The following is a 57,671-nucleotide window of genomic DNA, read 5'->3' on the forward strand; positions in this document are numbered from 1 at the left end:
ACCTTGGCTGTGTTATCAGAGAGATAGGGCCATGAAAAAGCGGGGCATCAGCCCCGCCTGGATTCAGACTCACGACCCGGTCAGCTCTTGACCTGAGGCCTGGGTGTATCGGCTTGGGAGGGCGGCAGGATCGGCAGCACTATCCGGGGCTGCTCGCCGGTCAGGCTCTTGAGGTAGGCGGTCATGTCGTCGGCCTCCTGCTCGCTCAACGCCTGGCCCAGCTGGATGTCCGCCATTATCTGCACCGTCTCCTTCAGATCCCAGACTGAACCGTCGTGGAAGTAGGGGTAGGTCAGCTCGATATTGCGCAGGGTCGGCACCTTGAACCAGCCGATGAACTGCTTCTCGCCCGTCACGCCGCCACGGCCCTGGGCCGGGTTGTCGGTCTTGAACGGCTTGACCAGCCCCATCTTCTGATAGGAGTTGCCACCGATGGCCACCCCGTTGTGGCAGGCGGTGCAGCCCTTCTCCTTGAACAGCTGATAGCCCTTCAACTGCTGCGCCGTCAGCGCCTTGCCGTCTCCCTTCAACCAGCGATCGAACGGCGCGTTGGGGGTGACCAGGGTCTCTTCGAAGGCGGCGATGGCGTCTGTCACCTCATCGATGCCAAAGTCCGCCTTGCCGTAGACGGCGCTGAAACGGCTGCGATATTCGGGCAAGGTATGCAGGGTATCCACCGCCAGCTTGTGGGTGAAGGCCATCTCCAGCGGATTTTCGATGGGGCCTGCCGCCTGCGCCTTCAGATCCTTGGCGCGGCCATCCCAGAACTGCACGAAGTTGAGGCTGGAGTTGAGCACTGTGGGAGAGTTGATCGGTCCCTCCTTCCACTTGTGACCGAGGGAGCTGACCTGATTGTCCACCCCGCCGGTCGCCAGGTTATGGCAGGAGTTGCAGGAGATGGCGCCAGATTTGGAGAGCCTCGGCTCGAAGAACAACATCTTGCCCAGCTCGACTTTCTCTGGCGATCCCACCTTGACTGCCTCGACGGGTTGGATCGGTTCGGCTGCCCACCCCATCCCCGGCAGGCCCAACGCCAGCAACAAATAATATTTATTCATTTTTCTCTCTCCCTTGTGGCTGTGCATAACAGCAACCTCAGCCTGACCGGGAACGCTTGTGCGTTATTTGCTCAAGATCAAACGAGACCAACAAAAACCACAATAAAAACAATGAATTACTATATTTCAGACGGACTAGTGGCGGGGACTTGCGAGGCAAAAAAGAGCCGAATTTCGATGGGTTAATTATGAACAAATTCATCTTCAACAACAGCCGATTAATTAGATTGCTGTCATTGAATAAAGCGATTATTCAATATGCAGTGGCAGCCACCTGTTAATTAGATTCATTTTATATGCATCATAAATATGATCTGTCATATGGCTGTTAATAATAAAAATACTGTCTAACATTCTGTATCCCGTATTTTAGATAATGCCATCCACTGTTCCTTCACTTATTAAGGAAGCGGATGGCTGTGCTTTTCAATCAAGATAAGGATGTATGATGAGAAAGTCTCTGTTGGCCTGCTCTCTGTTGCTCTGCCCCGCCGTCTTCGCTGCCACCCCGCACTGGGAGTACAACGGTGAGGCAGGGCCGGCACAATGGGCCAAACTGACGCCGGAATTTGGCCAGTGTGCAGGCAGCAACCAGTCGCCGATAGACCTCGACGGTCTGGTAGACGCCAAGCTGGTTCCACTGCAGTTCCACTATCTGGCGGGCGGTAAAACCCTGGTCAACAATGGCCATACAGTACAAGTCGGCTATGCCCCGGGCAGTACCTTGATGCTCGATGGCATGCGCTTCGAGCTCAAGCAGTTCCACTTCCATGCTCCCAGTGAAAACCTCATCAAGGGCAAATCCTATCCGCTGGAAGGGCACCTGGTGCACACCAATGCCAAGGGCGAGATCGCCGTGCTGGCCGTGATGTTCGAAGCGGGCAAGGCCAATCCGGCGCTGACCCGGGCCTGGGATCAGTTGCCAGCGAAAACGGGCGAGATCCACGCCCTCAAGGCGCCGCTTTCGGCCGAGCAGTTGCTGCCAGCCAATCGCGACTACTACCGCTTCAGCGGTTCGCTGACCACACCGCCCTGCTCGGAAGGGGTGCGCTGGCTGGTAATGAAGCAGCCGGTGCAGGTGAGCCAGGCCCAGATCGATGCCTTCAAGGCGGTGATGCACCACCCCAACAACAGACCCGTGCAGCCGCTGCATGGTCGGCTGGTATTGCAATAACCCACCCGGGCGATCACAGCGCCGAAATAGAAAAGAGGGCCAAGGGGCCCTCTTTTGCATTCACCGCAAGTCGTTACAGGCTGGCGGCGATACGCGCCCCCAGGGCGGCGTTGTTCAGCACCAGCTGGATATTGGCCGCCAGCGAGTTGCCACCGGTCAGCTCACACACCCGCGCCAGCAGGAAGGGGGTGGATGCCTTGCCCTTGACTCCCTGCTCGTCCGCTTCCCGCAGCGCCTGCTTGATGGCCGCATCTATGTCGGCCTTGGGCATGGCGAACTGGGTCGGGATCGGGTTGGTGACCACGGCGCCACCGGCCAGCCCCAGCTCCCACTTCAGACGCAGCGCCTCGGCGATCGCCGCCGGAGTATCGAGGCGGTAATCCACCTTGAAGCCGCTTTCGCGGGTGTAGAAGGCGGGCAGCTCCTCGGTCTGATAACCGATGACCGGCACACCCTGAGTCTCCAGGTACTCCAGGGTCAGGCCGATATCGAGGATCGACTTGGCACCGGCACACACCACGGCCACCGGGGTCTGGGCAAACTCCTGCAGATCCGCCGAGATGTCAAAGGTCTCCTGGGCACCGCGATGCACGCCGCCGATACCGCCGGTGGCAAACACCCGGATACCGGCCATGGCGGCGATGATCATGGTAGAGGCGACCGTGGTCGCGCCCAGCCCCTTGTTCGCCAGCACGAAGGGGATATCCCGTCGGCTGCACTTGGTGGCGTCGTGACCGGCCCGGCCCAGCGCCTCCAGCGCCCCCGCATCCAGACCCACTTTGAGGCGGCCATCCAGAATGGCGATGGTGGCCGGCACGGCGCCGTTGTCGCGCACCACTTGCTCTACCTGGCGCGCCGTCTCCACGTTCTGCGGATAGGGCATGCCGTGGGAGATGATGGTGGACTCCAGGGCAACGACAGGCTTGCCGGCGGCCAGGGCAGCGGCGACTTCAGGTTGGATATCGAGGTAAGCGTTCAACATGGGTACTCCTCCAGCATGCGTTCAACGGCGGCCTTGGATAGGCCGGAAAAGACGGTATCGGAACAATTGACGGTGAGGGCGGCGCAGCCGAGGGCGAAGCGGGTGGTGTCGGTCATGTCGCTCTCCTGCAACCAGGCGTGGGCCAGCCCTGCCATGAAGGCATCGCCACCGCCGGTCACGTTGACGACAGGGCTGCCGAGCACGGGCAGATGGCCCTGGCACTCCCCGTCGCTATAGAAAATCCCCTGATCGCCGAGGCTCAGGAACAGCCGCTGCACCCCGGCGCGGTGGAACCAGGCTGCCGCCATGGGCCAGGTATCGGGCCCGGCTATGGTGAAGCCGCACAGCTGCTCGGCCTCGCTGCGGTTGGGCTTGAGGGTGTGGATCCGGTGCAGCCAGGGGCGGATCTTCTCCACCTTGGCCACTGAGACTGTGTCGACGAAGATGATGTGCTCCCCCTGGCGCTCGAACAGCCAGTCCAGGGTGTGGGTGGCAAGGTTGGTGTCGAGCACCCAGAGCCGAGCCGCGCCGAGGAAACCGGTGAGCGGGGTAAGCCGGGCCGGCGTAAGCTGGTCGATGATCGCCATGTCGTTGACGGCGCAGCTCATCTCGCCGCTGCCATCGTGCAGGCTTAGGTAACAGGAGGTGGCCTGCCCCTCCAGCACCAGCACCTGGCGCACGTCGACCCCGGCGCGCTGGCTCACTTCCAGCAGATGATGACCGTACTGGTCGTTGCCCACCGCAGTCAGCAGCCGGGTGTCGGTGCCAAGCCGCGCCAAGTTCTCGGCTATGTTGCGCCCTACCCCGCCGGCGGAGGTGCGCACCTTGCCGGGGTTGGAATCGCCGATGCGCAGGTTGTCATGACTGCAGCCGCAGATATCCATATTGGCACCGCCGATCACCACGGCGTAGGGGCCTTCCCGCAGCACATAGCCCCGCCCCTGCACATAGCCCTGCCGCATCAAGCTGGAGATATGGCTCGCCAGCGCCGAGCGGCTGATGCCGAGGCGATCCGCCAGCTCCTGCTGGGCAATCATGGGATCCTGGCGCAGCAGGGCGAGGATCTCTTGTTCACGCTCAGTCATAGACAAACATCCAGTTACAAACGTTTGTCTATTATTTATGAAAAACGTTTTCCTGCCATCTTCTCGTGCAAGAAATGTCGGGTCAGCCACAAAAAATCACCGGGCAAGCCCGGTGGTCCTCAATGGGATATGTGCAGCCCGCTCAGCCCAGTTGCACCCAGACCTCGCCGCCATCCAGCCGCACCGGCCAGCAGGCGACGCTCAGGGATGGATCATCCAGGCAGCTGCCATCCATCAGGGCATAGCGCTGCTTGTAGAGGGGCGAGGCGACCACTGGCTCGCCACCACAATCCCCCACCAAACCCCGACTCAGTACAGCCACACCGGCCAGGGGATCCAGATCATCCAGCGCATAGACCCGCTCGCCGAGCCGAAACAGCGCCAGGGAGCGACCGTCCAGCCAGGCGCTGCGCCCCGACTGCTCCGACAGGGCCGAGATCGCACATACCCGCCGCCACTCACCATGCTTGCTCTGCAATAGCGCATCCCTGACGCCCTGCATCTCTGCCCCTTGTTGCCGTTCACCCAGCGTCTCCTGCCCTGCATTCTCGTTGGCATCGCTCATATCACCTCCTTGATGCTGATGGCTGGTTTGCAACCCACTGGCCCCGTTCATATCACCTCCTTGATATTGATCGCCGGCACCCATTGGCCCCGCTCCTCCCGTCTGGGGGGCGTGCTCCCCTCCGGCTGGTTGACGAAGGCCTCGAACAGCTTCAGCTTGTCCGGATCCGCCAGTGTGCTCTTCCACTCGCATTGCCAGCTGCCGACTATGCCGTCCATCATGGCCTCCAGCTCGGCGCCGATGCCGAGCCTGTCCTCGATGATCACCGACTTGAGGTAGTCGAGCCCGCCCTCCATGCTCTCCATCCAGACCGAGGTGCGCTGCAGCCTGTCCCCGGTGCGCACGTAGAACATCAGCAGCCGGTCGATGTAGCGGATCAGGGTCTGCTCATCGAGGTCGGTGGCAAACAGGTCGGCGTGGCGCGGCCGCATACCGCCGTTGCCGCACACATAGAGGTTCCAGCCCCGCTCGGTGGCGATGACGCCTATGTCCTTGCTCTGGGCCTCGGCGCACTCCCGGGTGCAGCCGGAGACTGCGAACTTCAACTTGTGGGGCGCCCGCAGCCCCTTGTAGCGGTTTTCCAAGGTCTGAGTCAGGGTCATGGAGTCCTGTACCCCGTAGCGACACCAGGTGGAACCGACGCAAGACTTCACGGTGCGCACCGACTTGCCATAGGCCTGGCCTGTCTCGAAGCCCGCCGCCACCAGCTCGCCCCAGATGGCGGGCAGCTGATCGCGCCGGGCGCCGAACAAGTCGATGCGCTGGCCGCCGGTGATCTTGGTGTAGAGCCCGTACTTGCGTGCCACCTCCCCTATGGTAATGAGGCCATCCGGGGTGATCTCACCGCCGGGGATGCGCGGCACCACAGAGTAGGTACCGTCCTTTTGCAGGTTGGCGAGGAAGGCATCGTTGGTATCCTGCAGGCCACGGTGGGGCTTCTCCAGCACGTGCTCGTTCCAGAGCGACGCCAGTATGGAGGCGACCGTCGGCTTGCAGATGTCGCAGCCAAGGCCCTTGCCGTGCTTGTCTCGCAGCGCCTCAAAGCTCTTGATCTCGCCGACCCGGGCCAGGTGATAAAGTTCCTGGCGACTGTGGGCGAAGTGCTCGCACAGCCCCTTGTCCGCCTCGACCCCAATCTCCGCCAGCGTCTGATCCACTACCTGCTTGAGCAGGTTGCTGCAGCCGCCGCAACCGGTGCCCGCTTTGGTGCAGCTTTTCACAGACCCCAGCTCGTGGTTGCCCGCCTTGACGGCGGCCACCACGGCCCCCTTGCTGACGTTGTGGCAGGAGCAGAGGATGGCGCTGTCCGGCAACACCAGGGGCGCCGCCGCGCCGCCCGTCTCCCCCACCAGCAGGGAGAGGGGCGGCTGGGGCAGCGCCACCCCATTCTGGTAGTACTGCAACAGCCGATCAAAGTCGCCGCCGTCTCCCACCAGGATGGCGCCAAGCAGCCGGCTCCCCTCGCCGTCGGTCACCAGCTTCTTGTAGATGCCGTTGACCCTGTCCAGCAACAGCAGCTCCTGGGCGCCGGCCGTGCTGGCGTGGGCATCGCCGATGGAACCCACATCCACCCCCATCAGCTTGAGCTTGGTGGACATGTCGGCCCCGGCGAAGCGGCTCTCACCACCGCACAGGCTGGCCACGGCGGCCCGGGCCATCTGGTAGCCGGGGGCCACCAGCCCGAAGATGCGCCCCTGCCAGAGCGCGCATTCGCCGATGGCGAGGATGGCGGGATCCGAGCTGTGGCAACCCTCGTCGATGCAGATGCCGCCGCGCTCGCCGACGCTCAGCCCGGATTGACGGGCCAGGCTGTCGGCGGGTCGGATGCCGGCCGAGAACAGGATCACGTCGGTCTCAAGATGAGAGCCATCCTTGAACCTCAGCCGCTGACGGGCCTGCTCCCCATCCTCGATGCACTCTGTGGCCTTCTCCACCAGCACCTCGACCCCGAGCGCCCGGATCTTGTCCCGCAGCACGGCGCCGCCGTTGTCATCGAGCTGCACCGGCATCAGCCGCGGGGCAAACTCAACCACCTGAGTCTTGAGGCCGAGCAGGCGCAAGGCGTTGGCCGCCTCCAGTCCGAGCAGGCCGCCGCCGATCACCACGCCGCTGCGCGCCTGGGCACAGGCATCGCGGATGGCGGCGAGATCCCCCAGGGTACGGTAGACGAAGCAGCCCTCCCGCTGATGGCCGGGGATGGGCGGCACGAAGGGCACGGAGCCGGTCGCCAGCACCAGCCGGTCGTAACCGAACCGCTCGCCATCGGCCAGGGTCAGGGTGCGGGTATCTCTGTCCAGCACCTCCACCTCGGCCCCCAGCCGCAGCCTGATGCCCTGCGCCTCATACCAGGCGGGATCCGCCAGTTGCAGCGCCTCGGGCGCCTTGCCGCCGAATACCTCGGACAGATGCACCCTGTCGTAGGCGGAGTCCGGCTCGGCACCAAATACCGTCACCTCGAACCGGTTCAGGCCACCGGCCGCCACCAGCTGCTCGACAAAGTGATGACCCACCATGCCGTTGCCCACCACCAGCAGACGCGATTTCTCACCCCTCTTGGACGAGTCGGCGAAGTGATGGTCCATCTCACCATCCATGCCGTTGCCCACCACCAGCAACCTTTGTTTATTGTCCATGTTTCTCTTCCTTGAATTCTGGGGGCTCAGGCGCGCAGCTTGCTGCGCACCGACTCGGCCGCCTTGAGCGGGGTCACCTTGCGCTGCTTCTCGTAGAGGAAGCGCAGCACCTGCTGGCGCAGCTTGTGATAGTGACCATCGTCCGCCAGGGCGACCCTGTCCCTGGGCCTTGGCAAGTCCACGGTCAGGATCTCCCCGACCGTGGCGGCGGGGCCATTGGTCATCATGACGATGCGATCGGAGAGCAGCACAGCCTCGTCCACGTCGTGGGTGATCATGATGACGGTATTGCCAAGCTCGGCCTGAATGGCCATCAGCGCGTCCTGCAGGTGGGCCCGGGTCAGGGCATCCAGGGCGCCGAACGGCTCGTCCATCAGCAGCACCTTGGGGGAGAGCGACAGGGCCCGGGCAATGCCGACCCGCTGCTTCATCCCCCCCGACAGCTCGTGGGGCATCTTCTGGCTGGCGTGATCCATCTGCACCAGGGAGAGGTAATAGTCGACCCGCTCCGAAGCCGCCCGCCGGTTCGGCTCAACCTGCCCCACCGCCAGCGCCACGTTCTGCCGGACGCTGAGCCAGGGCAGCAGCGCATGGTTCTGGAACACCATGGCCCGCTCCGGGCCGGGCCCAGCCACCTCGCGCCCGTCCAGAATGATGCCCCCCGTGGTGGGCTCCAGCAGCCCGGCCACCAGGTTGAGCACAGTGCTCTTGCCGCAACCTGAGTGGCCTATGAGGGAGACGAACTCCCCCCGTTCGATGCGCAGGTTGACCCGACTGAGGGCCTCGAAGCGCCCCTGCTCCGTCTCGAACGAGATGCCGACATCGCTTATCTCCAGATAACTCTTCATTGGCTCTTCTCCTGCCTGAATATGTGTTTCGTCACTGAATCCGGTCCCTGGCGCAATACCTGGCGCTTGTCCTGAAGCAAAACCACTGTTGTAGGGCCTGGTTGCCTGCAGGAGTTCCTAGCGCAAGACCTGGCGCTTGTCCCAGGAGAGCCACTGCTGCAGGGCCAGCATGCCCCTGTCCAGGCCGCAGCCGATGAGGCCAATGGTGACCACGGCCACCATGATGCGGGCCAGGGAGGCCGAGCCGCCGCTCTGGAACTCGTCCCACACGAACTTGCCGAGCCCGGGGTTCTGGGCCAGCATCTCCGCCGCGATCAGCACCATCCAGGCCACCCCGAGCGACAACCGCAGCCCGGTGAAGATCATGGGCAGGGCGCCGGGCAGCACTATGCGGCGCACATGGGTCAGGAAAGAGAGCCGCAGCACCCGGCTGACGTTGTGCAGGTCGCTGTCCAGCCCCGCCACCCCGACCGCCGTGTTGATCAGGGTCGGCCAGAGGGAGCAGAGGGTCACCGTCAGCGCCGAGGTGACGAAAGACTTGGCGAGCCAGGGGGCAGAGCTGGTGTAGAGCGCGCTCACCACCAGCGTGATAAGCGGCAGCCAGGCCAGGGGCGACACCGGCTTGAGCAGCTGGATCACAGGGTTGGCGGCGCGGTAGAGCCCCTGATTCATGCCGAGCAGCACGCCGCACGGGATGGCGATCAGGCTGGCCAGAGCGAAGCCGCACAGCACAGTGAGCAGGCTGGTGGCGATCTGATCGAAGAAGGTGGGGCGCCCGGTATAGGGGCGCAGCCTCACCTCGGCCGCCGGATCTGCGGCCAGCCGCTCGGCATTGCGCACCTGCTGACGCTCGAGGAAGGCGCTCGCCTTCTCCCGCTCGGCCAGATGCTCCTGTCCCAGCGACCAGAGCTGGCTGGCGGTCGCCAGCGGCCCCGGCAAGGTGCCCAGGCTGGTCTGCACCTGACTCGCCCCCCACTGCCAGAGGCCGAGGAACAGCAGCACGCCGAGCAGGGGCTGCACCATGACTTTCCACTTCTGTCGTTTCATTGCGCTCTCCTCGCTCATTGCACCCGCTCATCGCCCTTGAGGCCGATGGCGAACTGTTGCAGATAGGCGTTGGGATGGCGGCCGTCGTAGATGAGGCCGTCGATGAAACCATCCTGCGGGCCGCGATAACCCTGCTCGCTGGCAAAATCGGGGAAGTCCTGCGCCTTGAACTTGCCCTCGGCGATCAGCGCCTCGGCCGCCTGGCGGTAGACCTCGGGTTGATAGACGGCCCTGGCGACCTGCTCGAACCAGGCGTCCGGTTTGGCCGTCGGGATCTGGCCCCAGCGCCGCATCTGGGTCAGATACCAGATGGCATCCGAGTAGTAGGGATAGGTGGCCTGATGGCGGAAGAAGACGTTGAAGTCCGGCAGGTTGCGCCTGTCCCCCTTGGCGTACTCGAAGGTGCCCACCATGGAGTTGGCGATCACCCCCTCGTCGGCCCCCACGTACTCCGGCCGCGCCAGCAGCTTGGCCGCCTCGCGCCGGTTGCCGTTCTGCTCGGCATCCAGCCACCAGGTCGCCCGCAGCAGCGCCTTCACCAGCCGGACGTGGGTATTGGGATGACGCTCGGCCCACTGGCGGGTGACGCCGAACACCTTCTCCGGGTTGTTGCGCCAGATCTCGTAATCGGTGATGACGGGCACCCCTATGCCCCTGGCGACCGCCTGCTGGTTCCAGGGTTCTCCCACGCTGTAGCCGGCTATGGTGCCCGCCTCCAGGGTGGCGGGCATCTGCGGCGGCGGCGTGACCGACAGCAGCACGTCCGCCTGGCGCTGACCCGAGCTGTCGCCGAGAGCGGGGGCATAGAAGCCGGGGTTCAGCCCGCCGGCCGCCAGCCAGTATCTGAGCTCGTAGTTGTGGGGGGAGACGGGGAACACCATCCCCATGTTGAACGGCTTGCCCGCCTGCCGGTATTGAGCCACCACGGGTTTGAGCGCGGCGGCGCTCACCGGGGCCGGCACCTGGCCCGCCACCACCTTGGGCAGATGGGGCTGCATGGCGGCCCATACAGGGTTGGCGACCGTGATGGCGTTGCCGTTGAGATCCATGGCGAATGCCGTCACCAGCTCGGCCTGGGTGCCTATGCCGACATGGGCAGCCAGTGGCTGACCCGCCAGCATCTGGGCACCGTCCAGCTCGCCGTCAATCACCCGATCCAGCAGTACCTTCCAGTTCGCCTGCGCCTCCAGGGTGACGTAGAGCCCCTCATCCTCGAAATAACCGCGCTCATAGGCCACCGCCAGCGGTGCCATGTCGGTCAGCTTGATGAAGCCCAGCTTGAGCTCCTCCTGCTCCGGGGCCCCCACAGCCGCCAGCGCCGGCAGTGACAGCAGCGCCAGCAGCAGACCCGCACATCCTTGTCTCTTGTTCATTCGCCTTCCTCGCTCACATCACAGTCATGGGCGGCCACTCCCCTGCGCCGTTGCAGGGTCGCGGCCAAAAAAAAACCTCACCGATCCGGGATCGGTGAGGCCTCTTTGCCCTGTTGCGAGTGACGGGCCCGTGGGCGCCATCACTCCTTGTCTTCTGGATAATCCACTTTCCGTGCCACATTGGCCAAGCCGCCGAAACTGGCCCTATTCCGCCTTTTTCCTCCCGCTTTGCCTTCTCGTTTGCCTCAATTAGGCGCAGTTGCACCAAAACGGTTTGCCAGCCCAGCTCTCACGCTGGCAGTGCCAGCAGCAGCTGCCGTGCCAGCTCCCCCAGGCTCAGGTGCCGACTCATGGCGGTGCTGCGCATCAGGCGGTAGGCCTGCTCCTCGTCCAGCCCCTGATGACGCATCAGCCGCCCCTTGGCCTGCTCGACCAGGCGTCGCTCCACCAGCTGCTGGCGCAGTTCACTCTCGGTCTGCGCCAGCGCCTGCACCATGGCCAGCTGGCTGCGGGCCAGCCGCAGCCACTGCTCGACCGGCTCCCGCTCGCCGCACGGATGCGGCACCAGCAGCACCCCCTGCTGCAACAGGGCGATCTGGGGCTCGGTGCCGATCCGCTCGCAAAACAGCAGGCGCGGCACCCCGGGCCAGAGAGAGAGGCCGAGCCGCACCTCGGCGCCGAACTGGCGACTGCTGATGAGCAGGGCATCCCCCTGTCCGTGCGGGGTCAGCAGTTGGCGACTGTCCAGGATCTGCGGCTGATGGCCGTAGTGGCTGACCAGCAGGGCCAGGCGGTTGGCCTGACCCGGCTCGTCGGCGTGGATCAGCAGGCGGGAAGGGGGGCCGGCACGGCCCCCGGGGGGAAGAGTGGTCATGGCGCTCCTTGCCAACGGCTAACGCAGCTTGTCTGTCGCTGCTTGTTCACCGCAGATGACGCAACATGAAGGCCAACTATTTGAATCTACCCCCTTTTTATCTATCTTGAGGTAGTGGAGGTAGAGGCTGTGGAGAGACTCAGGCCACCCGATCCAGCGCCTGGCTCAGCAGGGCGTTCAGCTCGCTGCGCAGACCCACCACCTCCCCCATGATCATCAGCACGGGACTCTGCCCGAGCAGGGCCACGGCGGCCTCTGCCAGCATGGCCAGCCGGGTCTCATGCACCTGCTGCTGGGGGCTGCAACCGGCCACCACCAGCGCCACCGGCAGATCCGGCGAGGCACCGGCCGCCAGCAGTCCCTGCCGGATCTGCGCCGCCCGCTCCAGTCCCATGTAGAACACCAGGGTGTGGCCGGCCCGGGCCAGCCCCTGCCAGCCCTGGTAGTCTCCCTCCTCCATCAGATGGCCCGTCACCAGGGTCAGGGAGCGGGCCAGCCCCCTGTAGGTCAGGGGGATCAGGCTGCTGGCGGCGCAGCCCAGCGCCGCCGTGATGCCAGGCACCAGCTCGGCGGCTATGCCGTGACGGGCCAGGTGCAGCGCCTCCTCCCCGCCACGGCCAAACACCAGGGGATCGCCCCCCTTGAGCCGTACCACCCGCTTGCCGGTGCGGGCCAGCGCCAGCAGCAGGGCGTTGATCTGATCCTGGCTCGGGCTCGGTTCGCCGCAGCGCTTGCCCACGTCGAAACGGGCAGCGCCATGGGGAATGCGGGCCTGGATCTCGCTTCCCACCAGGCGGTCATAGATCACCACCTCCGCCGCCTCCAGCCGTTGCAGGGCGCGCAGGGTCAACAATTCGAGCGGGCCGGGACCGGCCCCTACCAGACTGACATGGCTCATCTCACACTCCTTGTATTTCTGCCCCCTAGAACCTGTTCACGACCTGTCACGAGAGGCTGTCAGCAAGGTGAAGCGCAGCGCAGGAACCGGAGCGTATAGATATACGTGAGGATTCCGAGCAGCATATGAGCCTTGATCACGGCCTCACAGTAAGATCGTGTACAGGTTCTTAAGCTGAGGCGATAAAAACATGCTTAATCAACAGCTTGTCTATCTCTGGCAGGCAGGTTCCGCAGTTGCTGCCACAGCCGAGCAGGGCCTGCAGCCCCGCCAGCTCGCTCACCCCCTGCCGGGTGATGGCGTCGACGATGCGCAGCTCTGACACCCGCAGGCAGGAGCAGACCAGTCGGCTATCCCCGGCCAGGGCCGCGCTCAGGGTCTGGCTCAGGGCTCCCGCCTGCAAGGGCGTGCCGAGCAGGCTGGCCAGCAGGTCGACCTTGATGCCAGGCCATCGCTCCCCCACCAGCAGCAGGCCCTCGATGCGATCCTGCGCCAGCGCCACCGCGAGCCAGCCCTGCTTGAGCGGCAGCCGCAGCCAGCGGCCCGCCACCCCCAACCGCTGCCACAGCGCCTGTGGCCCCTCCGACCAAGAGGCCAGCAGGGTGCAGTTGCCTTCGGGCAGGGGGCGCCTGGCCCACCAGTCCACCGCCTCCCCCCAGGGTTGCTGACCGAGCCAGAGCCCCTGCCAGCAGGTTTGCTGCGGCTCGGCCATCACCCGCCCCTGCTTGAACATGGGCTGGCCCGAGAGGGGATCCACCACGGCGGCGATGAGGCGGTTGACCGCCCCCTGGCTGCACTGGCTGTCGGTCCAGTGCATGGGCAGGAAGGCCTCCCCCTCCCTCAGCCCCTCGTCAACCCCGATCAGCAGCCGTGCCTCACCGAGCCCGTTGCTCAACCGCACCAGATCCCCCTCGGCCATCCCGAGCGCCAGCAGGCTGGCAGCGCCCACCCGCAGCTTGGGCCAGGGTTCGGCCTCCTGCAGGCGGGGCACGTGGCCGGTGCGGGTCATGGTGTGCCACTGATCCCGCAGCCGGCCCGAATTGAGCAGCAAGGAGAGGCCCGCCGGCTGCAGCACAGCTTTTGGCTCGGCGACAGGTTCGGGGGGAAAGTGCTGGGCCAGCGGCAACAGCCGGGCCCGCCCATCCGGCGTGGAGAAAACCCCATCCTCGAACAATCGGGCGCGGCCGCTGGGCCAGGCGGTGTTGACCGGCCAGCTCAGGGGCGCCAGCGCCTCGAATTCGGCCCGACTGAGGCGGGCCAGCCCCGAGATGTCGAACTGGCGTTGCCCCTCGTTCTCGAATCCCGACAGGGCCGCGTGTTCGCTGAAGATGTCGTGCTCGTGCTCATAGGCAAAGCCCTCGCCGAAGCCGAGCTGGCGAGCCAGCTGGGTCAGCGCCCACCAGTCGGGTCTGGCCTCCCCCGGCAGGGGCAAAAAGGCACGCTGGCGGCTGATGGTGCGCTCCGAGTTGGTGACCGTGCCGCTCTTCTCGCCCCAGGCGGCGGCAGGCAGCAGCAGGTGGGCGAGGCGCGCCGTGTCCGTGTCCGCCGTCACCTCGGAGACCACCAACAGCTCGCAGCGGGCCAGCGCGTCGCGCACCCGGTTGCCGTCTGGCAGGGAGACGGCCGGGTTGGTGCCGAGCACCCAGAGCGCGCGTATCTCCCCGCGCGCCACTGCCTCGAACAGCGCCACCGCCTTGTGGCCCGGCCCGTGCACCATGGTCGGGCTCTGCCAGAAGCGCTGCACCCGGTCGCACTCGACCTCGCCAAAGCCCATGTGAGCCGCCAGCTGGGTCGCCAGCCCGCCCACCTCGCGCCCGCCCATGGCGTTCGGTTGCCCCGTCATGGAGAAGGGGGCCGCCCCCGGCTTGCCGATGCGCCCGCACAGCAGGTGGGCGTTGATGATTGCATTGGCCTTGTCCACCCCCTGATTGGACTGGTTGATCCCCTGGCAGAACAGGGTGACGGTTTTGGGGGTGCGGGCAAACAGCCGATAGAAGCCGAGCAGATCCCCTGGCGCCAGGTCGCAGCTCTGGGCCACCGCCTCCAGCTGCCAGGCCGGAGCGTCCAGCGCCGCCGCGAGCGCCTCGAAGCCGCTCACATGGCGCGCCACGTAATCCTTGTCCCAGCCATCGTGATCGAGCAGATAACGGCAGAGACCGTTCCACAGCGCCACGTCGCTGCCGGGCTTGAGGGCCAGGTGCAGATCCCCCTGCTCCGCCGTCATGGTACGACGGGGGTCCAGCACCACCAGCTTGAGCTCGGGGCGCCGTGCCCGCGCCTGTTGCAGGCGACGAAACAGCACGGGGTGGGTCCAGGCTGTGTTGGCCCCGGTGATCACCACCAGATCCGCGAGCTCCAGATCCTCGTAGCAGGCGGGCACCAGATCCTCGCCGAAGGCGCGCTGATGGGCCGCCACCGCCGACGACATGCAGAGCCGGGAATTGGTATCCACGTTGGCGCTGCCCAGATACCCCTTCATCAGCTTGTTGGCGACGTAGTAATCCTCGGTGGTGAGCTGCCCCGACAGGTAGATGCCGATGGCCGATGGCCCGGATTCGGCCAATATGGTGGCAAACCGGCTGGCCAGGGTATCGAGCGCCTGATCCCAGCCGATGCGCTGCCCCTGCCAGCGCGGATAGAGCAGACGGTCGGGAAAGTCCAGACTCTCCAGCAGGCTGGCCCCCTTGACGCAGAGGGCGCCCGCGTTGGCCGGATGCTGTTCATCCCCCTTCAGCTGCCAGCTTGCGCCCTCCCGGCTCAGCCGGATGCCACACCCTACTCCACAATAGGCACAGGTGGTGTTCATTCCCTCGCTCCTTGTCGTCCGGCGACCCGGTTACGGGTTGCCTGATTGCCACGGCCCATAAAAAAAGCGTCCGCCCCTGATGGGGACGGACGCCTTTGTCCAGATAAGCCGCATTCACTCTGTCCAGGGATGACTGCAAACCCTGCGCCAAGATGTCAGCCCCTGCGCCACCGCGACCAGGCAGGCAGAGTTGCGCCGGGACGGTGCAATTGCCCCCTTCCGGGGCCCCGCCGAGCAAAAAGAGGCCACCGCCGGGCCAAGAAGCGGCGGCCCCCCAGGCAAGCCTCGACATGCATGTCATGGGCAAAGCGCGAACCGGGAGTATAATGCGGCCGCCACAGAGGAGAACAAGATGAAAGAGTCAGGTTATGGCTGCCCAGAGCAGGCCGATCCACAGTCGCCAACGCAGGCAGCACCGGGCTATTGCTGCATCGGACTGGTCAATCCCAAGTCACCGGAGAACGTGGGGGCCGTGATGCGCGCCGCCGGTTGCTACGGGGCTGACGAGGTCTACTACACGGGCAACCGCTTCGAGCTGGCGCGCCGTTTTGCCACGGATACCAAGCAGATGGTGGACAAGATCCCCCTGCTCGGGGTCGATAACCTCATGGAGATAGTCCCGGCCGGGTGCGTCCCCGTGGTGGTGGATCTGATCGAGGGCGCCACATCGCTGCCGGATTATGTCCATCCGGAGCGGGCCTTCTATATCTTCGGCCCCGAGGATGGCACTCTGGATCCCGCCCGTTATGGCGCCGTGAAGGATGTGGTCTATGTACCGACGCAAGGCTGCATGAACCTGGCCGCCTCGGTCAACGTGATCCTGTATGACCGCTTGGCGAAACGCCTCCATGCCGGGCTAACAGAGTAAAGCTGTGGTCTATGTGGCCACACGGCAAGGCTGCATAAGCCTGGCCCCCTCGGTCAACGTGATCCTGTACGATCGCTTGGCCAAGCGCCTGCGGGCCGGCTTGTTATAACTGCGTCACTGCTCCCCTTACTTCTGCACCCTTTGTTCCAGCTCCTTGATAAAACCACGGTAGTAATCATGGAGTTGGTAACGCCGATAGATCTCGGCCAGGGTACCGCCCCGGATCAGCCGCACCATGCCCTGATCCCAGAGCTGCTGCAGACGCCCCCCTCGCTCGGTATCGGCAAAGATGGGGTAGGTCGGGATCCAGCGCAGGAAGGTGCGCTTCATGTTGGCGGGGATGGTGTCGGCCGAGTAGAGCACACCTGCGGTCAGGTAATAGCGGTAGCGCTCCTTGGCCAGCAGTTGCAGCGCCATGTCGTGGCTGTCGATCTCGTGCCAGCGCATGGTGACCGGGATGTACTTGTCGAAGGCCCAGCCCCGCAGCCACAGCACCCCCTGCCCTTTCAGACTGTTTTCACCCAGCCACTGGGGTTGCCACTTCTTGAGCATCAGCACCGTCAGATCGTCGGCAGAGGCGGGATAGTCCGGCTGGCGTACGCCGTTGACCTCGTCCCGATAGACCCCCATCGCCATGTCGCCCCCCTTCTGCGCCACCACCGCCAACGCCCGCTTGTAGGGCACTATGTGCGGGACGACCTCATAGCCATGGGGCTGATAGATGGCCCTGACGATATCCAGATAGATGCCCCGCCCATCGGGCTGACAGAAAGCGGGCCAGTCATCGCAATAGACATGCAAAGGGTCGGCCCTGCCAGGCAAGCAGAACAAGAGAAACAGCAACGAAAGCAGCAGACGAACCATGATTCACAATTTCCTCGGTGGCGATGCGCTCATCGGACGGATCAGCCTGCGCGATGAGTACACCAAAGCCATACCACATGATATGGGGATCTCGAACCGAATCACCTCTTTTTCCCTGTTTTGCGAGCGAGTCGAGGGTTATTGCCCTCTGAATGGGTATTATTGACAATAAGATTCATTAGTAACCCAACCATAGGGGAGCCTTCATATGTCATCCATCAAAACCCTGCTCTGCCCCGTCGATTTTTCCCAGATGTCCCAGTCAGTGCTCGACTATGCCGTGTTCATGGCCCAGAGCCATCAGGCAGAGCTCAAGCTGATCCATGTGGTGGATCAATTGCATGGTTTCGACAGCTACAAAATCCTGCACATGACCGCCATCGAGATCACCCACGAAATGGAACGCCAGGCCAAGACCCAGTTGAAAGAGCTGGTCGCCACCCTGCCCATTCCCGCCAGCTTCGAAGTACGCTTCGGCCGCGCCGCCGACGAAATCGTCATTCAGGCAAAAGAGGAGAAGGTTGATCTCGTGGTCATGGGCAGCCATGGCCGTTCCGGCCTCAGCCACCTGCTGGTGGGCAGTGTCGCCGAGTCAGTGGTGCGCCACGCACCCTGCCCTGTGCTGGTTGTCCGCTAACCCTGCCATCGCCAATCAAAGAGATAAGGCCAGCACTCTGCTGGCCTTATCTCTTTCAGAAACGCGCTCAACCGTGGGCGTAGATGACGCTGCCACCCTTGATGGTGTCTATGATGGCTCTGGACAGCTCCTTGGGCAGCGCAGGGCAGCCCCAACTGCGGCCTAGTTTGTCATATTTGCGCAGATGCTGCGGGCTGGCATAGCTGGCTCCGTGCACCACAATTGCACGCTTGCGGGCATTGCAGTTTTTGCCAGGGCTCAGGCCATCGAGACGCAGTGAATAGCCGTGCTTTCCCTGATAGGTCTCGGCGGTGCGATAGACACCGAGGGAACTCTGCCTGGAATTCAGCTGATTGGAAAACTGGCGAGCGGCCAGCTCACCTGAATTGCGACCATGGCTGACCCAGGTGTGGTAGAGCAACTTGTGGCGTTTCACGTCGATCACGAACAGTCGGCGCTGGGTCGAGGGCTTGGTGTAATCGATGATGGTGAGGATGGGTTTGCGCTTGTGGTGCACGCTCTGGTAACTGTCGATGGCCTTGCGAAACACCTGCTTGTCGAGCTTGCCTGCCAACCCAAGCTGACGATAGAGATCCTGATCCCAACTGGCGTGGCTGCTGGCACTGAAACAAATCGCTCCGAACAGGAGCGGCAAGCTCAACCAGAGCACACCAAATCGCTTTATCCAATCTGTTTGCTTCATCCTTGAATCTGCTCCCGTTTTTGTTGGTAGCGCAGTGTGCAAAATATCGCCACAGCCTGCTGGATAGTTATATGCAAGCCCCTGATAGGGCGCAAGAAAAAAGCACAAAAATGCCGACCATGGTCGGCATCATGCAGTGCGTTCTGGCTGTGCTATCAGGCGCGGATCAGATAGTCAGCCAATCCTACCCATTTGTAGCTGGTCAGCTCGGTCAACCCCATGGGGCCGCGGGCATGCAGCATCTGGGTCGACACCGCCACCTCGGCACCCAGGCCAAACTGGCCACCGTCGGTGAAACGGGTGGAGGCGTTGACGTAGACAGCAGCCGAACCGGCGCCGTTCACGAAACGCTCCGCATTGGCGAGATCATTGGTGAGGATGGCATCGGAGTGACCGGCATTGTGCTCGCGCATATGGGCCAGCGCTTCGTTCACGTTCGCCACCAGCTTGATCCCCAGGGTCAGCCCCAGCCACTCGGTATCGAAGTCTTCCGGGCCTGCTTCGCACAGGTTGTCGGCACCAGCCAGCAGTGACATGGCGTTGGGAGCAGCCACCAGGGTCACCTGGCGCTCGTTCATCAGGCGGACCAGCTGTGGCAAGAAGCTCACCGCAATTTTCTCATGCACCAGCAGGGTATCGAGGGCATTGCAGGCCGAGGGGCGCTGCACCTTGGCATTCTCGATGACTGCCAATGAGCGCACCGGATCGGCACTCTCATCCACGAAGACATGGCTGATGCCAAAACCACCGATGATGACGGGGATGGAGCTGTTCTCCTTGCACATCTTGTGCAACCCAGCGCCGCCACGGGGGATGATCATGTCCACATAGCGATCGAGACGCAGCAGCTCGCCCACCAGCGCCCGATCCGGATTGTCGATGTACTGTACCGCTTCGGCAGGCAAGCCGGACGCAGCCAGCGCGGCCTGGATCACCCGCACCAGTTCCAGATTGGAGTGGAAGGTCTCGCGACCGCCACGCAGTATGCTGGCATTGCCTGTCTTGAGGCAGAGACTGGCGATGTCGATGGTCACATTGGGGCGCGCCTCGTAGATGACGCCGATGACGCCGATGGGCACCCGACGGCGGGAGAGGCGCAGGCCGTTTTCCAGCACCCGGCAATCTATCTCGGCACCAACCGGATCATCCAGGATGATCACCTTGCGCACATCGGCCACTATCCCGGCAAGGCGTGCCGGGTTGAGCAGCAAGCGATCCAGCATGGCCTCGGAGAGGCCTGCCTCACGGCCTGCCGCAATATCCTTGTCGTTGGCAGCCAGGATCTGGCTGCTGCGTGCTTCCAGCTCGTCGGCAATGGCAGCCAGCGCCCGGTTTTTCTGCGCCGTACTGATGGTCGCCAGCTGATAAGCGGCTTCACGGGCCGCCTGCCCCATTTTTTCCAGACTCATAACCTAATCCCTTTGTCTCTCGACTCTGGGTACCACCCTGGAGCAGTACCATATCGTCTCTGCGAATGGACCATTTATCCCGTTCTATCGAACGGCCTTAGAGCAGTACCATATCATCTCTGTGAATGGCCACGGCCCCATAGCCGTAACCCAATACCTGCTCAATGCTGTCCGAATGCACGCCGCGCAGCTTGTTGAGCTCGACGTGATCATAGCGACAGATGCCCCGCGCCAGCTCGACGCCTTTGGGGTCGAGAATGCGCACCACGTCGCCCCGGACGAAGTCGCCCTTCACGGAGACGATCCCCTTGGGCAGCAGGCTGGAGCCTTTGTCCTGCATGGCGGCAACAGCGCCTTGATCGACCTGGACTTCACCGTGCGGGGGCGGGCCTGCCAAAATCCAGCTCTTGCGCCCTTCCAGCGGGGAAGCGAGCGCCGGGAACAGGGTACCGATACGCTCACCTCTGGCGAGACGACCGATCACCTCGGGCATCTGGCCGGTGGCGATCACCACCTTGACCCCGGCACGGCGCGCCACATCGGCCGCCTGCAGCTTGGTTGCCATGCCGCCAGTGCCTAGCCCGCCGACACTGCCACCCGCCAACTTGCGCAGCGTGTCGTCTATGGTCTGCACCTCTTCTATCAGCTGTGCATCAGGGTTGCTGCGCGGATCGGCAGTAAACAAGCCTGTCTGATCGGTCAGCAGGATCAGCAGATCGGCATCAGCCAGGATGGCGGCACGAGCCGAGAGGTTGTCGTTGTCCCCCACCTTGATCTCGGCGGTTGCCACGGCGTCGTTCTCGTTGATGACGGGAATGATGCGATGATCGAGCAGGGTTCGCAGTGTATCGCGAGCGTTGAGGTAACGCTCCCTGTCCTCCAGATCGGCGCGGGTCAGCAACATCTGACCGATATGCAGCCCATAGAGGTTGAACAAGTCCTGCCATACCCGGATGAGCTGGGTCTGGCCTACCGCCGCCAGCATCTGCTTGTTGGGCAGAGTCGGCGCCAGCGGAGGGTGGCCCAGATGTTCACGCCCGGCGGCAATGGCCCCCGAGGTGACCACCACGACTCTATGGCCGTGACGATGCAAGGCGGCACACTGTCTGACCAGCTCCACCATGTGGGCACGGTTAAGCTGGGAAGATCCCCCTGTGAGCACGCTGGTGCCCAGTTTGACGACTATGGTTCTGTTTTCCATGGGAGCAAGAAGGCTGAAAAATTAGGAATCCCTTTATACCCACGCCCCTGTTGCCCTGCAAGGCAATTAAGCCCGTGAGCTGTGCTCGGATAAAGGAAGGAGCCAGGCAGGCTTGCTTTGCAACGAAATAAGCCAAGACTCAGGAGAGAGTGTGAGTGGAGGAAAGCAGGGTGGAAAGATGGCCCTGCGAGTGAATGGACAACTCGCAGGGCACAAGATCATCAGGCGGCGGTGACCGCCAGCTCGTTGGTCACCTGCTCGGCAGGGGCCAGCTGGCACTCCAGCAAGGTGAGCTTGTCACTGATGAGCTTGTAGAAGCGGTTGAGGGTTCGCTCGACTTCTGCCTGGTGCTTCTTGGGCAGCGGCTTGTTGATCCACTCCCCTTCTGCATTGTAGAAACCGACCTGATAGTGGTAACTGAAGCTGCGATCCTGCTGTTCCAGCACCAGCCACCAGCCCCAGAACTCCCGCTTGTCCGGTGCCGGCTTGGCACTGACACAGACGGAAAGACAGTCGAAACGGTAACGGCCCTCTTCACACAAGTCCTCACGTAAATAGGGGCCGATCGCGGCAAACTGCCTCAGCAGTCGCTTGTAGGTCACTCTTTCTGACATGTTAACCTCCCTGTTGAACAAGCCACATCACCTGGGTGACGTTATGTTTTTAGCGCTAAATCATGTGCATAGGTGTTTTTTAAGCCAGTCGATCATCTCTTTCAACGCCTCGTCGTACACCTCCAGCAAGGGTTGTTTGTCGAACACCACTGCCTTGCCATTGTGGCTGGCAGCTGCCAACGCCCGTACATCTTGCTCGGGGCAAATAAAATCCTTCTTGTGTCCGATACTTAATATCGGCACGGAAGTGCGAGTCCCCAGTAATCCTTGCGTCTTGAGTGAAAATACCTGGCACTTGGTGCGCAGCAACTCCCACTGAGCCGCATCGGCCCCAAGGCGGTTCGCCAGTCCGTCGCGCATCATGCGCGGGCAGCGGGCAAACATCTCCTGATTGGTGAACACCTGATTGACGCCGGCACCGATGCAGACGACGGTTCTGAGTTTGAACGGTTCGATGAAGGCCAGCCGTGCCGCCACATTGCCCGCCAGACGAAAGCCCACCATGGCGATACGCTGATGATCGACCCAGGCAACCTCGGAAAGATGGTTCAGCACTGCCTGATGCAGGCGACTGGTGTCCTGCACCAGCGGCCAGTGTTCGGCATAGCCGATGCCCGGCATATCCAGCGACAACATGCCGATACCGTTGGGTTCCAGATATTTGAGGTAAAGGCTGAGGAAATCGACCTGCAAGGAGTCTATGCCACCGCTGACGATGACCAGAGGCACGGGTTTGTCGATGGTCGGCAGATGCAGATAGCCCTGAATGCTCTTGCCACGAAATGGCACCTGTATCTCTTTGAGGGGGACCTTGAACAGACGGCCCGCCTCGCGGTAAGCCATGTTGCAGAGCAGCTGAGCCTGATCGGCCAGCTCGTCATTCTTGAGATGGGGATAGCTGGCGATGGAGTAGTAACGTACCGCCTTGAGCAGGTCTTTGAGGGCTGCCGCCGAGTCACCTTGCTCCGCGAGTGCCCGCCCCTGCTTGAAGTAACTACCAGCCAGCAGACTCCACTCGTAGATCCAGTTTCCGGGCACATATCCCTTGATGGTATCCAGGTAACGCTCGTGGGTGCGCTCACCCTTTCCCATGGCGATGCAGGCCAGGGTCTGTTCCACTTCGACCGGATCCGCCCCCTGCCAGGCCCAGGTGGGTCGGCGCAGCAGACGATACCAGTGCGACGACATGGAGCCGTCGATAAAGGTTTCGTCCAGATTGGCATCTTGCTCTTCCACCGGGCTGCTGTTGGAGATTTCAGACGTCTCCAGCACCTTCTTTACCCAGGTGAAAAGCTTTTCGGTCAGGTTAAGGTCATCATTCAAGTCCAAAGCAATTACTCATACTGTCAGGCAGTGGTCCCATCTTAACCACTTTTCACGCCAGGCAGCCAGTTACACCACAAAAAAACAGGGCTCCGGATGGGAGCCCTGTGTGGTGATTACTCTTCGTCGCAGATTGGATGAGCGAATTCCAGCGCCATATCCCATGGCTGCTCAATCCAGGTGTCTTGCGGAATGGCGACCTCGAAATCATCCACCAGCGGCTCACCCATCGGCTTGGCGAAGATGGTGATGAACTTGGCTTTGGGATAGAGATCGCGGATTGCCTTGGCAGTGCCACCGGTATCCACCAGATCGTCCACCACCAGCCAGCCTTCACCATCACCTGCGGTGGTGGCAGCCTTCACCACCACCAGATCACGCTGGTTGTTGTGGTCATAGCTGGAGATGCACAGGGTTTCGACATTACGGATGCCAAGTTCGCGAGCCATCAGCGCGGCGGGCACCAGACCACCACGGCTAACCGCTATGATCCCTTTCCACTGGCTGACAGGCAGTTGACGACGGGCCAGACGGCGCGCTTCACGTTGCAGGTTATCCCATGAGACGTAGAATTTTTTCGGCATGTTATCGATCTCGAAGAGTTATATAAAACAATTACTTAAAAAATAATCGCCTCGCGTTCACGCGCGGCTGAGTCAATGCTGGCGCCTCTGTCTCCCGAATTCGGCTTGCACGTTGGCTGCCTCAGGGCTGGAACCTCGGCAGCAAAAACGGATTCAATGAAAGCGGGATGGGCATAGCTGGCGGCCATGTCGTTTGGAGGAAAGACCCCAGACAGGCTGTTGGGCCGGAATGATAGCACCGTTTGCGGATAAATTGACTGGCAAACGTATGCGAAATGCAGGAAAAAACTGCGTCATCCCACTCGCACCATCCGGCTTTGGCCTGCCACACGCGCGGCATAACCAGACGCTGGCGCCAATTGCAGATATAAAAATAGCAGGGGGAGGATAGATTCCTCGCTCACCTGCTGCTGCATCTTGCGTGTTGCCCCTGTGGGGCACCCCTGGCTTAGCGGTAAGCGAAGGGATTCGGGTAGCTATAGCCCTGGGTATAAAGTGATTGGGCAAACCAATAGGTTGAATTGCTGCCGGACATAGTAAAACTCCTGATTGCTTAACAAGTTACGTACCTTTAATGCGGGCTCAAATCCTTGAACAGATACTCGGTTCCATGGAGGCGCACTTGCTTTGCTTCGGTTCCCTGGAGGCACTCCTCGTCATCCTGACGGGTGGCGAACCACGGTCACTAATTTACCAGTCGGCGCCACAAACACAATGCTTTTGTGATGTGCGTCACATAATTTCTTTTGTGCTGGGTCTGGTCACTCACACATCGGCTGCACGCTGCGAAGCGCCAGATTGTCAGCACAAGTCGCCCGCAATTTGCGCTGTTCGCTCACATTTTTGTGTGATTGACTGTATTATCGTTATCCTCTTCCCCGGCCCGTTGATGGGGCCCAATCATTTTCCTTGCTGGTAAGGAGTCCCGACGTGGCACAGCTTAGTTCTCTCTCTCCCAAACTGATTTGGCATTTCTTCGAGCAGATCTGCTCCATTCCCCACCCTTCCAAGCACGAAGCCCGCTTAAGCGCCTGGATAATGCAGTGGGCCCAAGAGGAAGGTCTGGCGGTCAAGCAAGATGCTGTGGGCAACATCATCATCAAAAAGCCGGCCACCCCCGGGATGGAGAACCGCAAGGGTGTGGTGCTGCAAGCCCATATCGACATGGTGCCCCAGGCCAACGCCGACACCCGGCATGATTTCACCCAAGATCCCATCGATGCCTATATAGATGGTGACTGGGTGACGGCCCGCGGTACCACCCTCGGTGCCGACAACGGCATGGGCATGGCAGGCTGCCTGGCCGTGCTGGCCGACAAGAGCCTCAAGCATGGCCCGCTGGAAGTGCTGCTGACCACGGACGAAGAGACCGGCATGACGGGCGCATTCGGACTGGAAGCAGGCTGGCTGGAAGGCGAAATTCTGCTCAACACCGACTCGGAAGAGGATGGTGAGGTCTACATGGGTTGCGCCGGTGGCGTGGATGCCAATATTCGCTTCTCGCTGGAGCTGGTAGCCACTACCGAAGGTGAAGGGTTTGAATTGCAGGTGAAGGGGCTGCGTGGCGGTCATTCCGGCGTTGACATCCACCGCGGCCGAGGCAACGCCAACAAGCTGCTGGTACGCCTGCTCAAGGCTGCCGAGCCACTGGGTGTGCGTCTGGCCGAGATCCACGGCGGCACCCTGCGCAACGCCATCCCGCGTGAAGCCCGTGCCAAGCTGCTGGTGCCCACTGCTCACGTCAATGAATTCAAGGCCCTGGTCGATCGCTACGCCGGTATCTACCAGAGCGAACTGACCGCCACCGAAGCCAACCTGACAGTGCTGCTCACGGCTCAAGACAAACCGGCCAGACTGATGAGCGAGACCCTGCAGGCCCGTCTACTGGACGCCCTGATGGCCTGCCCGAACGGCGTTATCCGCATGAGCGATGCCATCCCGGGCGTTACCGAGACCTCCACCAACCTCGGCGTCATCAAGACGCTCGAAGGTGAGGTCTATGTGCAGTGCCTGATCCGCTCCCTCATCGACTCCGGTCGCGAGAGCGTCGAACAGATGACTCGCTCCCTGTTCAATTTGGCCGGTGCCAGCTGTGAATTTACCGGTGCTTATCCTGGCTGGGCGCCGGATGTGGACTCCCCCGTCATGGCACTGGTACGCAACAGCTACCAGACCCTGTTCGGCGAGATGCCCAACGTCATGGTGATCCACGCAGGCCTTGAGTGCGGCCTGTTCAAGAGCGCCTACCCGGACTGGGACATGGTCTCCTTCGGCCCGACCATTCGTGGCGCCCACTCACCGGACGAGAAGGTGCATATCCCGGCTGTCGAGCGCTTCTGGCAGCTGCTGGTCCATGTGCTGGAACAGATCCCGGCCAAGTAAACCTGCAAGCCCATCAGCGGGAGTCGGCCTCTGATCTTTCGCAGAATAGGCTAAGCCCGCTAGCACTATGATTTATGCCCCGCCCAGTGCGGGGTATTTTTTTGCAACCGTCACTTGCAGAGCCGTGCCAGCACACTCCCGAGGATCCGGATCGGAGCATCTACAGCCACCCCCCTTCTTTGATCCACTCACCCTTCATCTGTTTGGGCATCCCAATACCGCCATCCAGCGATGCATGTCTCTGAAACCGTCTCCATGAACAGAACTGGGTTTGAAAACCTTTTCCATGATTTATGTAACTTTACCACTCAAAAAGTTGATCCATATCACATAAGGCCATAGGATCAAATTGTGACTCAGGTCACAAACAACAATTAGATAACAGAGCGATGAGGTGAATATATGTTTGAGAACCTGGCAGTATTGTTCCACCTTAAGGGTGCAACCAGCAAAAAAGGCGCCGTAGAGAAAGACACCTACGCCCCGTCAACCCGTGAGTACTACTTCCGTTACGGTGCCTGATGCATCAGGGAAGTACATTAAAAGTAGTAAAATTACACACATTATAATCCGTACAACAGCCACCCCATGTCGGGGCCGCTGTCCTGCCCTGGCCAGATGTTCCACGGCCAAACCTGAACTCCAACCATGAAGATGGGGCCCACAGGCCCCATTTTTTTATTGCTTCTCTTCCCTGCCCTCTGGCTGTGACGCCGGCAGCGGCATCACACCGCCTTTCCCAACGGCACCGCCTCAGCCACCGGCAAGGGGGTGTGGCAAGCTACCTCATGGGCATCCCCATCACAAATCTGCAGGCTCGGTGCCGTATTGCGGCACAGATCCGTGGCATGGGGGCAGCGTTGATGAAAGTGGCAACCGCTGGGTGGCGATATGGGAGAAGGTACATCGCCGGTCAGCAGGATGCGCTGGTTGCGACGGCGCGGATCCGGTACCGGAATGGCCGAGATCAGCGCCTGGGTATAGGGATGGCGAGGGGACAGGTAGAGGGTTTGCGCATCCGCCAGCTCGACAATCCTTCCTAAATACATGACGGCAATGCGATCCGAGATGTGTTTCACCACCGACAGGTCGTGGGCGATGAAGATGATGGCGAGGTTCATCTCCCGCTGCAGGTTGAGCAGCAGATTGACGATTTGGGACTGCACCGATACATCGAGGGCCGATACGGCCTCGTCGCACACCAGCAGCTTGGGCTTGAGGGCGATGGCGCGGGCGATGCCGATGCGCTGACGCTGACCGCCGGAGAACTCGTGGGGGTAGCGATCCACCGCACTTTTCGGCAAACCGACCTTGTCCAGCAGCGCCAATACCCATTCTCGCCGCTGCTGACTGTCGCCCTTGCCATGAATGATGAAAGGCTCTTCCAGGATCTGGCCCACCGTATGGCGGCTATTGAGGGATTCTGCAGGATCCTGAAACACCATCTGCATCTCCTGGCGCAGGGAACGCATCTCTCTGGTCGAGAGCTTGGTGATATCCCGCCCCTCGAAACTGATGGTGCCGGCAGTCGGCTCGAACAACTTGAGCAGTGAACGCCCCAGGGTGGACTTGCCACAACCTGACTCCCCTACCAGCCCAAGCGTCTCCCCCTGTTTCAGATCGAAACTGATGCCATCCACCGCATAAACGGTGTAGTGCTTGCGCAAAAAGCCACCGCCCAGCCGAAAATGCTGTTTCAAATCCCGCACGGATAAAAGCGTGTTCATACGGCCAGCTCCTTCCAATGGTGACAGGCAACCCTGTGGTGGGGATTGAGCTGTTCAGTCGCCGGAATGGCGATCACACAGAGCTCGGTGGCGTGTGGACAGCGATTGGAAAAACGACACCCGGCCGGCATCTCGTGCAGGGCGGGCACCTGACCCTTGATGGTCTTTAGCAGGCTCTTGGGCACATCTTCCAGCCGAGGGATCGAGCTCATCAAACCATGAGTATAGGGATGGTGCGGACTGTCAAACAGCTCAAAGACATCGGCCTGCTCCACCGCCCGGCCGGCGTACATCACCACCACCTCGTCGCACAGCTCGGCCACCACACCAAGGTCGTGAGTGATGAAGATGATGGCCATGCCCGTCTGGGCCTGCAGCTCTTTCATCAGCTCCAGGATCTGGGCCTGGATGGTCACATCCAGCGCCGTGGTGGGCTCGTCACAGATGAGCAGGTCCGGCTCGCAAGAGAGCGCCATGGCAATCATTACCCGCTGGCGCATGCCACCCGACAGATTGTGAGGGTAGACGGCAAAGCGCTGGGTTGGCTCAGGTATGCCCACCTTCTGCAGCATGGCGATAGCCGCTTCCTTGCGCTGGACCTTGCTGTACTCTGGCCTGTGAAGGCGAAACACCTCCATCAGCTGATCACCGACCGTCTGCACCGGGTTGAGCGCCGTCATCGGCTCTTGGAAGATCATCGAAATACGGTTGCCGCGAACCTTGTACATCTGATCCGGCGCCAGGGTGAGCAACTCCTCTCCCTGAAAGCGGATGGAACCCGCCACCACCTGACCATGGGGCTTGGGCAAGAGCCCCATGATGGCGAGCGAGGTGACGCTCTTGCCGCAGCCGGACTCGCCGACTATCCCCAGAGTCTGGCCCGGGGCCACAGAGAAGCTGACCCCGTCGAGTACTTTTATCTTGCCGTCGTCGACGGCGAACTCCACCTCGAGATCACGTACCTCGAGAATAGAGGCGCTGCTCTGGCCGTTATCAACGGTGAACTTCACCCCATTATCTCGGACGTCGAGGATGGGAGCCTGTATGGTTGGCATAACAGCCGCTCCCTTCTCAATGGCATCAATGATGTGCATAGGTCTTGTCGAGCAGGTTGATGGGCGCCAGCGCCTCTCCTGCCTCCTTGGCTTTCAGGGTCTCTTCCTTCACCTTGGGATCGAGCCAGAGCAGACCGCCGCTGCTGTGGGGATAACCATCCATGGGCCAGTAGAGCTGATCCGGGGTATTTCTGGTGGCTGGCACCTCGGGCAGCATCACATGGCGCCAGCTGCTGGCCCGCACATAGTTGAGCTGCACCCCGGGCACGAAAATGGCGAGATCATAGATGCGCTGCTGGATCTGACGGGAAATCCCGGCCCGCTTGGCCATGTCGAACTCTATGTTGTAAGCGTCGATCAGAGTGTCGAGCTCCTTGTCAGCCACGTTGAACAAGTTGTTGGTCTGGGGCTTGTTGGCGTTGGCCGAATGGAAGGATTCCCAATACTGGGGATAGAGACCACCGCCACCCCAACCGAGCCAGGCTGCCTCGTGTTTCTTCTCCAGCATCACCTTGAAGCCGGTGGCGCCATCCACCAGGTTGAGCTCCAGATCCAGGCCCGCCTTCTTGGCTTCCTCTTTGAGCACAGTCAGTCGCTTGGAGTGCTCCTGGGTGGTGTAGGTGAGCGCCAGGGTCAGCCGCTCGCCCTTGTCATTTTGCAAGATGCCGTCCGGCCCCGGTTTGTTGTAGCCGCCCTTGGCGAAGTACTCCCGTGCCTTGGTGATGTCATAAGCCCGGCTTGGCAGTGACATGTCGGTAAAGTCACCGAAACCCGAGCCGAAAGTGGTCGCCCTGTCATAGTCACCACGCAGTACCGTCTCGATCATCTTGTCGAGGTTCATGGCATGCTGAATGCCAAGGCGCACGTTCACATCCGACAGTTTGGGGTTACTGACATTGAGGTGTACCCCCTGCCCCCCCTGCTTGGTGTCGGTCATGGCCATCACCTTCTGCACATACCCTTTCTTGTATTCCGGCGTGACCGCTTTTTCATGCCACCAGTTGGGCAGGATCATCTCGAAGGTATCGAGCTCCCCCTTCAGGAAGTGGCGAAACGCTATGTTGTGATCCCGGATCACCTGCACCTTGATGGTGTCGATATTGAATCTGTGCTGGTTGTAGCGATCGTCTTTGGCCCACCAGTCTTGCTGCTTGCTGAAGGTGATGGACTTGCCCTTCTTGACCTCGCTCATCACATAGGGACCCGTGGTCGGGACCACGGCCCAGTTGTACTGCTTCACCCAGTTGGGCGTGAGCTTGTAGTAATGCTTGGGCTGAGGCCACAGCTCAGTGGTGTTGAGCAGGTCCAGCTTGGCCTTGCGGCTGCCCGCCTTGACCAGAATGGTGTGGGCATCAATCTTGTCTACCGCCACCACTTCGGTGGTGTAGTAGTTGTTGAACCAGGGGGCCCGGATCTCCTTGGAGCGCATCATCTCGTAGCCGAAGGTGTAGTCATCGGCGGTAACCGGCTTGCCATCGGACCACTTGGCTCGCGGATCCAGCTTGAAATAGACGGTCTGGCTGTCTGGTGCTATGGCCCAATGAGTCGCCAGCGATGGTATGGGATTGCCGGTGTTGGGGTGAAAACTGATGAGTCGCAGCTGGTTATCCAGAATATAGGAGCGGAACGAACCATTGGAGTCCGGCCCCACGGTGCGAAACGTCAGGGGAAAGCTGTCGACAAACATATTGAGGCTGCCGCCCGGCAGCGCCTTGGCGGAGGCGAACACCGGATCCGTGTCGTTGGTCTCCCATTTGAGATCCGCGGGCAGGTTGGCGGCCCAGACCCAGGATCCGTTTACCAGTAGAAAAAGAGCACCTATCCATTTGATTTTATTGTTCATGTTTGACTTCCAAGTCTAGCCCCTGCACTGGGGGTCTTGATTGATAACGGGTTTATCCCTTGCTCCCGGGACCGCCTGTGGTGGCAGCCCGCCCTTCATTAATTACTGTTCGTAGCCAGCGTATACCAACGCGGTGTGGCGCCGCTTTCTCACTGATAACGGGTAAATTTGCGCGGGTCAAACGCCTCGCGGATCGCCTCGCCGATAAAGGAGACCATGATCAGCACCAGACTCACCGCCGCCACCACTGAGCTCACGATCCAGATGGCATCCAGATTGTTGATGCCCTGGGAGAGCAATTCACCCCAGCTTGGGGTCGGCGGCGCCAGGCCAAAGCCCAGATAATCCAGCGCCGTCAGGGTGGATATGTTGCCCACCACGGCAAACGGCGCCAGGGTGACGATCATCATCAGGGTATTGGGCAGTATGTGGTTGAAGATGATGCGTTTGGTGGTGGCCCCCTGGGCCCGCGCCGCCATTACATAGTCTCGCGCCCGCTCCTTGTAGGTGAGGGTACGCATGTACCAGGTGATCCCCATCCAGCCAAACAGCACGTTGATGCCGACAAAGAGACCGAAGTTGGGCTTGGCCAGCGACACCAGGATCATGATGACGTAGAGAAACGGTACCTGGGACCAGATCTCGATGAAGCGTTGCAGGACGAGATCAAAGCGCCCGCCGAGGAACCCCATCATGCAGCCTATGGTCACCCCTATGGCGTAGCTGGCCGCCAGAGCGATAAAGGCAAAGCCGATAGCGATGCGAAAACCGTACACCAGCCGCGCCAGCACATCGCGACCGCTGGTGTCGGTGCCAAGGAAGTGGCGCTCCGCCACACTGGGAGCGTAAGGGGGATAGGCATCCTCCTTGAAGTCCTGCTCATAGGGGTTCCAGGGCACCAGCGGCAGCAGTACCCAGTCACCTTTGCCTTGTGCTGCGAACTTGGCCTTGAGCTGGCGGTAATTGGTCTCGTACTCGTAATCGAGCCCGAAGTGCTGGCCCGGGATCACATCACCGTAAGTGGGAAAGTGGAGCTGTCCCTGATAGCTCACCATCAGTGCCCGGCTGTTGACCAGCAGCTCCGCCAGCAGGGAGAGCACCACCAGGGCAGTGAAGATGACAAACGAGTAGAAACCGCGCTTGATCGACTTGAAGCGCTTGAGTTTTTTCAGCGTAACCGGGTTGAGATTCATGGTTATTCTCCAAACCGCACGCGTGGGTCAACAAGGGCTACACAGATATCGGAAACGATATTGCCCACCAGCATCAACATGGAGGTGATGGCCAGAATGCCCATGACGGTGGGGTAATCCCGCTCGACGATCGCCTCGTAGCCAAGCAGACCTATGCCGTCGATGTTGAAAATGGTCTCGATGAGGAAGGAGCCGCCGAAGAAAACAGTCAGCACGCTGCCAAGATGACTGGCAATCGGGATCAGGCTGTTGCGCATGGCGTGGTCGGTAACCGCCTTGCGAAACGGCAACCCCTTGGCCACGGCGGTACGCACATAATCCGCCGACAGATTTTCCATCAGGCTGTTTTTCATGGTCATGGTGAGGATGGCGAAATCCCCGATGGCGTAGGCGATGAGCGGCAGCAGGGCATGGGCAAAGACGGTGCGGACCTGATCCCAGCTACTCTCCATGGATTCAAAGTCGTCCCCCGGAAAACCGCCCATGGGCAGCCACTCCAGATGGAAGGCGAACACTGTGATGAGGAAGATCCCCACCACATAGGCGGGCAGCGCATAGGCCATGTAGATGAGCATTGAGCTTAAAGAGTCAAAGCGGCTGTTATGCCTGAGGGCTTTGGCAACCCCGAGCGGTATTGATACCGCATAACTGAGCAGAAAGGTCGCCAACCCGAAAAAGGCCGTCACGGGAAGCTTGTCCTTTATCAGATCCCATACTGGCTCGTAGTAGCGGGTCGACTCCCCCAGATCCAGCACAGCCAGCTTCTGCAGCCACTCCCAGTAGGCGACCAGCATGGGCTTGTCCAGCCCGTAAAATGCCTTCAACTCCTCGATCTGTTCATCGGAGAGCGCCTGAGCCCCCTTGCTGCCACTGGATCGCCCGGTCTCATTCTGTGAGACCTGAGCCTGCAACAGCATGCGTTCGACCGGGCCGCCCGGCACGAAACGGGTGATGGAGAAGACGAGCAGGGTGATACCGAGAAACGTCGGGATGATCAAAAGCATCCGACGTAAGAAATACGACAGCATGGTGAAACCTCGTCCTTGTTGTTCTTGTGCGGCTAGTCAATTCCGATGACCTGCCTGTCCTTCCTGGCATTACTCACTGGATAGTCTGTTTATTGGCAGACAATCCGCTCGGTCACTGTAAAAGCTCTGCAACAAAAATCAAGTACAAGAAAGGGTAAAACCGATGGAAATGGCCACTTGGTGTAAAAGCCGCAAGAAAATGACGTTTTTTATTTAAAAAAGAAAAATCAAAACAAAACGCTGGCTATCAATTAAATTTTAAAAACAATAAACAGTTGTTTAACTGCTATTAAAGAAAAGCCAACCACATGAATTTAAATAGCTTTAGCTTCCAGCCTGCCGAACTGAAAACGATATCACCACAACACCTCTATATTGTTCTACAGATATCCACCAATGGCATCCATCGCCACTAAAACAGTGTTTCCTCCTTTTTTTTCTCATTTTCACAAAACAAGATACAAAGAGACATCAGCATTAATAATAAGTTCATCACTTTTTAGTTAGGCGACACAAAAGGCAATTAACAAAATTTTCACATTGCCTTGCATGTTATTCAGAGCATTATTCACTAAGAAGTAGCTACATAAATAACACACTCCTCTTATTACACTCGACTTGCGTTCGGCTCGCCGCTTTCCCCCTGTTCCATTGACGTCACCTGCCAAAGATTGATAAGCCTTACGCATCGCTCCAACGAGGGCGGTATGGAAGCAAACAAAAACAACCAGGAAGGATATAAGCGATGCTTAGGAAAAGCAGACTCTCTGCTGCCGTAGCGTTTGCCTTGGCGAGCGCGGCAGTTATGACCACCCCTGTCTTGGCCGAAGAAGGCCAGAACGTCGAAAAGCTGCAAAAAATCAAGGTGACCGGCTCACGTATCTCCCGCGTCGATGTGGAAGGTGCCACCCCGGTTGTCTCCGTCAGCAAGGCCCAGATTGAGCAATCAGGTCAGCAGACAGTGGCTGACTACCTGAAACAAGCCTCTTACAACTCCTTCGGTGGCGTATCCCCCTCCTCCGGCAGCTCTTTCCAATCCCAGGCTACTGTAGGCCTGCGCGGTCTTGGCTCGGAGCGCACCCTGATCCTGTTGAATGGCAAACGTGTCGCCGGCTCTCCCACCATGGGTGGTACCTCCATCAACTTGAACACCATTCCCATGGCGGCGGTTGAACGAGTGGAAGTGAACCTGGATGGTGGCTCGGCCATCTATGGCTCCGATGCCATCGGCGGTGTCATCAACGTGGTGCTCAAAGAGGGCTATGAGGGCTTGACCTTCCAGGGCCGCATCGGCAGCCCGACCGAAGAGGGGGGGGACGAGAAGAGTGGCTCCATCGTCGCCGGTGTCGCCAGCGAGAAAGGCTCCCTGATGGCGGTCTATGAGCACGACAAGAAAGACGTCGTTTACGCTCGCGATCGCGACTATCTCGCCAAGCAGGGCAACGACTCCCCCAGCGTCTATGGCCGCAACGTGGAAGGTATCACTGGCCTGGATGCCAATGGCGACCCAATCTGGAAATATGGCCCGCTGGCGGGTGCAACCAATGCAAACGGCACCTGCAAGGAGCCATTCACCAATTTCGAAGGCGGTTGTAACTTCAACTATGGTCAGGTTGCCGCCACTACCGCCTCCCGCAGTCGTGACACTCTCTATTTGAATGGTCGTTATCACATCAACGACAACGTCGACTTCGTACCCCAGATCATTGGCTCCCGGGTCGAGAGTTTTGGTCGCTTTGCACCCGCAGCAGGGGTGTTCACCATAGACCCTGCCAACCCGAAAAACGCCCAGTTCTTCACCGACAACGGTCTGGATGCAGCCGCCACCCAAGGGCTGGGTGAGGCTGCCTATGCCTACTACCGTTTCAGCAACGTCGGTACCCGTGACAACTTTGTCACTGACACCACAGGCAGCATGAACCTGGGTTTTGAAGGCACCCTAGCCACCGAAAGCGTCGGTGACATGCAGTGGAACGCCGGTTACATGTACTCCAAGACCGACAACAAGGAGAACGGTACCGGTTATGTGCTGAAGTCTGCCGCCCAGAAGGCGATCGAGGATGGCAAGTTCGTCGGTGGCGAGTTTGATGCCTCAACCACTGCCTCCATGGCCGCCGATACCAGCCGCCGCTCCACCATGGACTTCTACCAGTGGTATGCCGGTGTCCAGTGGGACATGGGCGAACTGCCGGCCGGACCGGTCAGCTGGTACGCAGGCGCCGAGTACAACGACTGGGTCTATGCCGACAAGTACGATGCCCAGTCAGAAGCTGGCAACATCATCGGCTCCGCCGGCAACTCGTCCGGTGGGGTGCGCGACGTCACTGCCGCTTATATCGAGTCACTGGTACCCATTACGGATGAAGTTGAGCTCAACGTAGCCGGTCGTTATGACAAATACAGTGACTTTGGCAGCGCCTTCTCACCCAAGGCCAGCCTGCGCTACCAGCCGCTGGACAACCTGATGCTGCGCACCTCCTGGTCACGTTCGTTCCGCGCTCCCAGCCTGAGCGATCTCTACTCTGCAGACTCCGAGTCTGCCGACTGGGCCAAGGATTATGTCTATTGCGCAGCGAACGGCATTTCGGCGGCAGCATGCCCGAACCAGCAATACACTACCATCCGTACTGCCAACGAGAATTTGAAGGAAGAGACGGCCGATACCTGGAACTTCGGTGCGGCCTACAGCCCGCTGGATGATCTGAATCTGTCGCTGGACTACTACACCATCAAGATCACTGATCTCATCCAGCTGAACTCCCTGCAGTCCATCATCTATGACGAGCTGAACAACGGCAGTTCCAGCAACATAGTGCGTAACAGTCAGGGCAAGATCAAACAGGGCACCGCTCCCATGGTCAACCTGGGCGAGCTGAACACCAGCGGCCTGGACTTCAAGGCGGACTACAAGTACGACCTGAACATGGCGACGGTGCGCTATGACTTCGGTGGTACCTATATCCTTGAGTACAAGGAAGGTCTGTATGCCGGTGGCCCCGTCATCGACAAGATCGGTCAAAACGGCATGCCACAACTGCGCTTCAACACTGGGGTCGGTGTCAATGTGCCCCAGTGGTGGAACATGGATACCTACCTGAGCGCCAGCTACATCGACTCCCAGAGCCAGGACTACATCGCCGATACCGGTGCTGAAGTGGGTCACATTGCGTCCCAGACTACCTGGAACCTGAACGTCGGTGTGGAAGCGCCCTGGGATGGCAAGATCCAGGTTGGTGTGAAGAACATGTTCAACACGGCCCCGTCACTGGAAAGCGATGGCTTCACCTATGACGATGAAGTGTACGGTATCGACGGTCGCATCTATTACCTCGACTACACCCAGAAGTTCTAATCAACCCCGTTGATATATGACCCAAGCCGGCCCGGTCGGGCCGGCTTTGCCCAACGTCCAAGGAAGTTACGGAGATAGGGTAATCCTATGAAGACAAGGACTATTAAAATGAAGAAAGCGCTCCTCGGCAGCCTGGTATCCGCTGCCTTGCTGACCAGCTTCAATCTGAGTGCCGCCTCTGCCGGTCAGGCAGTGGACGCTCAAGCCGCCACCGACAATGCATCCAAAGTCTCCCAGCAGAAGATCGACAACTACGCCGAGTCTGCCGAGTCTGCCCTGGCACAGTACAAGGCCGCCCTGCGCCAGGTCGACAGCCTGCGCGCTTACAACGAGCAAGTGGGCAAGATGGTCGACTCCCAGAGCAGCGAGCTGGCCTCGATGCAGCGCCAGATTGCCCAGATCGATCAGACCAGCACCGAAGTGGTGCCCTTGATGCTCAAGATGATCGACTCCCTCGAGCAGTTTGTATCGCTGGATCTGCCGTTCCAGAAGGTAGAACGGGAGGACCGCGTGGCGGCCCTGACCGACCTGATGAACCGGGCCGATGTCACCATTTCCGAGAAGTACCGCAAGATCCTGGAGGCCTACCAGATCGAGGAGGGCTTCAGTCGCACCATAGAGGCCTACAAGGCCAGTCTGGACAAGGATGGCAGCGAGAAAACCTACGAGTTCCTGCGTGTCGGCCGCATCGCCCTGCTCTACCAGTCCCCGGATGGTAACGAGACAGGCATGTGGAACAAGAAGACTCGTCAGTGGGAAGCCTTGCCCCAGGAGTATCGCAGTGCAGTCGAACAGGGCTTGCGTATCGCCAAGAAGCAGGCACCGCCCGCGCTCATCAAGCTGCCGGTTCAAACTGCGGAGAAAGCATCATGAAAGGAATCAAACTCGCCATTGCCTCCCTGATCGCGGGAGCCACCCTGATCACCCTGCCGGTGACCGCAGCCGAAAAACCGGTGGACTTGAACGCTCTGCTGAGTCAGGTCAAGGCATCCAGCCTGAGTGAATCCCAGCTCAACAAGGAGCGGGAAGCCCGCTTCCTGGCAGACAAGAACGAGCAAGGGGCCCTGCTGGCCAAGGCCAAGGCCGAGCTCGCCGCCGAAACCGCCAAGGGCGAGCAGCTCAAGGCCACCTTCGATGCCAATGACAAGCAACTGACCGAACTGACCGAGACCCTGCGCCAGCGTTCCGGCAACATGGGCGAGATGTTTGGCGTGCTCCGTCAGTTTGCAGGTGAGTTCAAGGGGATCTTCAACGCCTCCGCCCGCCGGGTCGAGCACCCTGAGCAGGCCGCGTTGCTGACCCGTCTGGCCGAGAGCAAGGAGCTCCCCTCCAGCGACGACCTGACCGCCTTCTGGACCACTACTCTGGGCCGCATGGTCGACGGTGGCAAGGTGAGTCAGATACCGGCGACCGTGGTGTACGGCGAGGGCAACCAGGCCGACAAAACCGTTACCCAGATTGGTGAGTTCAATACCGTCTCCGAAGGCAAGTACCTTACTTTCGTGCCGGAAACCGGCAAGTTCGAACAGCTGCCCCGTCAACCCGACAAAGGCGTATTGGAACCGATTGCCGAGTTTGAGCAGGGTGACGGTGGCGTCAAGCCCATCTTCGTCGACCCGTCTCGCGGCGTGATCCTCTCTCTGCTGGTGCAGTCTCCGACCTTGAAAGAGCGGATCGATCAGGGGGGCGAGGTAGGTTACGTCATCATGGTTCTCGGCGTGCTCGGTACCCTGCTGGCCCTGTTCTGTGGTGCTCGCCTGTCCCTCATCGGCGGATCCATGCGCAAGCAGCTGAAATCCGACCAGATCATCAAGGGCAACCCCATCGGCGAGATGCTGGGGGCTTACCAGAGCCATCGTGGTGACAACATAGAGGATCTGGAATCCAAGCTGGACGAGATCATACTGCGCAACGTGCCCAAGTTCGAAAAGGGCATCAGCATCATCAAGCTGATCGCCTCGGTTGCCCCCCTGCTGGGTCTGCTGGGGACAGTGGTCGGCATGATTGCCACCTTCCAGGCCATTACCCTGTTCGGTACCGGCGATCCCAAGCTGATGGCTGGCGGTATCTCCGAGGCCCTGGTCACCACAATGCAGGGTCTGGTGGTCGCGGTCCCCATGCTGTTCCTCTACACCATAGTGCAGACCCAGAGCCGTCGTCTGATCCAGGTGCTGGAAGAGCAGAGCGCTGGTTTCGTCGCCCGTTATCAGGAAAGCCTGCACGCCACCAAAGCAGCAGCGTAAGGAGTCTTCCATGTGGTTCTGGTTGATTGAAGAAGTCGAGTCGGTCCGCCGGTTTCTGGGATTGGGGGGCGACGTACTGGTCGCCCTGTTCTTCCTCACCCTGATGATGTGGGCCCTGCTGCTGGAACGCTGGTTCTACTTCATGGCGGTCTACCCCAAGCAGGTGAAGCAGACCAAGACGGCCTGGCTGGCACGCAGCGATCATCTCTCCTGGTCTGCCAAACAGATCCGGCGTGAACTGGTGTCGCGAGTCTCCATGGCGGTGGACAAGGGGATGCCGGTCATCAAGGTGCTGATCGCCCTCTGTCCACTGATGGGGCTGCTGGGAACCGTGGTCGGCATGGTGCAGGTGTTTGACACCCTCGCCATCACAGGCACGGGTTCCCCACGCGCCATGGCATCAGGGATCTCCAAGGCGACGGTACCGACCATGGCGGGCATGATTGCCGCCCTTTCCGGCCTGTTTTTTGTCAACCAGCTCGATCACAAAGCCAAACTGGCGGTGCAAAAGCTGGAAGACAACCTGAAACACGGTTGATGCAGGATGCATACCCCCGGCGAGGCATGGCCTGCTGGGGGCACAGAACAAGCAAGGAGTTTCTGCTATGAGAAAACGTTACAGCGACAGCGGTGCTGACGAGGCGGCTATCGATTTGACCCCCATGCTGGACATAGTGTTCATCATGCTGATCTTCTTCATCGTCACCACCTCGTTCGTCAAGGAGTCCGGCGTGGAGATCAACCGCCCGAGCGCAAGCACGGCCGAGACGGTGAAGAAGGGGAACATCATGGTCGCGGTTCGCGAAAATGGTCAGGTCTGGGTCGACAAGCGCATCGTCGAAGTGGGTGCCGTGCGCGCCAACATCGAACGGCTGCGGGCCGAGAACCCGGAGAGCGCCGTGGTGATCCAGGCCGACACCGAATCCCGTTCAGGTCTGGTGGTCCAGGTCATGGATCAGATCCGCATGGCCGGTGTCCAAAGCATCTCCATCGCGGCAGACAAGAGCAGCTGATGCCGGAGCGAGCGCCATGAGATACCTGATATCGTTAGCTGTCTCCTGTGTGGTGGTGTTCTTCCTGTTTCTGGGAATGAACAAGCTGATCACACCGGATCACCGGGAGTTGGTGGAATCCGAAGACGTCAGCATGACCGACTTCATCCGCCTCAAGCCCCAGGAGACGCTGCAAGAGAAACAACGGGAGCTGCCCAAGCCGCCGCCGCCGAACCGCCCGCCTCCCCCTCCCGAGATGGAAGTGGCCAGTACGGACAGGCCGCAGATGGAAAGCTCGCCCATGGACATGCCCAAACTCGACATCCCGGTCAACATAGGGGGCGGCAATGCCCTCGGTGCCTACAGCACGGGCGGCGGTGGTGGCGGCATGGGTGGCAACAACGGTGCCATTCCGCTGGCGACCTTCGAACCCATGATGCCCCGCAAGGCGGCGCTGGCTGGGCTCGCTTCCGGCAAGGTACTGGTGGAGTTCACCGTGACCGAACGCGGCACCGTCAGCAATATCCGCATCGTGAAGGAAGAGCCGCGCAGCTATGACCTCGGCAAGGAAGCGCGCAAGACCATCACCAAGTGGACGTTCAAGCCGGCCATGGTCGATGGCAAGCCGCAAGCCAGTCGCATGCAGCAAGAAATCGAGTTTGCGACCAACTAAGGAAGGTGGCGATGAAAAAGTTACACACCCTGATCCTCGCCCCGGTTGCCATGGCGGTGCTGCTCAGCACCGCCAGCTGGGCCGCCGAGCAGCCAGCCCTGTCTGACCGTGCCTACCGCGCGGTCAACAAGGCGCAGGCGTTGATCACAGAGAAGAAATACGGCGAGGCCAATGCCAAGCTGCAGGAGGCGCTGTCCGGTGCCGGCGAGCGGGTCTACGACAAGGGGGTGATACTGCAGACCCTCGGCTTCGTGGCCGCCCAGCAGGAGAAATACGGTCAGGCGACCAAGTATTTCGCCGAGGCCATCGCCACCGGCGGCCTGCCACAACCCGTGGCACAACAGGTGCGCTACAACCTGGCCCAGCTCTACATGGCGGAGGGAAACTTCAAGGGTTCCATCAGCACCATGAACCAGTGGTTTGCGAGTCTCGGCAAGGATGAGAAACCGACCCCGCACGCCTACATCACCCTGGCCAACGCCCATGTGCAGCTCAAGCAGTATCGAGAGGCCATCCCTGCGGTGGATCAGGCCATCAAGCTGTCAGCGGGCAAGGCACCGGAGTCCTGGTATCTGCTCAAGATGGCGGCGCACTACGAACTGAAACAGTACAAGCCGGCCACAGAGGTGCTGACCGCTCTGGTGGACAAGTTCCCGGAGAAGAAGAAGTACTGGACCCAGCTCTCCGCCATGCACATGCAGGCGGGCAACGATGCCAAGGCGCTGGCGGCGCTCGAATCGGCCTACAACCTCGGCATGCTGACCGAGTCGGCCGAATTGCAGCGTCTCGCCAACTACCTGGCCTTTGCCGGCATTCCCCACCGCGCCGCTCGCGTGATGGAGAAGGCGATGAAGGAGGGAAGCATCGAGAGCAGTGCGGCCAACTACAAGACACTGGCCAACTACTGGCACCAGGCCAAGGAGCTGGATCCGGCCATCGATACACTGGCCAAATCCTACAAGATGGCCCCCAGTGCCGAGCTGCAGCTCAAGATGGCGCGCATGATGATCCAGAGCAAACGCTATCAGGATCTGGTGGCCCTGGCCGCCAAGCCGGCCGCCAATGCCAATGGTGAGCAACGCGCCGACCTGAAATTCCTGACCGGAGTCGCCTATTTTGAGCAGCAAAAACCGAAGGAAGCATTGAACGCCTTCACCCAGGCAGCCCAGAATGGCAACGTCAGTGGCCGTGCCTCCCCCTGGATAAGCTTCCTCAAGGAGCAACAGGGCGGTGCCGTCACTCAATAAGTGCCCGAGTGCACTGGCCCCGGCCATTCACTCCCGGGTCGAGGTCAAGGCTCAATGACGCGAAACGGGTGCGGGCGCCCTCCCCGCCCCCGTTTCATACCACAAGGGGTTCGCCCCACCGCTTGCCTTGGTGGCAATTGGCCGCTCCCCGGAGCGGTCTTTTTTATGCCTGCGACCTCCTCTTTATATATGCCGTCATAAAAAATCCGGAGCCTGGGCTCCGGATTGGGTCATTCATGGATACGGGCATTACCTCACCGGTGAGGGTGTCGGCCGCGCCCGCTCCGTTGCACCATCAGTAACTGCATACCAGCTTCCAGCTGCCATCGGTTGCCTTGGGCTCGCTGCTGGTCCACCAATTCGCCTGCCACACCACCTTGTTATGGGTGATGCGATCGCCACCACCTGCGTGATCCCCTTGCGGCCAGGTCGGGTAGGCCTTGTAGGCCGCCGGATTGACGTTCTGGCTGCTGCAGGTGGCGCCGCCCGGGTTCTCACCACCGCCCGAGCCCAGTACGGCCTCTGGCAGGGTCGGGAACTCGGCCTTGAGACCTATGGTCTGGCTGCCGCTGATGATACGCATGCCGCTCGGCACGCCGGCGGCGGGCAGGTAGTAGGTCATGGCGACTTCAACTTCAGCGCCCGGCGCCAGGGTCTGCCAGCTCGGCAGGTTCATGGCGACCTTGTGGAAGTCCTTCTCGTTGGCAATGCCCTCCGAGTTGTCGTTGCCACCGCTCTCCACCACTTTCAGCCCCATGCCACTCTGATCCGTGATGGTGTCAGAGGTGGACGTCGGCATCAGAAACTCGATGCGAGCGCCGCCCGGAATAGTCTGGGTCGACTTGTTGACCAGCTTGAGTTTCGGGTTGATCGGGTAGTTGGAGTCACCTTCCTTGAAGCCGGAGAGGCTGACCTGGATGTCGAGCTGGGCACTCGGCGCGGCCAGATCATTCTGCTTGTTGTTGTACGGAGTTGCCTTGGCAAACTTCTCGTAGGCAAGCGTAGTCAGAGTGCTGCCCATGCCGTACTCGTTCTTGGCCGGATCGAAGGCGTAGTCGCCCGCCATCTCCCAGAACATGACGCCACCCAACCCGCGCTTGATGATGTAGTCCAGCTTGTGACCCATGGACTCTTCATCTTCGGTGGAGAGGAACACCTTCTTCTCCTCGTTCCAGAGCCAGGGCGCCTGCGCCTTGTCATCGTAGTAACGGACGTACTTGCCCTGCATCACGTGGGCCGGGTTGTTGGGATCCAGACCCCAGGCAGTGCCGTAACTTGGCAACGTTGTGATGCCCAGGCTGGCCGCGTTCTCTAGGTTCTTGGCATGCCACATGGGCACGGCGCCACCGCCGATCTCTTTGCCGTTCTTGTCCAGATCATGCCAGATGTTGTCGATGCCGACCGCACCATTGCCGCACGGAATCGTACTGCCACCGGTGCCCGGCTGACACTCGTTCTGGCTCGGCAGGGCCGCCTTGCCACCCAGACCGTGACTGCCACCGCTCACCCCCTGCCAGCCGCGGGTGTAATAGGGCACACCCACGTTGATCTTGCCGGCCGCCAGCGCACCGCGGAAGTAGTGGGCCGACCAGGCGGCGTTGAGGTAACCGATACCGCCAAACTGGGCCTGATTATATACGCCCCAGTGGGAGAGTTCGGGATCGGCATTGTTGTCGAACAGGGCCGCGTTGTGACCGACAAAGTGGTTCCAGGCACCGTGGAAGTCATAGGTCATCAGATTGACGTAATCCAGATACTGGGTGACCTGGAAGTTCTCCATGCCGCGCAGCAGGTAGGCTGACGCCGGTGAGGCAATGGTCAGCATGTACTTGCGTCCATCCTCGGTACCGGCATTGTCGAGCCGCGCCCGCAGTGTCTTCATCAGCACCTCGTAGTTGGCAAAGAGCTTGGCACGGCACTGGTTGGAGAGCGGGAAGTCGTTGGGGTTGCCTGCATCCTTCATGGAGGTGGGGTACTCGTAGTCCACATCCACCCCATCGAAACCGTACTGGCGGATGAAACTCACCGCCGAATCGGCAAAGGCGTTGATGCCGGCGGTATTGACCGAGCAGTCGCCCTTGGTGGTGGCGGTGTAGAAGCCGCGGGTATCGGCCCAGCCCCCTACCGAGATAAGGGTCTTCACGTCCGGATACTGCTTCTTGTACTTGGAGATCAGGTTGAAGTGGCCCTGATAGGCGAATTCGGGATCCATCTCGGCGCCCGGCACACCATCCCAAGTCAGCTTGGTGGCTGCATCATCCACCTTGATCTGGTGACTCTGCTCGTCCACAGCCGCGAAGGCGTAGTTGATATGGGTGAGCTTGTCCCAAGGGATGTCGTTCACCAGGTAGGCGGGCAGGCCATTCTTGCCAGTGCGCCAGGAGGTGAAGTAACCGATCACCCGGCGGGCGTGGTCATCCCCCATGCACTCGTAACCGTCCGGGCGATAGATCTGGCGAATGTCACAAGAGAGGTTGCCACCGGTGGGCGGCAGCGCCGCCTCTTCCACCTGCACATCGACCTGGGCAGACTCGCCCACCAGATTTTCCTTGTCGGTCGCCACCAGCTTGAGGGCGGCAGCCCCCTTGCTCTGGGGCGTCCAGCTCACCTGCCAGGGGGCGCTGACGTCTTCACCGACTTTCTTGCCATCCACATAGAGCTCGACCCTGGCCACGTCATTGTTGGCATCGGTGACATTGCCACTGACCGCCACGCTACGCCCCAGAGTTACCTTGGCGCCATTGGCCGGGCTGCTGATGCTCACCCCGGGCGCCTCTGGCGCGACTACGGCATTGACGCTGAAGCTGGCATCCGCCTCGCTCAGCACTGTGCCATTCTTGTCCAGCCCACGAGATTTGAGTTGATGGGGGCCGACACCGGTAGCGACCCAGCTGGCCGACCAGGGGGCCCCGCTGCTCACCGCCACCGGCTGACCATCGATCAGATACTCGACCTTGACCAGGGCGCTGCTGTTGCCGCTCAGGGTGACCGCCAGGGCCACGGGTACACCTTCGTTGAAAACGCTACCAAGAGCGGGCGAACTGATTGCCAGCCCAAGGCCCGGAGTCGTGCCGCCGTCGTTGAACAGCTTCCAGGCATCAGCCCAGACAGCACCCACACCGGGGGCATAGTGATAGGGGGATGCCCCGCACCAGCCGGAGTAGGGAAATTCTTTGCATTCGTAGAGAGCGCCTGCGTTGCTGACCACATCGCCAGCCTTGTAAGCGGTGCCGGCCTGATAGGCGGGATAAGCGGCTTGTGCCCAAGCGGGCATGGCAGCCAGGGCCACCAGCATGGCAAGCCTGCTGGGCCTTAAGGTCTGTTGCATATTGTTATCTTCCTTGTTTTGTCTTGGCATTGGTCACCAGGGCAAAGAACAAGCGCAACCGGCGTGATGGGAGCAGACAACTGGCAATGGACGTGCCACAAACACCACCTTCACCCTGGGAAGCCCCGCTATCTGGATCGACTGATCTGGAGACCGGAGGCATTGCGTCCCGGCATTTCGACCGGTTTGCCCTTTACCTGGGTTCCGTGAGGAACAAGCCGAGTATAGGAATCAACCAGCAGAGTCTCAATCTTCATTCTCGAAGAAAAATATGTGGATGCAAGCCAGATCACACTTTCCCGAGAACAGTGAATTAATGATTTTGTCATTAATTTCATAACGTTAGTCAGGTCAAAAAAACCAGCACTGCCCTCATTTGCATCCCGGTAATGTGCGTTGGCTCACTGGTATGACGTGCCAGAAATGTGACAATGCGCGCCCTTGGTCAAGCTGCCAAGGCTATGGAAACACTGGCAAAAAATAAAAAAGGAACCGTTATGAAAGGAACACGTACCCTGCTGTCACTGGCCGTGGGGCTTGCGCTCGCGTCCCCGTCCGTCCATGCCGCCAGCTTCAGCTGCCCGGCTGACAGTGCCCTCACTCCCATCCCCGTCATTCAGGGCATTGGTGGCAAGAGTCCCCTCATCCCCGATGGCAAGTTCGAGAGTGCCCAGAGCGTCACGGTCAAGGCGGTGGTCACGGCACTTGGTGAGAGTCTCAACAAGGGTTTCTACCTGCAGGATCTGCAAGGGGATGACAATCCCCAGACGTCGGATGGCATCTTCGTCTACCTCAACGACAAAAACTTCGCCAGCAAGTACCCGGACATCAAGCCGGGTGCCGAAGTCTGTCTGGAGGCCAAGGTCGAGGAGTACTACAACCACACCCAGCTCAAGCCGGTCGTTGACAGCAGCGCCCCGCGTCTGCAGGTTCTCGCTCAGGGCTCTGTGCCTGCCGCCGTGCCGCTGCGGGTACTGGAAAACGAGACCCTGGCCCGGGCACTGGAGCGTCACGAAGGGATGCGGGTACGCCTCGATGCTGACAGCGCGCTCAAGGTAAGCCGCAACTTCAGCTATGACTACGCCGCCCGGCGCAACAATCTGGTGCTCTCCCACCAGGCACCGCTGATGAAGCCGACCCAGTTGCACGATGCCGACAGCAAGGAAGCCAAGGCGCTGGCCAGGGCCAACGCCCGCAACCGGGTATTCCTCGAGTCTGACTTCAAGGCCGCCGATGGCAAACTGCCCTGGCTGCCGGGCTGGGATCCGGAGCAGGGTTATCTGCGCATCGGCGATGCCCCGGTCAATCTGGATGCGCTGGTGGGCTACAGCTACAACGAATACCGGTTGATAGTGCCGCAGGATCAGGTGATCACCGCCGGCGATCTGCTGCGCACCGGCGATAACGATCGCCAGAGCGCACCGGCCCGTGCCGATGGCACCGACTTGCGTATCGGCAGCTTCAACGTGCTCAACTACTTCACCAGCCACTCCAGCGTGGGGGGGGCCCTCAATGTGCTGTGCAAGGATCAGGCGGATGCGGACAGCGCCAAGGGCTGCAACCGCGGCGCCAAAAACCTGGAGGACTTCCAGAAACAGCGCGCCAAGATAGTCAACGCCATCACTGAGATGGATGCCGATCTGCTCGGCCTGATGGAGATGGAGAACAACGGCTTTGACAGCCACTCCGCCATCAGTGATCTGGTGCAAAGCCTCAACGCCCAACAGAAGGAAGCCGACAAACAGTACGCCTTCGTGGCCCTGCCCAAGGCGCGGCTTGGCGACGAGCGCTTCTTCGGCGGCGACGCCATCATGGTGGCCATGATCTACCGGCCCGCCAAGCTGACGCCGCAGGGGGATGCCAGCGTCATCACGCTGCCGGTACAGAAATACCAGGATGCGAAAGGAGTCGAGAAACAGGCCTCCCAGCGTGACTCCCTGGTGCAGAGCTTCACCGTCGAGGGCAGCAAGGAGCCGCTGACCCTGGTGGTCAACCACCTCAAATCCAAGGGATCCGGCTGCCTGGAGAACCTGGACGGCAAGGAGCCGGCCGATCTGCAGGGCAAGTGTACCGAGTTCCGGGTCAGTGCTGCCAAGGTGCTGGGCGAAGCGGTGAACACGCTGCCGGGTATGGTCATGTTGGTGGGTGACCTCAACTCCTACGCCAGGGAAGATGCGATCCGGGTGCTGACCGACTATGTGCCGACCGAAGGTCAGCGCAAAATAGTCTCCGCCTCCCGGACCTTCCTCGGCGAGCAAGTCTATGAACAGACGGGCAGCGAAGTGAGCAAGAGCTATGGCCTGATCGACATGAATGTCAGGTTCAACAAGGAGAAGGCTATCTCCTACAGCTACGAGGCCGAACTCGGCACCCTGGACTATGCCCTCGCCAACCCGGCACTGGCCAGCAAGGTAATCGCGGTCGCAGACTGGCACATCAATTCGTTCGAGAGCAACCTGTTCGAGTACGGACGTGATTTCAGCGGTGACATGATCAAGTCCGACAATCCGTTCAGCGCCTCCGACCATGATCCCATCATCGTCGACCTCAAGCTGAAGGAAGAGAGCAACGGCGGTGGTGGTGCCATGAGCGCCCTGTTGCTGGCCCTGCTGCCCCTGGCCTGGCGTCGTCGCCGCAACTGATGCGGCTGTGCCATCATGCCAAAAGCCCGCTGCGATGCGGGCTTTTTTACGGACAGGAGACGACCGGACGCCAACAAAATGAGCCAAAACAAAAAGGCCACCGCGATAACGGTGGCCTTTTGGCTTCTTGTCACAAGAATGTGGTGGAGCTACGCGGGATCGAACCGCGGACCTCTTGCATGCCATGCAAGCGCTCTCCCAGCTGAGCTATAACCCCAAATTTTGTACTCGACAAATGGTTCTGGCGGCCATCTGTCGTAAATATTGGTGGAGCTACGCGGGATCGAACCGCGGACCTCTTGCATGCCATGCAAGCGCTCTCCCAGCTGAGCTATAACCCCGAATTTCGTACTCAACAAATGGTTCTGGCGGCCATCTGTCGCAAATAGTGGTGGAGCTACGCGGGATCGAACCGCGGACCTCTTGCATGCCATGCAAGCGCTCTCCCAGCTGAGCTATAACCCCACAAAGGTCGGCATGGGTGATACACACCGCACTGCCCTGGGTACTTTATCTTCAATCAGGAACCTGGTGGAGCTACGCGGGATCGAACCGCGGACCTCTTGCATGCCATGCAAGCGCTCTCCCAGCTGAGCTATAACCCCTTTGATTCCAGATTGTTCGAGGAGAATTTGGTGGAGCTACGCGGGATCGAACCGCGGACCTCTTGCATGCCATGCAAGCGCTCTCCCAGCTGAGCTATAACCCCAACTCACCTCGGTGCTGACGAAGTTATCTCCGGCAACGGAGGCGCATGATAGGCATCACCCGCTTTGCTGTCAACCCAAAAATAACACCGGCTGGAGCGTTTAGTCAAAATTCAAGCAGTTAGCTGTTTTTACCGGCAACCTTGCCGCTATCTCGCTGTTTTATGTCACAAATCTGGTTAACCGCGAAAAGCAAAGGCTCCCTTGCGGGAGCCCTTTATTGTCAGCGGAAAACAATTTATCCGGCTGCGACCCGTCGCGGCAGCAGGCGACTTACTCGGCGGCCATGCGCGCTTCGATATACGCCAACGCGCGATCGATGCGAGTCAGCACACGCTCTTTACCCACCAGCGCCATCACGGCGTCGATGCCAGGGGACTGACCCAGACCGGTCACGGCCACGCGCAGCGGCATGCCGACCTTGCCCATGCCCTGACCCAGCTCGGCGGCAGTGGCTTCAATCAGCTCGTGCAGCGCTTCGGTGGTCCAGGTGTCCAGCGCAGTCAGCTTGGCCTTGGCCAGCGCCAGCGGCTCGGCAGCGACGCCGCGCAGGTGCTTCTTGGCAGCCGCTTCGTCGATCGCCTCAAAATCTTCGAACAGATAGCGGCTCTGGGCGGCCATCTCTACCAGAGTGTTGCAGCGCTCGGCCAGCAGAGTAACAACTTCTGGCAGTGATGGGCCCTTGCTGGTGTCAATCTTCTGGTTTTCCATGTGCCAGGCCAGATGCTTGGCCACATAGGCCGGATCCAGGCTGCGCATGTAGTGGTTGTTCAGCCACAACAGCTTGTCGGTGTTGAAGGCGGAGGCGGATTTGGAGATGGCATCCAGGCTGAACAGCTTGATCATCTCGTCCAGGGTGAAGATCTCCTGATCACCGTGGGACCAGCCCAGACGCACCAGATAGTTCAGCAGCGCTTCCGGCAGGTAGCCGTCATCACGGTACTGCATCACGGACACAGCGCCGTGGCGCTTGGAGAGCTTGGCACCGTCGTCGCCCAGGATCATGGAGACGTGGGCAAACTCCGGCACCGGTGCGTTCAGCGCCTTGTAGATGTTGATCTGGCGCGGGGTGTTGTTGATGTGGTCTTCACCACGCACCACGTGGGTGATCTCCATGTCCCAGTCATCGACCACCACGCAGAAGTTGTAGGTCGGCGCGCCATCGGTGCGGCGGATGATGAGATCGTCGAGCTCGGTGTTGGCGAACTCGATGCGGCCACGGACGTGGTCATCGAATACCACTGAGCCTTCGGTCGGGTTGCGGAAGCGAATAACGTGCGGCGCATCGGCCGGGTGATCGTGAGCAGCATCACGGCACTTGCCGTCATAGCGGGGCTTCTCGCCGCTGGCCATCTGGCCTTCGCGCAGCGCGTCCAGGCGCTCACGGGAGCAGTAGCACTTGTAGGCACGGCCATCGGTCAGCATCTCGTCGATGATGCCGTTGTAGCGGTCGAAACGCTTGGTCTGGTAGTAGGGGCCCTCATCCCAGTTCAGCTCCAGCCATTCCATGCCCTCAATGATGGCGTCGATCGCCTCCTGAGTGGAACGTTCCAGGTCGGTATCCTCAATACGCAGCACGAACTCACCGCCCTGGCTCTTTGCAAACAACCAGGAATAGAGTGCGGTACGGGCACCGCCGACATGCAAAAAGCCGGTCGGGCTGGGAGCAAAACGGGTTTTGACTTTCATCTTTAAGCCTTGTGTAGAGGGCCTTGGGCCAATTCGTTAGAAAAAACCGTCGCATTTTAGCACTCAGAATCCCGGATGGGAAAACCATGAGGCCGTTGCGGGCTAAAGTAGGGGGTTAAATTTGCTGCCCGGCCGCCTGCAGCCTGATATTTGAGGGGGATCGCAAAACCGAAGCGGCATTTCCGATTTGCTATGGGGAGTGTTGGAGAGCTGCCTCCTCCGGCCGATATCCAAACAACTCTCACACTACTTCTCACGACACAAGGAAGAGACGATGCAGTTCCGTTCTATCCAGAATCGAATTCTGGTCATGGCCGGGATCGCCATGACCGCAGCCCTGGTCATACTGATCCTGCTCAACCAGTATTCCGGTCAACAGACCCAACAGCTGACCATCAGCTCCAGTCGCGCCGCCCTGCAGCAAGAAGCCTGGCAAAAAGTGAGTGCCAACGCACGGGCCGAGGCCGCCACCATCACACAGTTGCTGCAAAAGGGACTCTCCTATACCCAGCAGATGGCCAGTGCCCTCGCCTTGCAACAAGAGGGCAAGCTACCGCTGGATCGCCAGCAGGCCACCGACCTGCTCAAGGCGCAGCTCGCGCTCGAACCACAATTGTATGGCGCCTTCGCCGGCTTCGAGCCGAACGGCTTCGACGGCCAGGACGCCACCTTCGCCGGTCAAAGCGCGCTGGGCAGCGACAGTCAGGGCCGCTTCGTGCCCTACTTCTATCGTGACAAGGACCAGATAGGCACAGACCTGCTGCTTTCCATCGAAAAGACCGATCCGGATGAATTCGGCAACCCGGCCAACGACTACTACTCCTGCCCGAAACGGGAGGGACGCTCCTGCCTCATCGACCCCTTCAAGGTGGACATCAACGGCCAGCAGGTGCTGGTGAGCACCATCACCACCCCCATCATGGTGGCAGGCAAGTTCAAGGGGATCGCCGCGCTGGATCTGGCTGTGGACTCCATCAGCCGTCAGGCCCAGTCCCTCAACAGCAACATCTATGACGGCAAGGGCGAGACCCTGATCGTCAGCGCCGCCGGCGTCATCACGGGCACCAGCGGTGACGCCAGCCTGCTTGGCAGCCGGGCCGACAAGCTGCTCGGCAACCAGTGGCAGCAATATCTGAAACCGGAAGTACAGCGTCAGGAGCTGGACGAGTCGTTTCGTATCTCTGTGCCCATCATGGTACCAGGCATGAGCCGCAACTGGGCCATCATAGTCACCCTGCCCTACAAGGTGGTACTGGCGGGCGCCGATCAGCTGGAAAGCCAGCTAAGCGACATGAGTCGGGCTGCCATGACCCAGCAACTGGTGGGTGCCCTTGTCGTACTGGTGCTGGCACTGGCCACCATGCTGATGATAGCGCGCAGTATCACGGGCCCCATCCGCCAGATGGTCAGCCTGGTAGATGACATTGCCGATGGCGAGGGGGATCTCACCAAGCGCCTCACCACCCGATCCGTCGACGAGCTGGGGGATCTCGCCAAGGGCATCAACCGCTTCATCGACAAGCTGCAGGTGCTGCTGGGGGATGTGCTGAAAACCGCCAGCGAGGTGAACCGCCACGCCGGTGATACCGACCGCATTGCAGGCCAGACCGACACCAACTTGCAGCATCACCAGGCGGAGATGGAGCAGATGCTGACCGCGGTACAGGAGATGTCCTATGTCAGCCAGGAAGTGGCCACCCACGCCAACAACACCGCAGACTCGGCCAAGCAGGCCCAGAGCGCGGCGGATCAGGGCAAGGTACGCTTCCAGCAGGTGATCCAGTCCATGCACAAGGTGGCGGCCGAAGCAGGCAAAGGCGCCGAAGTGGTCGAGGGGCTGGCTCACGACAGCGAGCAGATCACCAACATACTCACTGTGATCCAGGGCATTGCCGATCAGACCAACCTGCTCGCGCTCAATGCCGCTATAGAGGCAGCACGGGCAGGCGAACAGGGCCGAGGTTTTGCGGTGGTGGCCGACGAGGTGCGCAAGCTGGCGGGCAACACCCAGCAGGCGGTGCAGAACACCCAGGAGCTGCTCGAGAAAATCCGTCTCAGCTCGGCCAATGCGGTCAGCGCCATCAATCAAAGCCAGCAGCTGACCCATCAGGCGGTGGGCGAGGCGGATCTGGCGGAAGAGGCGCTCGCCAGCATCTATCAGGCCATCTCTACCATCAACGACATGACCTATCAGATCGCCTCCGCCGCCGAGGAGCAGAGCTCCGTCTCCGAGACGGTGTCCGGCAATCTGTCAAAAACCAACGCACTGGCCAACGACATCGCTCAGGATGCGACCGAAACGGCCAAAGCCAGCCAGGCATTGCGTCAGGCAGCCGAGCGTTTGCAGCAATTACTGGGACAATTTCGTCTCAGCTGACAATTTTCCTCTCTCGGACTCTCCCCCTCGGGGGCGAGTCCGTTTACCATAGGCAACGAATTTGCCTGATGGCAGGCAATGTAGTGAGAGGTAAATGCCGTGCCCACCCCGGACCGTCGCCCACGTGGCCATAACAGACGAGCCCAGCAGCGTCGACAAGACGAATCACAAGGATCCCTGCTCCATCGTATCAATGCCGCTACCCTGCCCCTGCGCCAGCGCATCGGCCAAGGGATGCGTGGCCTTGGCCAACGCGGCCAGGAGGCCGGCGCGGGCAAATTCAAGCTGGCCAACCCGCTGCCCCGCAAACACACCATAGGCCTGCTGGTGCTGGTGCCCATCTGGCTGCTGTTGCTGGCCTGGGAACCTGCGCCTGCCATGCCGACAACCGCCCCGTCCGGTTCGCTCGCCGTGCCGCTGGCCGTGCCAGCCGAAGCGCTGACTACTGGCAATGGCACCTCGGCCGCCAAACCGGTCGAAGAGAAAGTAGATGGCAGCTGGCTACAGCACGATGTGCAAGCCGGTGAAACCCTCTACTCCATCTGGCGCAAGTTCGAGCTGCCAGGCGCCGAGCTCAGTCGCCTGATTGCCATCGAAGGGCCGGACCGCCCTTTGACCCGGCTGCAATCGGGCAAGTCGGTGTTCATTCTGGTGGATGACAACCGCCGTATCCAGCGGGTGGAGATCCGCTCCTACGGTCAGGCCATCTATCGGTATGACCGGCAGGGCCAAGGGTTCGCCCTCAAGGAGTGACAAAACGGGAGGCCATGAGCCTCCCGCTTTTTGATCCAGCACAGTGAAATAAGCCGCTGACTTCACAATATTTTTAGCTTGCTCAAAAAATGAAAAGCACAAAATTGACAAGGATCTGCTCTCACGTACAATCGTTTGTGCTTTAGACAGGGATTGTTCTACATGCTACTGGGACAAATTGACGTGGTCAGTCATGCTTCAACCCCTGATTCCTAGGCAAATGCTGCCCAACAAGGCTTAGTTTCATTTCGTTATAGATAGGACTTACCACATGTCTGACATTCGCACCGGCCAAGTAAAATGGTTTAACGAAACCAAGGGTTTTGGCTTCATTGAGCAATCCCAGGGACCGGACGTTTTCGTTCACTTCTCCTCCATCCAGAGCACAGGTTTCAAGACCCTGGCTGAAGGTCAAAAAGTCCAGTTCACTGTGACTCAGGGCCAAAAAGGTCCTCAGGCTGAGAACGTTACTCTGCTCTAAGCCACGCCAGTGAGCCTGTAGGAGGAGACCTGCTCCTCCTATTTTTTTGCCTGCCGTTTACCATTCCACTATTGTTCATCGCCCGCTGGTGACCAGACCCTCTCCGGGTTGTGACTGCGCTTGCCCGCCATTTCCCTCTTGTCGCCCCTCAACCATCAGGCCATCACGAGCACTGGGTATCAGCTCACCCCGGACCAGGGCAGCGTCTTGCTATCAGGCTAAGCGAACTTGGCAAACAGAGGGGTAGAGCTGAAAAGCAGGAACACAAACGCATCGCAGCGCGATACGGAAGTCATTTTTGGAGGATTAAAAGGAATGCTGGTACTACGAAGAGAAATTGGAGCGGGAAACGAGACTCGAACTCGTGACCCCAGCCTTGGCAAGCATGAATCATGCTCTACCGACTGCGATTGGTTCAGTACTCGATGACGTACAGAGAGGGCATTTGAAGAGAAATTGGAGCGGGAAACGAGACTCGAACTCGCGACCCCAGCCTTGGCAAGGCACGGAGCATGCTCTACCAACCGGGTGTTGTAATCAATATGTTTATCTATTGGATTTGGGTACTTCGAAGAGAGAGATTGGAGCGGGAAACGAGACTCGAACTCGCGACCCCGACCTTGGCAAGGTCGTGCTCTACCAACTGAGCTATTCCCGCAACAGGATGTCACTTGCAAATGTGTTGGAGCGGGAAACGAGACTCGAACTCGCGACCCCGACCTTGGCAAGGTCGTGCTCTACCAACTGAGCTATTCCCGCAACAGGATGTCACATTGCAAATGTTTGGAGCGGGAAACGAGACTCGAACTCGCGACCCCGACCTTGGCAAGGTCGTGCTCTACCAACTGAGCTATTCCCGCAACATAAATGGTCGTTTTGCGCTGGTGAAGATGATTGGAGCGGGAAACGAGACTCGAACTCGCGACCCCGACCTTGGCAAGGTCGTGCTCTACCAACTGAGCTATTCCCGCATCGGGCTGGATTGAACCAGTTTCATCATCACAATTTGGAGCGGGAAACGAGACTCGAACTCGCGACCCCGACCTTGGCAAGGTCGTGCTCTACCAACTGAGCTATTCCCGCAACAGCGTTGTCATTATCTGGTCTGTGAAGATGATTGGAGCGGGAAACGAGACTCGAACTCGCGACCCCGACCTTGGCAAGGTCGTGCTCTACCAACTGAGCTATTCCCGCATCGGGCTGGATTGAACCAGTTTCATCATCACAATTTGGAGCGGGAAACGAGACTCGAACTCGCGACCCCGACCTTGGCAAGGTCGTGCTCTACCAACTGAGCTATTCCCGCACACACCATAAAATGGCATCAAAACAAATCGTGCAGCATTTGGTTGCTTGCGCTACTGCACGGGAGCCGAATTATAAGAGCAGTCTTTCCAATTGCAAGGGCTTTTTCGTCTGGTTGCGCGCGTTCGCTCAAAAGCTGGCCGAACTGTCGATTTTAGCAACCAATCGATGGCAACCCCCTGCCAGGCAATCAGATCTTGAAGACGTGACTACGATAGAAGCGCAGCTCGGCGATGGATTCACGAATATCGTCCAGCGCCATGTGGGAGCCACTCTTGGTGAACTGATCCAGCAGCTCTGGCTGCCAGCGACGTACCAGCTCCTTGATGGTGCTGACGTCAACGTTGCGGTAATGGAAGAAGGCTTCCAGCTCGCTCATGTGCTTGACCATGAAGCGGCGATCCTGGCCTATGCTGTTGCCGCACAGCGGGCTGGTGCGCTCCGGTACCCACTGGCGAATGAAATCGAGGGTCTCGGCCACGGCCCTGGCTTCGTCATACTGACTCTCCTTGACCCGGGCCACCAGTCCGCTCCTGGTATGGGTGTTGACGTTCCAGTCGTCCATCTTGGCCAGCTCTTCATCGCTTTGGTGGATGGCGATGACAGGCCCTTCTGCCAGCACGTTCAGATCCTTGTCGGTGACTATGGTGGCGATCTCCAGTACCACGTTCTCTTCGGGGTCCAGACCCGTCATCTCCATGTCGATCCATACCAGGTTCTGCGCGCTGACTGTCATGATTATTCTCTCTATTGGGAGGAATGGCGGAATTTTGCCAATTTGCATGTATCATACTGGCTTTGAATCTGTTCATAAACTGGCGAATCGAGTGGCAAAGAAAGCAAAACTCAATCTGGGTCAACAAAGGCGCGTCCAGGCCAACCGCGAGCGGCGGTTGCAAAAAGATCACACCACTGTCGTGGATGACACCCTGTTTGGCCCGGCCATTGAAGGAGTGGTGATCAGCCGTTTCGGTCAGCATGCTGACGTAGAAGCGACTGACGGCACCATCCACCGCAGCAACCTGCGTCGCAGCAGCATCAGCAGCCTGGTGTGTGGCGACAAGGTGGTCTGGCGGCCCGGCCTCAATACCGCGACCGCAGGGGTCATAGAGGCGGTGCATCCGCGCCACTCAGTGTTGACCCGGCCGGATTTCTACGACGGGGTCAAACCCATCGCCGCCAACATCGACCAGATCATCATCGTCTCGGCGGTGATGCCCGAGTTCTCCACCAACATTGTCGACCGCTATCTGGTCGCCGCCGAGGATGTGGAGATACAGCCACTCATAGTGCTGAACAAAGTCGACATGCTCGATGATGCTGCCCGCATCCGTGTCGAACGGCAACTCGACCCCTATCGCAAGCTGGGCTACCAGGTGATCCTGGTGAGCTGTGAGAGCGGCGAAGGCCTCGATGAGCTCAAGGCCCAGTTCGAAGGCAAGATCAGCATCTTCGTCGGCCAGTCCGGGGTGGGCAAGTCGTCGCTCACCAACGCCCTGATGCCGGGGCTGGATGTGCTGACCGGCGAGATCTCCGAAAACTCGGGGCTAGGTACGCACACCACCACCACGGCGCGACTCTATCACTTCCCGAGCGGCGGCGATCTCATCGACTCCCCCGGGATCCGCGAGTTCGCACTCTGGCATCTGGAAGCTGATCGCATCACCTGGTGCTTCATCGAGTTTCGTGACTACCTGGGTGGTTGCCGATTCCGCGACTGCACCCACAAGGACGACCCAGGCTGCGCCCTGCGTGCGGCGGTCGACCGTGGCGACATCAGTGCCGATCGCTTCCACAACTATCACCGCATCCTGGAAACCATGCAGGAAGCCCGCCACGGTCGGCAACAAGCCCGGACGTGACCTATTCAACCCTCTTTCCATAAAGACCAGATCAAGATCATGAGCATCACTGACAACCTGAAAATTGCCGGTCAATACTGTTTGCCCAAGTACGCCCTCTCCCGTCTGGTGGGCAAGCTGGCTGCCGCAGAAGCGGGCAACCTCACCACCAAGGTGATAGAGGCCTTTATCAAGCAGTACGGCGTCGACATGAGCGAAGCGCTGCACGAAGATCCGGCCCACTACGCGAGCTTCAACGCCTTCTTCACCCGCGAGCTCAAGCCGGGGATCCGTCCGCTGGTCGAGGATGCCATGACCCTGGCCCTGCCGGTGGACGGCACCGTCAGCCAGCTCGGCCCCATTCATCAGGGCCGCATCATCCAGGCCAAGGGCCACGACTACAGCGCCCGCGAGCTGCTAGGTGGCTTCGAGGATCTGGTGGCGCCATTCAAGGATGGGGACTTTGCCACCATCTATCTGGCGCCCAAGGATTACCACCGCATCCATATGCCGCTGGACGGCGTACTGGAGAGCATGGTGTTCGTGCCGGGGGATCTCTTCTCCGTCAACCCGCTCACCGCCGAGAATGTGCCCAACCTGTTCGCCCGCAACGAGCGTGTGGTCGCCACCTTCCGCACCCCCCATGGCCCCATGGCGCTGGTGCTGGTCGGCGCCACTATCGTCGCCAGTATCGAAACCATCTGGGCCGGCAATATAGCGCCGACCAAGCAGAAAGAAGTGGTGCGTTGGGATTACAGCGGTGATGAAGCCATCACACTGCAAAAAGGGGCCGAGATGGGCCTGTTCAAGCTCGGTAGCACAGTGGTCTGCCTGTTTGGCCCTGGCATGCTTGCCGGTTTTGAGCCCCATCTGGCCAATGGCGTCACCACTCGCATGGGTCAACCCTTTGCCAAGCTGGCGGCCGACGCATGAGTGACCAGCCAGGCTCCTCGCAAGCAAAAAACCCGCTGCACGGGCTGACCCTGGAGGCGATCGTTATCGCCCTGGTCGAGCACTATGGCTGGGCAGAGCTCGGACAGCAGATAAACATCCGCTGCTTCACCGACGACCCCAGTATCAAGTCCAGCTTGAAGTTCTTGCGCAAGACCCCCTGGGCACGGGAGAAGGTCGAAAGCCTCTACCTCTATGTCCAGCGCAAGCAAGCCAAATTGAAGAAGGAAGGGCCAGATGGCGTTTAAGATTACCTACACCTACAAAAAGCAGACCAAAGAGCTCGGCTATGCGAACGACAAGTTTCGCAGCATCT

At 60.2% G+C, this 57,671-nt stretch carries 45 protein-coding genes, 12 tRNA genes and 1 riboswitch (1 of these 58 only partly in view); of the genes, 19 read left to right on the forward strand and 38 right to left on the reverse strand.

The genetic code is table 11. The features are described from left to right. Positions 1–80: 80 nt before the first annotated feature. Complete coding sequence (locus tag AC1P02_RS00290) at positions 81–1,058, reverse strand: cytochrome-c peroxidase (protein ID WP_427268877.1); 978 nt, start codon at positions 1,056–1,058, stop codon at positions 81–83. A 448-nt stretch (positions 1,059–1,506) separates the two neighbouring features. Here AC1P02_RS00290 and AC1P02_RS00295 point away from each other — a divergent pair, with 448 nt between their 5' ends. Further along, positions 1,507–2,232: a carbonic anhydrase gene (locus AC1P02_RS00295; RefSeq protein ID WP_234595099.1), complete on the forward strand. Its 726-nt coding sequence runs from the start codon at positions 1,507–1,509 to the stop codon at positions 2,230–2,232. Between the two features lie 73 nt (positions 2,233–2,305). Here the strand turns inward: AC1P02_RS00295 and AC1P02_RS00300 are convergent, their stop codons facing one another. From AC1P02_RS00300 to AC1P02_RS00345, 10 genes are all read right to left on the reverse strand, one after another. Beyond that, entirely contained in the window at positions 2,306–3,214 is a 909-nt protein-coding gene (locus AC1P02_RS00300) for a pseudouridine-5'-phosphate glycosidase (RefSeq protein ID WP_427268876.1), read from the reverse strand. After that, on the reverse strand, positions 3,208–4,299 hold the full coding sequence (locus AC1P02_RS00305) for a PfkB family carbohydrate kinase (RefSeq protein WP_058393692.1): 1,092 nt from the start codon (positions 4,297–4,299) through the stop codon (positions 3,208–3,210). The genes AC1P02_RS00300 and AC1P02_RS00305 overlap by 7 nt, the downstream gene beginning before the upstream one ends. Before the next feature lie 142 nt (positions 4,300–4,441). Continuing rightward, positions 4,442–4,864 carry a nitrite reductase small subunit NirD gene (nirD, locus tag AC1P02_RS00310; RefSeq protein ID WP_485183522.1) on the reverse strand — a complete coding sequence of 141 codons (423 nt, stop codon included), beginning with the start codon at positions 4,862–4,864 and terminating at the stop codon, positions 4,442–4,444. 47 nt (positions 4,865–4,911) lie between these two features. After that, positions 4,912–7,497: a nitrite reductase large subunit NirB gene (nirB, locus tag AC1P02_RS00315; RefSeq protein WP_485183524.1), complete on the reverse strand. Its 2,586-nt coding sequence runs from the start codon at positions 7,495–7,497 to the stop codon at positions 4,912–4,914. 26 nt (positions 7,498–7,523) lie between these two features. Next, positions 7,524–8,345 carry an ABC transporter ATP-binding protein gene (locus tag AC1P02_RS00320; protein WP_485183526.1) on the reverse strand — a complete coding sequence of 274 codons (822 nt, stop codon included), beginning with the start codon at positions 8,343–8,345 and terminating at the stop codon, positions 7,524–7,526. 117 nt (positions 8,346–8,462) lie between these two features. Beyond that, positions 8,463–9,392 (reverse strand): ABC transporter permease, encoded by a 930-nt coding sequence (locus AC1P02_RS00325; RefSeq protein ID WP_485183528.1) that lies wholly within the window; start codon positions 9,390–9,392, stop codon positions 8,463–8,465. 14 nt (positions 9,393–9,406) lie between these two features. Then, complete coding sequence (locus tag AC1P02_RS00330) at positions 9,407–10,765, reverse strand: CmpA/NrtA family ABC transporter substrate-binding protein (protein WP_485183530.1); 1,359 nt, start codon at positions 10,763–10,765, stop codon at positions 9,407–9,409. Between the two features lie 289 nt (positions 10,766–11,054). Next, positions 11,055–11,639: an ANTAR domain-containing response regulator gene (locus tag AC1P02_RS00335; protein WP_103472607.1), complete on the reverse strand. Its 585-nt coding sequence runs from the start codon at positions 11,637–11,639 to the stop codon at positions 11,055–11,057. 139 nt (positions 11,640–11,778) lie between these two features. Further along, a complete protein-coding gene (cobA, locus tag AC1P02_RS00340; RefSeq protein WP_485183533.1) occupies positions 11,779–12,537 on the reverse strand; it encodes a uroporphyrinogen-III C-methyltransferase in 759 nt (252 codons plus the stop codon). Positions 12,538–12,706: 169 nt separating this feature from the next. Then, the gene (locus AC1P02_RS00345) at positions 12,707–15,343 is read right to left on the reverse strand and encodes a nitrate reductase (protein WP_485183535.1); all 2,637 of its coding nucleotides are present in this window, start codon (positions 15,341–15,343) and stop codon (positions 12,707–12,709) included. Between the two features lie 352 nt (positions 15,344–15,695). Here AC1P02_RS00345 and AC1P02_RS00350 point away from each other — a divergent pair, with 352 nt between their 5' ends. Then, the gene (locus AC1P02_RS00350) at positions 15,696–16,211 is read left to right on the forward strand and encodes an RNA methyltransferase (RefSeq protein WP_485183536.1); all 516 of its coding nucleotides are present in this window, start codon (positions 15,696–15,698) and stop codon (positions 16,209–16,211) included. Between the two features lie 126 nt (positions 16,212–16,337). Here the strand turns inward: AC1P02_RS00350 and AC1P02_RS00355 are convergent, their stop codons facing one another. Further along, positions 16,338–17,075 (reverse strand): hypothetical protein, encoded by a 738-nt coding sequence (locus AC1P02_RS00355; protein WP_485183538.1) that lies wholly within the window; start codon positions 17,073–17,075, stop codon positions 16,338–16,340. 208 nt (positions 17,076–17,283) lie between these two features. Between AC1P02_RS00355 and AC1P02_RS00360 the strand changes: the two genes are divergently transcribed. Continuing rightward, a complete protein-coding gene (locus AC1P02_RS00360) occupies positions 17,284–17,712 on the forward strand; it encodes a universal stress protein (protein ID WP_485183540.1) in 429 nt (142 codons plus the stop codon). A gap of 67 nt (positions 17,713–17,779) precedes the next feature. Here the strand turns inward: AC1P02_RS00360 and AC1P02_RS00365 are convergent, their stop codons facing one another. The 6 genes from AC1P02_RS00365 to gpt form a co-directional block, all read right to left on the reverse strand. After that, positions 17,780–18,415 (reverse strand): murein L,D-transpeptidase catalytic domain family protein, encoded by a 636-nt coding sequence (locus tag AC1P02_RS00365; RefSeq protein ID WP_096118729.1) that lies wholly within the window; start codon positions 18,413–18,415, stop codon positions 17,780–17,782. 155 nt (positions 18,416–18,570) lie between these two features. Then, positions 18,571–19,824, reverse strand: a complete 1,254-nt coding sequence (locus AC1P02_RS00370; protein WP_485183543.1) for a glutamate-5-semialdehyde dehydrogenase — start codon at positions 19,822–19,824, stop codon at positions 18,571–18,573. Between the two features lie 97 nt (positions 19,825–19,921). Beyond that, a complete protein-coding gene (gene proB, locus AC1P02_RS00375) occupies positions 19,922–21,025 on the reverse strand; it encodes a glutamate 5-kinase (protein ID WP_011898405.1) in 1,104 nt (367 codons plus the stop codon). 221 nt (positions 21,026–21,246) lie between these two features. Next, positions 21,247–21,639, reverse strand: a complete 393-nt coding sequence (gene crl / locus AC1P02_RS00380) for a sigma factor-binding protein Crl (RefSeq protein ID WP_005317854.1) — start codon at positions 21,637–21,639, stop codon at positions 21,247–21,249. Positions 21,640–21,699: 60 nt separating this feature from the next. Then, a complete protein-coding gene (gene frsA, locus AC1P02_RS00385; protein ID WP_485183546.1) occupies positions 21,700–22,968 on the reverse strand; it encodes an esterase FrsA in 1,269 nt (422 codons plus the stop codon). Between the two features lie 110 nt (positions 22,969–23,078). Then, complete coding sequence (gpt, locus tag AC1P02_RS00390) at positions 23,079–23,546, reverse strand: xanthine phosphoribosyltransferase (protein WP_005317860.1); 468 nt, start codon at positions 23,544–23,546, stop codon at positions 23,079–23,081. Between the two features lie 930 nt (positions 23,547–24,476). Here gpt and AC1P02_RS00395 point away from each other — a divergent pair. Next, complete coding sequence (locus AC1P02_RS00395) at positions 24,477–25,928, forward strand: aminoacyl-histidine dipeptidase (RefSeq protein WP_485183548.1); 1,452 nt, start codon at positions 24,477–24,479, stop codon at positions 25,926–25,928. Positions 25,929–26,653: 725 nt separating this feature from the next. Here the strand turns inward: AC1P02_RS00395 and AC1P02_RS00400 are convergent. The 5 genes from AC1P02_RS00400 to AC1P02_RS00420 all read right to left on the reverse strand — a co-directional run bounded on the left by AC1P02_RS00400 (position 26,654) and on the right by AC1P02_RS00420 (position 32,774). Continuing rightward, the gene (locus AC1P02_RS00400) at positions 26,654–27,655 is read right to left on the reverse strand and encodes an ABC transporter ATP-binding protein (protein WP_017412679.1); all 1,002 of its coding nucleotides are present in this window, start codon (positions 27,653–27,655) and stop codon (positions 26,654–26,656) included. After that, positions 27,652–28,710 (reverse strand): ABC transporter ATP-binding protein, encoded by a 1,059-nt coding sequence (locus tag AC1P02_RS00405; RefSeq protein WP_005317877.1) that lies wholly within the window; start codon positions 28,708–28,710, stop codon positions 27,652–27,654. The genes AC1P02_RS00400 and AC1P02_RS00405 overlap by 4 nt, the downstream gene beginning before the upstream one ends. A gap of 25 nt (positions 28,711–28,735) precedes the next feature. Then, positions 28,736–30,553: an extracellular solute-binding protein gene (locus tag AC1P02_RS00410; RefSeq protein ID WP_125598093.1), complete on the reverse strand. Its 1,818-nt coding sequence runs from the start codon at positions 30,551–30,553 to the stop codon at positions 28,736–28,738. Between the two features lie 149 nt (positions 30,554–30,702). Next, positions 30,703–31,746, reverse strand: a complete 1,044-nt coding sequence (locus AC1P02_RS00415) for an ABC transporter permease (RefSeq protein WP_447837755.1) — start codon at positions 31,744–31,746, stop codon at positions 30,703–30,705. A gap of 2 nt (positions 31,747–31,748) precedes the next feature. Then, positions 31,749–32,774 carry an ABC transporter permease subunit gene (locus AC1P02_RS00420; RefSeq protein ID WP_081045225.1) on the reverse strand — a complete coding sequence of 342 codons (1,026 nt, stop codon included), beginning with the start codon at positions 32,772–32,774 and terminating at the stop codon, positions 31,749–31,751. A 745-nt stretch (positions 32,775–33,519) separates the two neighbouring features. Here AC1P02_RS00420 and AC1P02_RS00425 point away from each other — a divergent pair. The 7 genes from AC1P02_RS00425 (at position 33,520) to AC1P02_RS00455 (ending at position 41,281) form a co-directional block, all read left to right on the forward strand. Next, the gene (locus tag AC1P02_RS00425) at positions 33,520–36,126 is read left to right on the forward strand and encodes a TonB-dependent receptor plug domain-containing protein (protein WP_485183552.1); all 2,607 of its coding nucleotides are present in this window, start codon (positions 33,520–33,522) and stop codon (positions 36,124–36,126) included. 108 nt (positions 36,127–36,234) lie between these two features. Beyond that, positions 36,235–36,999: a DUF3450 domain-containing protein gene (locus AC1P02_RS00430; protein WP_005317887.1), complete on the forward strand. Its 765-nt coding sequence runs from the start codon at positions 36,235–36,237 to the stop codon at positions 36,997–36,999. After that, on the forward strand, positions 36,996–38,369 hold the full coding sequence (locus AC1P02_RS00435) for a MotA/TolQ/ExbB proton channel family protein (protein ID WP_058393675.1): 1,374 nt from the start codon (positions 36,996–36,998) through the stop codon (positions 38,367–38,369). The genes AC1P02_RS00430 and AC1P02_RS00435 overlap by 4 nt, the downstream gene beginning before the upstream one ends. Before the next feature lie 10 nt (positions 38,370–38,379). Then, positions 38,380–38,907, forward strand: coding sequence for a MotA/TolQ/ExbB proton channel family protein (locus AC1P02_RS00440; RefSeq protein ID WP_005317894.1), 528 nt, complete (start codon positions 38,380–38,382; stop codon positions 38,905–38,907). A gap of 67 nt (positions 38,908–38,974) precedes the next feature. Further along, positions 38,975–39,382, forward strand: coding sequence for an ExbD/TolR family protein (locus AC1P02_RS00445; protein WP_005317897.1), 408 nt, complete (start codon positions 38,975–38,977; stop codon positions 39,380–39,382). A 16-nt stretch (positions 39,383–39,398) separates the two neighbouring features. Further along, a complete protein-coding gene (locus AC1P02_RS00450; protein ID WP_005317900.1) occupies positions 39,399–40,034 on the forward strand; it encodes an energy transducer TonB in 636 nt (211 codons plus the stop codon). Between the two features lie 11 nt (positions 40,035–40,045). Then, on the forward strand, positions 40,046–41,281 hold the full coding sequence (locus AC1P02_RS00455) for a tetratricopeptide repeat protein (protein ID WP_113719966.1): 1,236 nt from the start codon (positions 40,046–40,048) through the stop codon (positions 41,279–41,281). Positions 41,282–41,576: 295 nt separating this feature from the next. On the opposite strand, the gene AC1P02_RS00460 is transcribed toward AC1P02_RS00455, so the two are convergent. Beyond that, positions 41,577–44,609, reverse strand: coding sequence for a glycosyl hydrolase family 18 protein (locus tag AC1P02_RS00460; protein ID WP_485183556.1), 3,033 nt, complete (start codon positions 44,607–44,609; stop codon positions 41,577–41,579). Between the two features lie 115 nt (positions 44,610–44,724). Further along, positions 44,725–44,810: riboswitch (cyclic di-GMP riboswitch) on the reverse strand. 296 nt (positions 44,811–45,106) lie between these two features. Here AC1P02_RS00460 and AC1P02_RS00465 point away from each other — a divergent pair. Next, positions 45,107–47,251, forward strand: a complete 2,145-nt coding sequence (locus AC1P02_RS00465; protein WP_485183558.1) for an ExeM/NucH family extracellular endonuclease — start codon at positions 45,107–45,109, stop codon at positions 47,249–47,251. A 141-nt stretch (positions 47,252–47,392) separates the two neighbouring features. Here the strand turns inward: AC1P02_RS00465 and AC1P02_RS00470 are convergent. The 6 genes from AC1P02_RS00470 to gltX form a co-directional block, all read right to left on the reverse strand. Next, positions 47,393–47,468 (reverse strand) — tRNA-Ala (locus AC1P02_RS00470). A 48-nt stretch (positions 47,469–47,516) separates the two neighbouring features. After that, positions 47,517–47,592 (reverse strand) — tRNA-Ala (locus AC1P02_RS00475). A 48-nt stretch (positions 47,593–47,640) separates the two neighbouring features. Then, positions 47,641–47,716, reverse strand: a tRNA-Ala gene (locus AC1P02_RS00480). A 64-nt stretch (positions 47,717–47,780) separates the two neighbouring features. Further along, positions 47,781–47,856: transfer RNA gene (locus tag AC1P02_RS00485), tRNA-Ala, on the reverse strand. A 28-nt stretch (positions 47,857–47,884) separates the two neighbouring features. Then, positions 47,885–47,960 (reverse strand) — tRNA-Ala (locus AC1P02_RS00490). 271 nt (positions 47,961–48,231) lie between these two features. After that, entirely contained in the window at positions 48,232–49,647 is a 1,416-nt protein-coding gene (gene gltX / locus AC1P02_RS00495) for a glutamate--tRNA ligase (RefSeq protein WP_485183560.1), read from the reverse strand. Between the two features lie 274 nt (positions 49,648–49,921). On the opposite strand from gltX, the gene AC1P02_RS00500 reads away from it, so the two are divergent. The 3 genes from AC1P02_RS00500 to AC1P02_RS00510 all read left to right on the forward strand — a co-directional run bounded on the left by AC1P02_RS00500 (position 49,922) and on the right by AC1P02_RS00510 (position 53,258). Further along, complete coding sequence (locus AC1P02_RS00500; protein WP_099994207.1) at positions 49,922–52,024, forward strand: methyl-accepting chemotaxis protein; 2,103 nt, start codon at positions 49,922–49,924, stop codon at positions 52,022–52,024. Between the two features lie 99 nt (positions 52,025–52,123). Beyond that, on the forward strand, positions 52,124–52,777 hold the full coding sequence (locus AC1P02_RS00505) for a LysM-like peptidoglycan-binding domain-containing protein (RefSeq protein WP_058393667.1): 654 nt from the start codon (positions 52,124–52,126) through the stop codon (positions 52,775–52,777). A gap of 271 nt (positions 52,778–53,048) precedes the next feature. After that, entirely contained in the window at positions 53,049–53,258 is a 210-nt protein-coding gene (locus AC1P02_RS00510; protein ID WP_005317918.1) for a cold-shock protein, read from the forward strand. A 582-nt stretch (positions 53,259–53,840) separates the two neighbouring features. Here AC1P02_RS00510 and AC1P02_RS00515 read toward each other — a convergent pair. The 8 genes from AC1P02_RS00515 to orn all read right to left on the reverse strand — a co-directional run bounded on the left by AC1P02_RS00515 (position 53,841) and on the right by orn (position 55,299). Further along, positions 53,841–53,916 (reverse strand) — tRNA-Gly (locus AC1P02_RS00515). Between the two features lie 25 nt (positions 53,917–53,941). Then, positions 53,942–54,017: transfer RNA gene (locus AC1P02_RS00520), tRNA-Gly, on the reverse strand. Between the two features lie 25 nt (positions 54,018–54,042). After that, a tRNA-Gly gene (locus AC1P02_RS00525) sits at positions 54,043–54,118 on the reverse strand. Between the two features lie 35 nt (positions 54,119–54,153). Then, positions 54,154–54,229: transfer RNA gene (locus tag AC1P02_RS00530), tRNA-Gly, on the reverse strand. 36 nt (positions 54,230–54,265) lie between these two features. Then, a tRNA-Gly gene (locus AC1P02_RS00535) sits at positions 54,266–54,341 on the reverse strand. Positions 54,342–54,376: 35 nt separating this feature from the next. Next, positions 54,377–54,452: transfer RNA gene (locus AC1P02_RS00540), tRNA-Gly, on the reverse strand. 36 nt (positions 54,453–54,488) lie between these two features. Further along, positions 54,489–54,564, reverse strand: a tRNA-Gly gene (locus tag AC1P02_RS00545). A gap of 189 nt (positions 54,565–54,753) precedes the next feature. Next, positions 54,754–55,299 carry an oligoribonuclease gene (orn, locus tag AC1P02_RS00550; protein WP_111588383.1) on the reverse strand — a complete coding sequence of 182 codons (546 nt, stop codon included), beginning with the start codon at positions 55,297–55,299 and terminating at the stop codon, positions 54,754–54,756. A 91-nt stretch (positions 55,300–55,390) separates the two neighbouring features. Here orn and rsgA point away from each other — a divergent pair, with 91 nt between their 5' ends. The 4 genes in view from rsgA to AC1P02_RS00570 are tightly spaced (at most 39 nt apart) and all read left to right on the forward strand, a layout consistent with a single transcriptional unit that may run on beyond the window. Then, on the forward strand, positions 55,391–56,425 hold the full coding sequence (gene rsgA / locus AC1P02_RS00555) for a small ribosomal subunit biogenesis GTPase RsgA (RefSeq protein WP_059113181.1): 1,035 nt from the start codon (positions 55,391–55,393) through the stop codon (positions 56,423–56,425). A 39-nt stretch (positions 56,426–56,464) separates the two neighbouring features. Next, on the forward strand, positions 56,465–57,337 hold the full coding sequence (asd, locus tag AC1P02_RS00560; RefSeq protein WP_485183565.1) for an archaetidylserine decarboxylase: 873 nt from the start codon (positions 56,465–56,467) through the stop codon (positions 57,335–57,337). After that, positions 57,334–57,603 carry a VF530 family protein gene (locus tag AC1P02_RS00565; RefSeq protein ID WP_485183567.1) on the forward strand — a complete coding sequence of 90 codons (270 nt, stop codon included), beginning with the start codon at positions 57,334–57,336 and terminating at the stop codon, positions 57,601–57,603. Before asd ends, AC1P02_RS00565 begins: the two co-directional genes overlap by 4 nt. Continuing rightward, positions 57,593–57,671, forward strand: the 5' end (the start) of a protein-coding gene (locus AC1P02_RS00570) for a DUF2960 domain-containing protein (protein ID WP_408112924.1). 185 nt of this gene lie beyond the right edge of the window; the window shows 79 of its 264 coding nt (coding positions 1–79); it begins with the start codon at positions 57,593–57,595; its stop codon lies beyond the right edge, outside the window. The genes AC1P02_RS00565 and AC1P02_RS00570 overlap by 11 nt, the downstream gene beginning before the upstream one ends.

The organism is Aeromonas sp. TS_SC_11 (genome assembly GCF_057318915.1).

What these genes read in the sequence shown, in the direction of transcription:
- AC1P02_RS00350 (WP_485183536.1), top strand. Translation starts at nt 15,696, where the DNA reads ATGAAAGAGTCAGGTTATGGCTGCCCAGAGCAGGCCGATCCACAGTCG.
- gpt (WP_005317860.1), bottom strand. Translation starts at nt 23,546, where the DNA reads ATGCCGAAAAAATTCTACGTCTCATGGGATAACCTGCAACGTGAAGCG.
- AC1P02_RS00445 (WP_005317897.1), top strand. Translation starts at nt 38,975, where the DNA reads ATGAGAAAACGTTACAGCGACAGCGGTGCTGACGAGGCGGCTATCGAT.
- AC1P02_RS00330 (WP_485183530.1), bottom strand. Translation starts at nt 10,765, where the DNA reads ATGAACAAGAGACAAGGATGTGCGGGTCTGCTGCTGGCGCTGCTGTCA.
- AC1P02_RS00455 (WP_113719966.1), top strand. Translation starts at nt 40,046, where the DNA reads ATGAAAAAGTTACACACCCTGATCCTCGCCCCGGTTGCCATGGCGGTG.
- AC1P02_RS00295 (WP_234595099.1), top strand. Translation starts at nt 1,507, where the DNA reads ATGAGAAAGTCTCTGTTGGCCTGCTCTCTGTTGCTCTGCCCCGCCGTC.
- AC1P02_RS00425 (WP_485183552.1), top strand. Translation starts at nt 33,520, where the DNA reads ATGCTTAGGAAAAGCAGACTCTCTGCTGCCGTAGCGTTTGCCTTGGCG.
- AC1P02_RS00465 (WP_485183558.1), top strand. Translation starts at nt 45,107, where the DNA reads ATGAAAGGAACACGTACCCTGCTGTCACTGGCCGTGGGGCTTGCGCTC.
- AC1P02_RS00360 (WP_485183540.1), top strand. Translation starts at nt 17,284, where the DNA reads ATGTCATCCATCAAAACCCTGCTCTGCCCCGTCGATTTTTCCCAGATG.
- AC1P02_RS00565 (WP_485183567.1), top strand. Translation starts at nt 57,334, where the DNA reads ATGAGTGACCAGCCAGGCTCCTCGCAAGCAAAAAACCCGCTGCACGGG.
- proB (WP_011898405.1), bottom strand. Translation starts at nt 21,025, where the DNA reads ATGGAAAACAGAACCATAGTCGTCAAACTGGGCACCAGCGTGCTCACA.
- AC1P02_RS00400 (WP_017412679.1), bottom strand. Translation starts at nt 27,655, where the DNA reads ATGAACACGCTTTTATCCGTGCGGGATTTGAAACAGCATTTTCGGCTG.
- gltX (WP_485183560.1), bottom strand. Translation starts at nt 49,647, where the DNA reads ATGAAAGTCAAAACCCGTTTTGCTCCCAGCCCGACCGGCTTTTTGCAT.
- crl (WP_005317854.1), bottom strand. Translation starts at nt 21,639, where the DNA reads ATGTCAGAAAGAGTGACCTACAAGCGACTGCTGAGGCAGTTTGCCGCG.
- AC1P02_RS00435 (WP_058393675.1), top strand. Translation starts at nt 36,996, where the DNA reads ATGAAAGGAATCAAACTCGCCATTGCCTCCCTGATCGCGGGAGCCACC.
- AC1P02_RS00320 (WP_485183526.1), bottom strand. Translation starts at nt 8,345, where the DNA reads ATGAAGAGTTATCTGGAGATAAGCGATGTCGGCATCTCGTTCGAGACG.
- AC1P02_RS00450 (WP_005317900.1), top strand. Translation starts at nt 39,399, where the DNA reads ATGAGATACCTGATATCGTTAGCTGTCTCCTGTGTGGTGGTGTTCTTC.
- cobA (WP_485183533.1), bottom strand. Translation starts at nt 12,537, where the DNA reads ATGAGCCATGTCAGTCTGGTAGGGGCCGGTCCCGGCCCGCTCGAATTG.
- AC1P02_RS00365 (WP_096118729.1), bottom strand. Translation starts at nt 18,415, where the DNA reads ATGAAGCAAACAGATTGGATAAAGCGATTTGGTGTGCTCTGGTTGAGC.
- AC1P02_RS00410 (WP_125598093.1), bottom strand. Translation starts at nt 30,553, where the DNA reads ATGAACAATAAAATCAAATGGATAGGTGCTCTTTTTCTACTGGTAAAC.
- AC1P02_RS00345 (WP_485183535.1), bottom strand. Translation starts at nt 15,343, where the DNA reads ATGAACACCACCTGTGCCTATTGTGGAGTAGGGTGTGGCATCCGGCTG.
- AC1P02_RS00305 (WP_058393692.1), bottom strand. Translation starts at nt 4,299, where the DNA reads ATGACTGAGCGTGAACAAGAGATCCTCGCCCTGCTGCGCCAGGATCCC.
- nirB (WP_485183524.1), bottom strand. Translation starts at nt 7,497, where the DNA reads ATGGACAATAAACAAAGGTTGCTGGTGGTGGGCAACGGCATGGATGGT.
- AC1P02_RS00370 (WP_485183543.1), bottom strand. Translation starts at nt 19,824, where the DNA reads ATGAGTCTGGAAAAAATGGGGCAGGCGGCCCGTGAAGCCGCTTATCAG.
- AC1P02_RS00335 (WP_103472607.1), bottom strand. Translation starts at nt 11,639, where the DNA reads ATGACCACTCTTCCCCCCGGGGGCCGTGCCGGCCCCCCTTCCCGCCTG.
- AC1P02_RS00440 (WP_005317894.1), top strand. Translation starts at nt 38,380, where the DNA reads ATGTGGTTCTGGTTGATTGAAGAAGTCGAGTCGGTCCGCCGGTTTCTG.
- AC1P02_RS00300 (WP_427268876.1), bottom strand. Translation starts at nt 3,214, where the DNA reads ATGTTGAACGCTTACCTCGATATCCAACCTGAAGTCGCCGCTGCCCTG.
- AC1P02_RS00460 (WP_485183556.1), bottom strand. Translation starts at nt 44,609, where the DNA reads ATGCAACAGACCTTAAGGCCCAGCAGGCTTGCCATGCTGGTGGCCCTG.
- AC1P02_RS00415 (WP_447837755.1), bottom strand. Translation starts at nt 31,746, where the DNA reads ATGAATCTCAACCCGGTTACGCTGAAAAAACTCAAGCGCTTCAAGTCG.
- orn (WP_111588383.1), bottom strand. Translation starts at nt 55,299, where the DNA reads ATGACAGTCAGCGCGCAGAACCTGGTATGGATCGACATGGAGATGACG.
- AC1P02_RS00290 (WP_427268877.1), bottom strand. Translation starts at nt 1,058, where the DNA reads ATGAATAAATATTATTTGTTGCTGGCGTTGGGCCTGCCGGGGATGGGG.
- nirD (WP_485183522.1), bottom strand. Translation starts at nt 4,864, where the DNA reads ATGAGCGATGCCAACGAGAATGCAGGGCAGGAGACGCTGGGTGAACGG.
- AC1P02_RS00420 (WP_081045225.1), bottom strand. Translation starts at nt 32,774, where the DNA reads ATGCTGTCGTATTTCTTACGTCGGATGCTTTTGATCATCCCGACGTTT.
- AC1P02_RS00500 (WP_099994207.1), top strand. Translation starts at nt 49,922, where the DNA reads ATGCAGTTCCGTTCTATCCAGAATCGAATTCTGGTCATGGCCGGGATC.
- AC1P02_RS00510 (WP_005317918.1), top strand. Translation starts at nt 53,049, where the DNA reads ATGTCTGACATTCGCACCGGCCAAGTAAAATGGTTTAACGAAACCAAG.
- asd (WP_485183565.1), top strand. Translation starts at nt 56,465, where the DNA reads ATGAGCATCACTGACAACCTGAAAATTGCCGGTCAATACTGTTTGCCC.
- AC1P02_RS00430 (WP_005317887.1), top strand. Translation starts at nt 36,235, where the DNA reads ATGAAGAAAGCGCTCCTCGGCAGCCTGGTATCCGCTGCCTTGCTGACC.
- AC1P02_RS00405 (WP_005317877.1), bottom strand. Translation starts at nt 28,710, where the DNA reads ATGCCAACCATACAGGCTCCCATCCTCGACGTCCGAGATAATGGGGTG.
- AC1P02_RS00355 (WP_485183538.1), bottom strand. Translation starts at nt 17,075, where the DNA reads ATGGTTCGTCTGCTGCTTTCGTTGCTGTTTCTCTTGTTCTGCTTGCCT.
- AC1P02_RS00325 (WP_485183528.1), bottom strand. Translation starts at nt 9,392, where the DNA reads ATGAAACGACAGAAGTGGAAAGTCATGGTGCAGCCCCTGCTCGGCGTG.